The 57,671-nt window shown below is 74.4% G+C and carries 49 protein-coding genes and 3 pseudogenes; 36 read left to right on the top strand and 16 right to left on the bottom strand.

The features are described from left to right. Positions 1 to 601 precede the first annotated feature (601 nt). The 3 genes from ACGFWJ_RS26855 to ACGFWJ_RS26865 all read left to right on the top strand — a co-directional run bounded on the left by ACGFWJ_RS26855 (position 602) and on the right by ACGFWJ_RS26865 (position 2,483). On the top strand, positions 602 to 1,093 hold the full coding sequence (locus tag ACGFWJ_RS26855) for a hypothetical protein (RefSeq protein ID WP_392954179.1): 492 nt from the start codon (positions 602 to 604) through the stop codon (positions 1,091 to 1,093). Between the two features lie 140 nt (positions 1,094 to 1,233). After that, on the top strand, positions 1,234 to 2,328 hold the full coding sequence (gene istA / locus ACGFWJ_RS26860) for an IS21 family transposase (protein ID WP_392954353.1): 1,095 nt from the start codon (positions 1,234 to 1,236) through the stop codon (positions 2,326 to 2,328). Next, complete coding sequence (locus ACGFWJ_RS26865; RefSeq protein ID WP_392954181.1) at positions 2,328 to 2,483, top strand: hypothetical protein; 156 nt, start codon at positions 2,328 to 2,330, stop codon at positions 2,481 to 2,483. Before istA ends, ACGFWJ_RS26865 begins: the two co-directional genes overlap by 1 nt. 67 nt (positions 2,484 to 2,550) lie before the next feature. On the opposite strand, the gene ACGFWJ_RS26870 is transcribed toward ACGFWJ_RS26865, so the two are convergent. Next, positions 2,551 to 4,104 carry an alpha/beta hydrolase family protein gene (locus tag ACGFWJ_RS26870; RefSeq protein ID WP_392954355.1) on the bottom strand — a complete coding sequence of 518 codons (1,554 nt, stop codon included), beginning with the start codon at positions 4,102 to 4,104 and terminating at the stop codon, positions 2,551 to 2,553. A gap of 605 nt (positions 4,105 to 4,709) precedes the next feature. Here ACGFWJ_RS26870 and ACGFWJ_RS26875 point away from each other — a divergent pair. From ACGFWJ_RS26875 to ACGFWJ_RS26885, 3 genes are all read left to right on the top strand, one after another. Further along, positions 4,710 to 5,933, top strand: a complete 1,224-nt coding sequence (locus tag ACGFWJ_RS26875; RefSeq protein ID WP_392954183.1) for a sensor histidine kinase — start codon at positions 4,710 to 4,712, stop codon at positions 5,931 to 5,933. Further along, positions 5,930 to 6,601: a response regulator gene (locus tag ACGFWJ_RS26880; protein WP_392954185.1), complete on the top strand. Its 672-nt coding sequence runs from the start codon at positions 5,930 to 5,932 to the stop codon at positions 6,599 to 6,601. Before ACGFWJ_RS26875 ends, ACGFWJ_RS26880 begins: the two co-directional genes overlap by 4 nt. Positions 6,602 to 8,213: 1,612 nt before the next feature. Beyond that, complete coding sequence (locus tag ACGFWJ_RS26885) at positions 8,214 to 8,834, top strand: ATP-binding protein (RefSeq protein WP_392954187.1); 621 nt, start codon at positions 8,214 to 8,216, stop codon at positions 8,832 to 8,834. A gap of 292 nt (positions 8,835 to 9,126) precedes the next feature. Here ACGFWJ_RS26885 and ACGFWJ_RS26890 read toward each other — a convergent pair whose 3' ends face one another. Beyond that, the gene (locus ACGFWJ_RS26890; protein WP_392954189.1) at positions 9,127 to 9,966 is read right to left on the bottom strand and encodes a hypothetical protein; all 840 of its coding nucleotides are present in this window, start codon (positions 9,964 to 9,966) and stop codon (positions 9,127 to 9,129) included. 603 nt (positions 9,967 to 10,569) lie between these two features. Here ACGFWJ_RS26890 and ACGFWJ_RS26895 point away from each other — a divergent pair. The 5 genes and pseudogenes from ACGFWJ_RS26895 (at position 10,570) to ACGFWJ_RS26915 (ending at position 17,645) form a co-directional block, all read left to right on the top strand. Continuing rightward, the gene (locus tag ACGFWJ_RS26895) at positions 10,570 to 11,091 is read left to right on the top strand and encodes a hypothetical protein (RefSeq protein ID WP_392954191.1); all 522 of its coding nucleotides are present in this window, start codon (positions 10,570 to 10,572) and stop codon (positions 11,089 to 11,091) included. Between the two features lie 115 nt (positions 11,092 to 11,206). After that, positions 11,207 to 11,809, top strand: a complete 603-nt coding sequence (locus ACGFWJ_RS26900; RefSeq protein WP_392954193.1) for an AAA family ATPase — start codon at positions 11,207 to 11,209, stop codon at positions 11,807 to 11,809. A gap of 777 nt (positions 11,810 to 12,586) precedes the next feature. Continuing rightward, positions 12,587 to 13,150, top strand: a pseudogene (locus ACGFWJ_RS26905) (flavodoxin family protein); the annotation flags it as partial. Positions 13,151 to 14,875: 1,725 nt separating this feature from the next. Then, a complete protein-coding gene (locus ACGFWJ_RS26910) occupies positions 14,876 to 15,295 on the top strand; it encodes a hypothetical protein (RefSeq protein WP_392954195.1) in 420 nt (139 codons plus the stop codon). 1,228 nt (positions 15,296 to 16,523) lie between these two features. Beyond that, positions 16,524 to 17,645, top strand: a complete 1,122-nt coding sequence (locus ACGFWJ_RS26915; RefSeq protein WP_392954197.1) for an NADAR family protein — start codon at positions 16,524 to 16,526, stop codon at positions 17,643 to 17,645. A 556-nt stretch (positions 17,646 to 18,201) separates the two neighbouring features. Here the strand turns inward: ACGFWJ_RS26915 and ACGFWJ_RS26920 are convergent. Further along, on the bottom strand, positions 18,202 to 18,846 hold the full coding sequence (locus ACGFWJ_RS26920) for a DUF4232 domain-containing protein (protein ID WP_392954199.1): 645 nt from the start codon (positions 18,844 to 18,846) through the stop codon (positions 18,202 to 18,204). Positions 18,847 to 19,261: 415 nt separating this feature from the next. Between ACGFWJ_RS26920 and ACGFWJ_RS26925 the strand changes: the two genes are divergently transcribed. The 4 genes from ACGFWJ_RS26925 to ACGFWJ_RS26940 all read left to right on the top strand — a co-directional run bounded on the left by ACGFWJ_RS26925 (position 19,262) and on the right by ACGFWJ_RS26940 (position 21,104). After that, positions 19,262 to 19,423 (top strand): hypothetical protein, encoded by a 162-nt coding sequence (locus tag ACGFWJ_RS26925; protein WP_392954200.1) that lies wholly within the window; start codon positions 19,262 to 19,264, stop codon positions 19,421 to 19,423. A gap of 463 nt (positions 19,424 to 19,886) precedes the next feature. Continuing rightward, positions 19,887 to 20,123: a hypothetical protein gene (locus tag ACGFWJ_RS26930; RefSeq protein ID WP_392954202.1), complete on the top strand. Its 237-nt coding sequence runs from the start codon at positions 19,887 to 19,889 to the stop codon at positions 20,121 to 20,123. 85 nt (positions 20,124 to 20,208) lie between these two features. Continuing rightward, complete coding sequence (locus ACGFWJ_RS26935; RefSeq protein WP_392954204.1) at positions 20,209 to 20,700, top strand: hypothetical protein; 492 nt, start codon at positions 20,209 to 20,211, stop codon at positions 20,698 to 20,700. A 59-nt stretch (positions 20,701 to 20,759) separates the two neighbouring features. Then, on the top strand, positions 20,760 to 21,104 hold the full coding sequence (locus tag ACGFWJ_RS26940; protein ID WP_392954206.1) for a hypothetical protein: 345 nt from the start codon (positions 20,760 to 20,762) through the stop codon (positions 21,102 to 21,104). Positions 21,105 to 21,344: 240 nt separating this feature from the next. Here the strand turns inward: ACGFWJ_RS26940 and ACGFWJ_RS26945 are convergent, their stop codons facing one another. From ACGFWJ_RS26945 to ACGFWJ_RS26965, 5 genes are all read right to left on the bottom strand, one after another. Further along, the gene (locus ACGFWJ_RS26945) at positions 21,345 to 22,166 is read right to left on the bottom strand and encodes a CHAP domain-containing protein (RefSeq protein WP_387641946.1); all 822 of its coding nucleotides are present in this window, start codon (positions 22,164 to 22,166) and stop codon (positions 21,345 to 21,347) included. Between the two features lie 209 nt (positions 22,167 to 22,375). Continuing rightward, complete coding sequence (locus tag ACGFWJ_RS26950; protein ID WP_387641948.1) at positions 22,376 to 23,266, bottom strand: peptidoglycan-binding protein; 891 nt, start codon at positions 23,264 to 23,266, stop codon at positions 22,376 to 22,378. 402 nt (positions 23,267 to 23,668) lie between these two features. Next, positions 23,669 to 24,130, bottom strand: a complete 462-nt coding sequence (locus tag ACGFWJ_RS26955; protein ID WP_392954209.1) for a hypothetical protein — start codon at positions 24,128 to 24,130, stop codon at positions 23,669 to 23,671. A gap of 436 nt (positions 24,131 to 24,566) precedes the next feature. Then, entirely contained in the window at positions 24,567 to 24,836 is a 270-nt protein-coding gene (locus ACGFWJ_RS26960) for a hypothetical protein (RefSeq protein WP_392954211.1), read from the bottom strand. Positions 24,837 to 24,845: 9 nt separating this feature from the next. Beyond that, positions 24,846 to 24,998, bottom strand: coding sequence for a hypothetical protein (locus ACGFWJ_RS26965; RefSeq protein ID WP_392954213.1), 153 nt, complete (start codon positions 24,996 to 24,998; stop codon positions 24,846 to 24,848). Between the two features lie 276 nt (positions 24,999 to 25,274). Between ACGFWJ_RS26965 and ACGFWJ_RS26970 the strand changes: the two genes are divergently transcribed. Beyond that, the gene (locus tag ACGFWJ_RS26970; protein ID WP_392954215.1) at positions 25,275 to 26,249 is read left to right on the top strand and encodes a LuxR C-terminal-related transcriptional regulator; all 975 of its coding nucleotides are present in this window, start codon (positions 25,275 to 25,277) and stop codon (positions 26,247 to 26,249) included. A gap of 993 nt (positions 26,250 to 27,242) precedes the next feature. Further along, positions 27,243 to 27,710, top strand: a complete 468-nt coding sequence (locus ACGFWJ_RS26975; protein WP_392954217.1) for an OsmC family protein — start codon at positions 27,243 to 27,245, stop codon at positions 27,708 to 27,710. 646 nt (positions 27,711 to 28,356) lie between these two features. Here the strand turns inward: ACGFWJ_RS26975 and ACGFWJ_RS26980 are convergent. After that, positions 28,357 to 29,955: a serine protease gene (locus ACGFWJ_RS26980; protein ID WP_392954219.1), complete on the bottom strand. Its 1,599-nt coding sequence runs from the start codon at positions 29,953 to 29,955 to the stop codon at positions 28,357 to 28,359. A 149-nt stretch (positions 29,956 to 30,104) separates the two neighbouring features. Here ACGFWJ_RS26980 and ACGFWJ_RS26985 point away from each other — a divergent pair, with 149 nt between their 5' ends. Continuing rightward, a complete protein-coding gene (locus ACGFWJ_RS26985) occupies positions 30,105 to 30,839 on the top strand; it encodes an RNA polymerase sigma factor (protein WP_392954221.1) in 735 nt (244 codons plus the stop codon). Continuing rightward, complete coding sequence (locus tag ACGFWJ_RS26990; RefSeq protein ID WP_392954223.1) at positions 30,836 to 31,936, top strand: CU044_5270 family protein; 1,101 nt, start codon at positions 30,836 to 30,838, stop codon at positions 31,934 to 31,936. Before ACGFWJ_RS26985 ends, ACGFWJ_RS26990 begins: the two co-directional genes overlap by 4 nt. Before the next feature lie 521 nt (positions 31,937 to 32,457). On the opposite strand, the gene ACGFWJ_RS26995 is transcribed toward ACGFWJ_RS26990, so the two are convergent. Beyond that, on the bottom strand, positions 32,458 to 33,042 hold the full coding sequence (locus ACGFWJ_RS26995; protein ID WP_392954225.1) for a kinase: 585 nt from the start codon (positions 33,040 to 33,042) through the stop codon (positions 32,458 to 32,460). A 349-nt stretch (positions 33,043 to 33,391) separates the two neighbouring features. Here ACGFWJ_RS26995 and ACGFWJ_RS27000 point away from each other — a divergent pair, with 349 nt between their 5' ends. Then, positions 33,392 to 33,775, top strand: coding sequence for a hypothetical protein (locus ACGFWJ_RS27000; protein WP_392954227.1), 384 nt, complete (start codon positions 33,392 to 33,394; stop codon positions 33,773 to 33,775). Positions 33,776 to 35,377: 1,602 nt separating this feature from the next. Continuing rightward, positions 35,378 to 36,973, top strand: a complete 1,596-nt coding sequence (locus ACGFWJ_RS27005; RefSeq protein WP_392954229.1) for a hypothetical protein — start codon at positions 35,378 to 35,380, stop codon at positions 36,971 to 36,973. Between the two features lie 1,077 nt (positions 36,974 to 38,050). On the opposite strand, the gene ACGFWJ_RS27010 is transcribed toward ACGFWJ_RS27005, so the two are convergent. Both ACGFWJ_RS27010 and ACGFWJ_RS27015 read right to left on the bottom strand, forming a co-directional pair. After that, complete coding sequence (locus tag ACGFWJ_RS27010; RefSeq protein WP_392954231.1) at positions 38,051 to 38,884, bottom strand: hypothetical protein; 834 nt, start codon at positions 38,882 to 38,884, stop codon at positions 38,051 to 38,053. A gap of 119 nt (positions 38,885 to 39,003) precedes the next feature. After that, the gene (locus ACGFWJ_RS27015; RefSeq protein ID WP_392954233.1) at positions 39,004 to 39,135 is read right to left on the bottom strand and encodes a hypothetical protein; all 132 of its coding nucleotides are present in this window, start codon (positions 39,133 to 39,135) and stop codon (positions 39,004 to 39,006) included. Positions 39,136 to 39,627: 492 nt separating this feature from the next. Here ACGFWJ_RS27015 and ACGFWJ_RS27020 point away from each other — a divergent pair, with 492 nt between their 5' ends. Next, entirely contained in the window at positions 39,628 to 39,891 is a 264-nt protein-coding gene (locus ACGFWJ_RS27020; RefSeq protein ID WP_392954235.1) for a hypothetical protein, read from the top strand. Between the two features lie 202 nt (positions 39,892 to 40,093). Here ACGFWJ_RS27020 and ACGFWJ_RS27025 read toward each other — a convergent pair whose 3' ends face one another. Next, positions 40,094 to 40,627, bottom strand: coding sequence for an Imm1 family immunity protein (locus ACGFWJ_RS27025; RefSeq protein ID WP_392954237.1), 534 nt, complete (start codon positions 40,625 to 40,627; stop codon positions 40,094 to 40,096). Positions 40,628 to 40,829: 202 nt separating this feature from the next. Then, positions 40,830 to 41,831: a hypothetical protein gene (locus ACGFWJ_RS27030; RefSeq protein ID WP_392954239.1), complete on the bottom strand. Its 1,002-nt coding sequence runs from the start codon at positions 41,829 to 41,831 to the stop codon at positions 40,830 to 40,832. Between the two features lie 222 nt (positions 41,832 to 42,053). Between ACGFWJ_RS27030 and ACGFWJ_RS27035 the strand changes: the two genes are divergently transcribed. The 13 genes and pseudogenes from ACGFWJ_RS27035 (at position 42,054) to ACGFWJ_RS27095 (ending at position 54,295) form a co-directional block, all read left to right on the top strand. Beyond that, positions 42,054 to 42,263 carry a hypothetical protein gene (locus ACGFWJ_RS27035; protein ID WP_392954361.1) on the top strand — a complete coding sequence of 70 codons (210 nt, stop codon included), beginning with the start codon at positions 42,054 to 42,056 and terminating at the stop codon, positions 42,261 to 42,263. Positions 42,264 to 42,340: 77 nt separating this feature from the next. After that, positions 42,341 to 42,760 (top strand): NUDIX hydrolase, encoded by a 420-nt coding sequence (locus ACGFWJ_RS27040; protein ID WP_392954357.1) that lies wholly within the window; start codon positions 42,341 to 42,343, stop codon positions 42,758 to 42,760. Between the two features lie 455 nt (positions 42,761 to 43,215). After that, positions 43,216 to 43,563 (top strand): cupin domain-containing protein, encoded by a 348-nt coding sequence (locus tag ACGFWJ_RS27045; protein WP_387642004.1) that lies wholly within the window; start codon positions 43,216 to 43,218, stop codon positions 43,561 to 43,563. Positions 43,564 to 43,577: 14 nt separating this feature from the next. Then, complete coding sequence (locus tag ACGFWJ_RS27050) at positions 43,578 to 45,188, top strand: methionine--tRNA ligase (protein WP_392954241.1); 1,611 nt, start codon at positions 43,578 to 43,580, stop codon at positions 45,186 to 45,188. A gap of 13 nt (positions 45,189 to 45,201) precedes the next feature. Next, positions 45,202 to 46,284, top strand: a complete 1,083-nt coding sequence (locus ACGFWJ_RS27055) for an NAD(P)/FAD-dependent oxidoreductase (RefSeq protein ID WP_392954242.1) — start codon at positions 45,202 to 45,204, stop codon at positions 46,282 to 46,284. After that, positions 46,212 to 47,342: a hypothetical protein gene (locus tag ACGFWJ_RS27060; protein WP_392954244.1), complete on the top strand. Its 1,131-nt coding sequence runs from the start codon at positions 46,212 to 46,214 to the stop codon at positions 47,340 to 47,342. Before ACGFWJ_RS27055 ends, ACGFWJ_RS27060 begins: the two co-directional genes overlap by 73 nt. Continuing rightward, entirely contained in the window at positions 47,342 to 47,803 is a 462-nt protein-coding gene (locus tag ACGFWJ_RS27065; protein ID WP_392954246.1) for a DUF4178 domain-containing protein, read from the top strand. The genes ACGFWJ_RS27060 and ACGFWJ_RS27065 overlap by 1 nt, the downstream gene beginning before the upstream one ends. 33 nt (positions 47,804 to 47,836) lie before the next feature. After that, positions 47,837 to 48,649: a class I SAM-dependent methyltransferase gene (locus tag ACGFWJ_RS27070; RefSeq protein WP_392954248.1), complete on the top strand. Its 813-nt coding sequence runs from the start codon at positions 47,837 to 47,839 to the stop codon at positions 48,647 to 48,649. 5 nt (positions 48,650 to 48,654) lie between these two features. Continuing rightward, a complete protein-coding gene (locus ACGFWJ_RS27075) occupies positions 48,655 to 49,647 on the top strand; it encodes an SIS domain-containing protein (RefSeq protein ID WP_392954250.1) in 993 nt (330 codons plus the stop codon). Positions 49,648 to 50,265: 618 nt separating this feature from the next. Beyond that, a complete protein-coding gene (locus tag ACGFWJ_RS27080) occupies positions 50,266 to 52,119 on the top strand; it encodes an acyltransferase (RefSeq protein ID WP_392954252.1) in 1,854 nt (617 codons plus the stop codon). 4 nt (positions 52,120 to 52,123) lie between these two features. Next, entirely contained in the window at positions 52,124 to 52,744 is a 621-nt protein-coding gene (locus ACGFWJ_RS27085) for a hypothetical protein (RefSeq protein ID WP_392954254.1), read from the top strand. Between the two features lie 680 nt (positions 52,745 to 53,424). Next, positions 53,425 to 53,685: pseudogene (locus tag ACGFWJ_RS27090) on the top strand (HEAT repeat domain-containing protein); the annotation flags it as partial. A 163-nt stretch (positions 53,686 to 53,848) separates the two neighbouring features. Further along, positions 53,849 to 54,295: a hypothetical protein gene (locus ACGFWJ_RS27095; RefSeq protein ID WP_392954256.1), complete on the top strand. Its 447-nt coding sequence runs from the start codon at positions 53,849 to 53,851 to the stop codon at positions 54,293 to 54,295. A gap of 862 nt (positions 54,296 to 55,157) precedes the next feature. On the opposite strand, the gene ACGFWJ_RS27100 is transcribed toward ACGFWJ_RS27095, so the two are convergent. Further along, a complete protein-coding gene (locus tag ACGFWJ_RS27100; protein ID WP_392954258.1) occupies positions 55,158 to 55,592 on the bottom strand; it encodes a hypothetical protein in 435 nt (144 codons plus the stop codon). Between the two features lie 611 nt (positions 55,593 to 56,203). Further along, positions 56,204 to 56,314: pseudogene (locus ACGFWJ_RS27105) on the bottom strand (IS5/IS1182 family transposase); the annotation flags it as partial. 291 nt (positions 56,315 to 56,605) lie between these two features. Here ACGFWJ_RS27105 and ACGFWJ_RS27110 point away from each other — a divergent pair. Beyond that, the gene (locus ACGFWJ_RS27110) at positions 56,606 to 57,538 is read left to right on the top strand and encodes a helix-turn-helix domain-containing protein (RefSeq protein ID WP_392954260.1); all 933 of its coding nucleotides are present in this window, start codon (positions 56,606 to 56,608) and stop codon (positions 57,536 to 57,538) included. Positions 57,539 to 57,671 lie beyond the last annotated feature (133 nt).

Raw genomic sequence — 57,671 nt, forward strand, 5'->3', positions numbered from 1 at the left:
CGTTCCGCCGCCCGCCGGGCAGGGTTTTCGCCGTGCCGCGTGGTGGCTCGGCGTCTCGGCGGGCGCTGCTCGTTGCGCTGTCGGTCTGTTGTCCTGGTCGCCCGCGGGTCGGGTCGGTTTCGTGGGATCGGGTCCGGTTGGGGGGCTTTCTGGTGGACGGCGGGTGGTGGGTCGAGGTCGGTGGTGTGCTGGGTGGGCCGGTTCCGCCTGCTGGGCGTTGACGGGCGGGTGGGTGGCCGGGGTGGCGGGTGTGTCGTGTTCGGTGTGTCCGTGCCGGGTGTGGTGGAGGTGGCAGGGAGTGGGGGAGGGGGTGTCGTGGGTGGGTGTTTTGGGGTGGGTGTTCTGGGGGTGGGGTCGTGGTGGGGCTTTCCCGCTTGTCTAGGACGGTGTTTCCTGGCCCCGGGGTGACGGCTGCAAGTGGCCCCACCGAGGAACGGTTTAAGTTGGCCCCACCAGGCGGTCGGCGCGGTAAGTGTGTCGAAGGCGGCAGTCGTCACCGGTTGCAGGATTGGTCTGACCCCTGGGCTGCTCTCTGGTCGGTCGGCGGCGGTGAGCGGCGCCAACTTGAGGCGGGGGATCGCTCCTCGGGGCAGGGGAGTAGATGAAGGCCGTCAGCGATTTCTTGTCCCTGCTCGGGACTCCTGTCCGACAGGACGAAGGGCATCTGATCAAGGAGATCGCTGCGTCCTGGTCGGTCACCCTGTCCGAGGACTTCATCGCGATCGCCGGCGCGTACGGCGATGCGGTCATCTCGGACTACATCTGCTTCTGCGGGGCCCGGACGCTCCGCAGCTACGCCGACCGCATGGGCCCCCTTCTTGAGGCCTCTTCGACGGTTCCCCACGTGGTGCTGCCGACCCCTGGCGGCGCTCTGGTCTGGGGGAACACGATCGAAGGCGACCAGCTCTTCCTCGTCCCCCGTGGGGGCGGGACCTGGACGGTCTCGGCGTTCCGCCGAGGCTGGGCGGACTGGCACGACACCGACCTCGGCTTCAGTGACTGGTTCCACCTCGCACTGACCGGCCAGACGGCCACTGACTGGCTACCGGAGTGGGAGCCGCTGCCGCACCTCCTTGAGCTCGCCGGCGGGTGACAGAAGCGTTGAGCGGGCGATCGGCGAAGAGCACTCGTTTGGAGTAGTGCTGGATTGGCCGGGCTCCGGCAACCGGATCACGCTGTGTGAGTTCGTAGTCACGGCCGTGTCAGGAGGCCGAAGATTTGCAGCGCGTCGAGTTGTTCGGGCGGATTCGCCGGGACAAGAGGCTGGAGAACGCCTCCGTCCGGGAGTTGGCCCGCCGTTACTCCGTCCACCGCCGAGTGGACCGCCAGGCCCTGGACAGCGTGTTGCCTCCGAAGCGGAAAGAGCCCGTGACCCGCCGCTCCGCGCTGGACCCGGCCAAGGGCTGGATCGACGAGATGCTGCGGGCGGACCTGACCGCGCCGCCCAAACAGCGGCACACCAACAAGCGGATCCTGGCCCGGCTGCGGGACGAGTACGGCTTCACCGCGGTCGCCTACACCACCCTCAACGACTACCTGCGGGTCCGCCGGCCCCAGATCAAGGACGAGGCGGACCGGGCCCGGATGCTGCACGAGGGCATGGTCCCGCAGTTCCACCGGCCCGGCGAGGAGGCCGGAATCGACTTCGCCGAGGTCTGGGTGCGGGTCGACGGCAAGCCGCTGCAGTGCCGGATGTTCACGCTGCGGCTGTCGTATTTCGGCAAGGCGGTCCACCGGGTCTTCTCGACGGCCGCTCAGGAAGCCTTCATGCAGGGCCACGTCGACGCCTTCCGGATCCTGGGCGGCGTCCCGGTCCGGCACATCCGCTACGACAACCTGAAGCCCGCGGTCTCCCAGGTCTGCTTCGGCCGCTCCCGGGTCGAGTCGCAGAGGTGGGTGGCGTTCCGCTCGCACTACGGCTTCGACGCGTTCTACTGCCGGCCCGGTAAGGAGGGCGCGCACGGGAAGGGCGGCGTCGAGCACGAGGGCGGGCGCTTTCGCCGCTCGCACCTGGTTCCCGTCCCCGAGGTCGACACGCTGGCGGAGTTGAACGAGCGGATCGAGCGCATCGAGGTGGAGGAGGACGCCCGGCACATCGACAACCGGCCCACCTCGGTCGGTTTCGACTTCGCCTACGAGGCCCCGCTGCTGGCGCCGGTCCCGGAGGAGGAGTTCGACGTCGGGCTGACGCTGACGCCGCGGGTCGATAAGACCTCCCGGATCACGGTCCGGCAGAACAAGTACTCCGTCCCGGCCCGGTTCATCGGCAGGACGGTGCGGGTCTCGCTGCGGGCCGACGAGGTCCTGGTCTTCGACGCCACAAGGTGATGGTCCGCCATTTGCGGCTGGCCGGCCGCTACGGCTTTCGCGACCTGCTCGACCACTACCTGGAGATCCTGCGGGACAAGCCCGGCGCGCTGGAGAACTCCACCTGGGGCGAAGCCGTGACCCGGGTGGCCCGGGTGGTTTTGTGGGTCTGGTGATCTTGTGTCGTGACCCGGTGGGTCTGGCGTGGTTGTTCGGGGGGATCCGCAGGGCTGGGGGTGTCGGTCAGTGGCCGCTGTCCGGTCTGTCCGGGTCGTTCGGGTCGTTCGGGTCGTTCGGGTGGTTCGGGTCGTTCGGTCGGTTCGGGGTGTGGGTGGTGAGGTTGCCGTAGGTGGAGAGGGTGTCGGGGAGGGTGTCGGGGTGGTCGCGCAGGGTGGTGTCGAGGAAGGCGAGGGTGGTGGCGGTGATGGTGCGGGGGCTCTGGGAGCGGCCGAGGGTGCCGGTGAGGGAGGGGATGGGCGGCAGGTAGAGGGGGGCGTCGGTGAAGGTGAGGTGGGCGGCGCCAGGGAGGGTGAGGCGGTAGCTCGTGCGGGTGTTGTGTCGCAGGGCGTCGGTGAGGCGGGGCAGGTAGCGGGGGTCGGCGCTGGGGGTGTCGGCCTGGGTGAGGGCGAGTGCGGGTATGCGGAGGTCGGGGGTGGTGGGGCCGTGGGGGTAGCCGTCGAGGTCGATGACGCAGGTGAAGCGGTCGTCGTTGCGGGCGGCCTGGAGGGCGGCGGCGCCGCCCATGGAGTGGCCGGCGGCGGCGGCCCTGCCGGTGTCGAGGTGCCCGGCGAGGGGGTCGGTGCCGTGTTGGAGGGCGTTCAGGCGGGTGAGGGCGAAGCGGAGGTCGGCGGCCCGGACGGCCGTCCAGCCGGCCGCGAGTTCCTCGTCCCTGACAAGGTCGCCGCTGGAGACCGTCGCCGAGTGGATGGTGCGGCCGTCGGTGAGGACGACCGCGGCACTGTCGTAGGGGTGGTCGAGGGCGGCGACGACGTAGCCGTGGCTGGCGATCTCCTCGGCCCACGCCGTGTTCTGGGTGCGGGCGCCACCGGATCCGGGGGAGAACAGCACGACGGGGAACCGCTCGCGGCCGTCGGCGACGGGTGCGTCGAAAACCGCGCGGCCGCGTGCCGCGATCAGGCCGTCGAGGAGGAAACCCGGCAGGCCGGCCCCGTGGGCGAGCGCGGCGGCGACGGTGCGCGCCTCGGCGGGGGTGCGTCCCAGGTACAGGGCCCGCGGGGTGCCGGCGGGACTCTCCCGGGCGGGGTACCAGAGCTGGACGACGACGGTGCGCCGCTCCCGCGGGTCGGCGGTGAACGTCTCGGGGCGGTCGGGGTCGGTCCACTGCAGCACGCGGGTACCGACCGCGAACCCGCCGGTGGGCTCGGGGAACACGGGTACCGGGAACGCCCACGCCGCCACCGGGCCCGCCGCGATCAGGCCGGCGCCCGCCGCCGAGGCGGGCAGCGCCAGCCACCACCGGGCCCGCCACGCCGGCCGGCGGCCGGCCCGCCGCCGCCGTACGAGGGGGGCGAGCGTGAACGGCAGCGCCGCGCCGGCGCCCGCCAGGACCGGCAGCAGCTGCCAGCGCACACCCGCCGCGCCCAGTACCACCGCCGAGGGCGCCAGGACGGCGAGCGCGGCGATCGTGACGGGCGGGCGGGCGGCCCGCGGAAGCCAGCGTGCCGCCACCAGCGCGGCGGCGGCGAGCACGGCGAGAAGTTCCGGAAGGGACAGGGACAGGGGCTCGATGATCTCGGTCACCCGGTCATCGTCCGGGCACGGCACCCGCCGCCACATCGCCCCCGCGTCGGTACCCGCCTGCCACACCGGGCGGACCCGCCCCGCCCGCCGGCTGCGACCGGCGTCGCAACCGGGCGCCCCGTTCGGGCAAGCCGGTTGCGACCCAGGGCGGCACCGCGGCTCCTCCTGAGGTCGTACACCCCGCCGCCGTGATCCGCCCCCGGGCGCATGCGCCCCGCGCCCGGCGCGCCCTACCGTGACAGGGCCGCCACACCCACCGGGCCACACGGAACACCCACACCCCCGCGCCCGCCGCGGGACCCGGCCGGCGACAGCGCGGCGAATCCGCCACCCGTGCCGGACCGAAAGTGACAGGGACACCCGTGATGACCGAGGCGGCCGCCGAGCCCGCCCCCACCCGCCCGGGGCGCCGTCCGGGGTGGGTGAGGGCCGTGGCGGCGACCCGCCGGACCGCCGCCCGGGCCTGCCGCCCGGTCGCCCGGCTGCTGTCGCCCGCGGCGGGACCCGATCGGCGTCACCGTGCCGGACCGACAGTGACAGGGACATCCGTGATGACCGAGGCGGCCGCCGAGCCCGCCCCCACCCGCCCGGGGCGCCGTCCGGGGCGCCACCCGGCCTGCCGTCCGGGGTGGGTGAGGACCGTGGCGGCGACCCGCCGGGCCATCACGCGGGCCTGCCGCCCGGCCGCCCGGCTGTCGCCCGCCGCCGCCGACTCCCTGCCCGCCGTGCTGCTCCTGCTGCACATCCTCACCACGCGCGCGCCGCGCGAACTCCCCGCCGCCGCGGCCCTCACCGCCGCCCTCGCCCTGCCGCTGGCCCGGCGCCGCCGAGCACCGGCCGCGGTGTTCTGCGCCGTCACGTGCGCGGCCCTCGCCCAGTGGCTGACCGGGATCCAACTCCCCGCCGACGCCGCCCTGCTGATCGCCCTCTACACCGTCGCCGCCCACACCGGCCCGCTCGGCACACTCGCCGCCGCCACCGTCATGGAGGCCGGCGCCGTGCTCGCCTGCGCCCGCTGGGCGTCCCCGGGCGCGTTCTGGACCCTCCTCGCCGCCGCGACCGCGACCGTCGTCGCCGCCACCGTCCTGGGCGTGAACAGGCGCACCACCCGCGCCCACCTCGCCGCCCTCCACGAACGCGCCACCCGCCTGGAGGACCAGCACGACCAGCAGGCCCGCCTCGCCGTCGCCGAGGAACGCGCCCGCATCACCCGCGACATGCACGACATCGTCACCCACAACCTGTCCGTCATGGTCGCCCTCACCGACGCCGCCGTCCACGCCCAGCACCGCGCACCCGACAAAGCCACCACCGCGATGCTCCGCGTCTGCGAAACCGGCCGCCAGGCCCTCACCGACATGCGCCGCTCCCTGGGCCTCCTGCACACCGACGACACCGACGACACCGACGCCCACCGCCACCCCCTGCCCGGCATCACCCAACTCGCCACCCTCGCCGAACAGATGGACGCCGCCGGACTCCCCACCCGCCTCGACCTCCACGGCGACCACACCCACCTGCCCGCCACCGCCCAACTCACCGTCCACCGCCTCGTCCAGGAAGCCCTCACCAACACCCTCAAACACACCCCCACCGGCACCCGCGCCCACGTCCGCGTCGACTGCGCCGCCCACACCGTCACCGTCCACATCACCGACAACGGCCCCCACCCGACCCGCCACCGCCCCGGCACCCCACCACCCCGCCCCGGCACCGGGATCGCGCCACCCGGTCACGGCATCACCGGCATGCGCGAACGCGCCGCCGCCTACGGCGCCACCCTGCGCGCCGGACCCCTGCCCGGCGGCGGCTGGGAAGTCCACACCCGCCTGCACCTCGACACCACCCGGCCGGGCACCGCATGACGATCCGCGTCCTGATCGCCGACGACGAAGCACTCCTGCGCATGGCCTTCACCACCGTCCTGGAAACCCACAGCGACATCACCCCCGTCGGCGAAGCCACCGACGGCGCCCACGCCGTCCACCTCACCCGCCGGCTGCGCCCCGACGTCGTCCTCATGGACGTCCGGATGCCCGGCACCGACGGAATCGAAGCCACCCGCCAGATCGTCCGGGACCACCCGCACACCAGAGTGCTGATCCTCACCACCTTCGACCTCGACGCCTACGCCTTCGCCGGCCTGCGCGCCGGAGCGTCCGGATTCCTGCTGAAGAACACCCGCCCCGACGACCTGCTCACCGCGATCCGCGGCGTCGCCGCCGGCGACGCCGTCCTCTCCCCCCGCATCACCCGCCGCCTCCTCGACACCTGCCGCCCCCACCTCCCCACCCCCCACCCCGCCGACCGCGACGAACGCGACGAACGCCTCGGCCGCCTCAGCGCCCGCGAACACCAGGTCCTCGTCGAAGTCGGCCGCGGCCTGACCAACGCCGAGATCGCCACCCGCCTGTCCATCGCCGAAGCGACCGTGAAATCCCACCTCGGACGGATCCTCCACAAACTCGAACTCCGCGACCGGATCCAAGCCGTCGTCTACACCCACCACAACCACCTCATCCCCCCGACCTGACCACCACCGGACACCCCCGCCCGCCGGCACCAGGCCCCCGCCACCACGGCACGCGACCCGGAGCCACCGGACACCCCCGCCCGCCGGCACCAGGCCCTCGCCACCACGGCACGCGACCCGGACACCCGCTCCCACGGCACGCGACCCCGAACCCGCTCCCCGTCCCGCGCCCGACCCGACCAGGGGTGACGGCCCGGACACCCGGCACGCACACCCGGGCCACCCGGAGACCGCCCCCACCCGCCGCCCCCACCCGCCGCGGGCGGCGGCCGCCCGTATCCGCGGCGCCGGACCGGAACCCGCCCGCCAGCGGGAGACCCGACCACCACGGCCCCGTTCCCCGGACCGCCGGCGGGAGCGATCGCCCTCGGCCCCACCCCGGCAGCGACTGCTGTCCGACCCGCGGCACCCGCTTCGCTACGCCCCGGCACCCGCCCCGTCCCGGCTCCTCCGGCCTGCCGCATCCGTTCGCCCTCTCGTGGCGGACCGTCACCTGGGCGGCGACAGCCGGCCCGCCCCCCGGTCACCACGGCGCCCTCTTGCCGCACTTCCCCCGGCCGCCACCGTCACCGACACGACCCCCCCGGCACCTGCTCCCCGCCCGGGCCGGGCGCGGCGCGGTACACGACGCTGCTGACCGGGGGCCGGACGGGGACACGGCCCGCCGCCCGCCGCGCCCCGGCCCCACCGTGAAACCGAGCCGCCGTCAGCGACCCCGGGCCCGACCAGGGGTGACGGCCCGGACACCCGGCACGCACACCCGGGCCACCCGGAGACCGCCCCCACCCGCCGCGGGCGGCGGCCACCCGTATCCGCGGCGCCGCCGGACCGGAACCCGCCCGCCCGCGGGCCCACTTCGGCCTCCATGACACCGCCCGCCCGCGGGCCCACTTCGGCCTCCATGACAGCCGGGCCCCGGCGCACTCACCACCCCGGCCCCGAGGGGTCTGCGCCCGCCGAACCCGGATCCGCCGCCACCCCCGGCACGCCGCCGCCCGCCGGCGGGAGACCCGACCACCACGGCCCCGTTCCCCGGACCGCCGGCGGGAGCGATCGCCCTCGGCCCCACCCCGGCCCTCGGGCGTACCCGCGCGCGGGCCACCCCGGCAGCGACTGCCGTCCGACCCGAGGGCTTCCCGGGGACCGCGCCGCGCCCCGGCCCCCGGCGGACGGCCGGCCCGCCCCGCGCTCTCCACGGCAACCCATCGCCGCACTTCCCCCGGCCGCCTCGCTGCGCCTCGGCACCCGCCTCGCTGCGCCCCGGTACCCGCCTCGCTGCGCCCCGGTACCCGCCCCGTCCCAGGCCGACGCGGCGTGGCCCGCCGCCGCTCATGACCGCAGGCCGCGCGGGGACACGGCCCGCCGCCCGCTGCGTCCCGGCTCCTCCGGCCTGCCGCATCCGTTCGCCCGCCCGTGGCGGACCGTCACCTGGGTGGCGACGGCCGGCCCGCCCCCGGTCTCCACGGCACTCTCTTGCCGCACTTCCCCCGGCCGCCACCGCCACCGACACGACCCGGCACCTGCCCCAGGCCGGCGCGGCGTGGTGCGTACCGCCGCCCGTGACCGCAGGCCAGGCAGGGACACGGCCCGCCGCCTGGACCCCGGCCCCCTCGTGAACCCGAGCCGCCGCCCGCCACCCTGGGAGCGGACAGTTCAAGATCCGTTCCGCACGGCCGACCTCGGCCGGGCCGCCGTCGACAACTCCGTCACCCGCGCCGTCAACAAGATCACCCGATGCGGCCCGATCGTCGTCGACGACATCGGCATGCCTCCCTGCGGACGGGCCGCCGCCGACGCGTTCTCCCGCGTGATCGACGCGGCCTACGGGCGTCGCCCGGTGGTGGTGACCGGCAACCTTCATCCGTCGGGATTCGATTCGATCGCGCCCAGGATGCCGGCGACGGCAGCCGTCGACCGGCTCCCGCACCACGCGCGCATCGTGCTGAGCGAGGGCACCAGCCTTCGCCTCGCTCAGGCCACCGCCGGTAAGGGCGTCGTCCCACTCGCACGGGAGCGCGGGTCCCGAGAGCCCGGCCAGTGCCCTGGAGGCGGGCTACTTCTGGAGGGGAGGCATTCCGTCGACGAGTTCACCCAGTACCCAGCCCCCGAGCGTCCACAGCAGGGCGAAGAGTGCCACACACGCGGTCGCCGCGATGGTGAATTGCCCTGTCGCGCTTCTCGTGAACGGCTTCATTCACTGTCCTCGGTGTCGGTCCTGCGCCAGTCATGGTGACGCTGTCCGCGTTCGGGCGGTTCCTTGCCGGCCCGGTGCCGCGTGCTTCGTCAGCAAAACGTTCCTCCGATGTTCTTGGCCGGTCAGCTTCCTCCGCGTCGATACCGGAGGCCATGGCCGGACCCCGAGCGGGTGACGGGAGGTCATACCGCCCAGGGGGAGATCGGCTGTCCGCCGGGAAGGACACGAGATATCCACTGAGAGGGATTCGGGGGCGAACGCGGGGAGCGGCGGGCCCCCTTCCCCCTGCCCTCTGTTCCCTGCCTTCTGCCGTCTGCTGTTGGCGGGGTCGTCAGCCGTGCAGCATGCGGCGGATCGAGGCCGCCATCGCGGTGACGAACGCGTCGCGCCGCCGCGGTGGGACGGCGTCCAGCGACAGGTACGGGTTGAGGTCTTCCAGTTCGACCAGTAGCAGGTCCCCGCCGGTGGTGCGGCAGGCGTCGACCCGCTGGATGCCGTGGTCGAGGGTGTTCCAGTCGATGAACCGGCGGGCGAAGGCCAGGTCGGCCGGTGTGGGCGGGTAGGGCGTCAACTCCCAGCGGCAGGACGGGTCGGGGGCGTGGAGGGCGTACTGGAAGGCGTCGTCGACGAAGTAGAACGACACCTCGTAGCGGAAGTCGACGAGCGGCTGGACGAGCAGGCCGTCCCCGTCCAGGCCGTCCCCGTCCAGGCCGGCCAGGTCCGCGCGGTCCACGACGGACAGGCCGATCGAGTCCGCGCCGGCGGCGGGCTTGACCACGTACCGGCCGGAGCGGGGCAGCAGACCGGCGTCGCGGGGGTGGCCGACGGTGGGGATGACCGGATACCCGGCCGCCGTCAGGTCGAGCAGGTAGTTCTTGCCGGCCATGTCGCCGCGGCCCGTCAGCGGGTTGTAGATGCGGGTGCCGCGCGCGCCCGCCTGCCGCCGGAACTCGTCGAACTGTTCCCGGTAGTGCAGCACCGGCCCGCTGTTGCGGATCACGACCGCGTCGAAGGCGTCCATCAGCGCCACCGCGTCCCGTGGGTGACACAGCGCCAGGTCGAACTCCTCACGCAGCCGCGATGTCAGGAAGACGTCCTCGTCGCCGTACCGGCGCCCCCGCGCCGGATACGCGAGATCGGTGACGAACAGAATGCCGGAACGCTCACGCACGACGAGCTCCCCTTCTCCCACGGGCGAGCGGCCACTCTACGCGCCGCCCGAGGGCCGCGCCCGCCCCCGCCCCGCCCCCGCCCACGGTGCTCCGCGGTCCTGTGCCACAGTGGCACGGCCGCCACCCGTCACCGCGGCACGGACCGGGGGAGCAGGGGAGCGCGGAGAGCGACGGCCTCGAGGAAGCGGCCGCGAACGCCGGAATCCCCTGGGCATGGCTGTCCGGCCTGACCGCGCACCCCTCGACCGACGTGCGGCTGCGCCTGGCCCGCCACGCACCGTCCATGGCGCTGGACCCGCAGCCGCCCGAGATCGTCGACGCCGCCGTCACCCAAACCGACTGGTACCTCCGCCGCGCGTGGGCCCAGTACCAGCGGGGGATGAGCCTCGCGCAGTGGGAGCGCCTGCTCGACGCCGACCGCACCGGCTGGCAGGGCACCGTCCCGCGCTGCTGGTCCCACCAGAACGGGCCACTCCCCCCCGGCGGAGCGGTTCGCGGCCTGGGCCGCCGACCCCGACCCCCGCGTCCGCCTGCGCGCTCTGTCCTTTCGCGGCCTGCCCGGCCACGTCGCCGCCACCCTGGCCGCCGACCCCGACCCGCACGTGCGCCACGCGCTGTGCGCCCACGCCTGGGACCACCTCGACACCCACCACCGCGCGGCGCTGCGCACCGACCCCGACCCCACCGTCCGGGACGCCGCCGCGGCCTGTCACGACGACGAACGCCCCCTGTCCCCGGCCGAGTTCGACACCCTCGACGACGACGAGGACCGGCGCGACGCCGTCCAAGAACGGCCCCTTCACCCCGACCTCGCCCGCCGCCTCACCCACCACCCCGACACCGAACTGCGCCGCCGCCTCGCCGAGAAACCACACCTGGGCCCGGACCTCCTCACCACCCTGGCCGGCGACCTTGACCCGGACGTCCGCGCCGAGATCGCCGCCCGCCCCGACACCCCCGAACACCTGCGCACCCAAGCCTCCGCCGACCAGCCACCCGACCAGAAGTACCGGGACCTGCTCCGGGTCGAGGACCTGCACGACGACCCCACCGCCATGCGGCGCCTCGCCCGCTCCGCGAGCACCGCCATCCGGCCATCCCGGCGCCGGTGGCACACCGCCTGATCGACCTCGCCGCCGCCCCCCGCTGAACCCGCCGCCCGGCCACCCCCTGCCCCGGCCGCCTCCTGTCCGGCCCCCGGCTGTCGTCCCGGTTCCCCGTGTCCCCTACCGTGACCGGATGCGCACCGACCACCACCCCTGGGACATCCTGCTGATCGGCGGCGCCTCCGGCGTCGGCAAGAGCACCGCCGCCGCTCACCTCGCCGCCGCCCGCGGCGCGTTCACGGTCGAGTTCGACGACGTGGTCGCCGCCCTCCAGAGCGCCACCACACCGGCCACCCACCCCGCACTGCACCACTTCGCGGCCCACCCGGACCCGGAAGAACTGGGCGCCGACCGCCTCCTGGAACTGCAGATCGCCACCGCCCACGCCCTGGACGACGCCGCACTCGGCGTCGTACGCAACCGGCTGAGCGTGGACGTGCCCGCCATCGTCGAGGGCGACTACCTCACCCCCCGCGCCGCCCAACGCGCCGCCACCGAGGCCACCGCCCACCACCGACGCCTGCGCACCGTCTTCCTCCACGAGGGCGACCCCGCACGCATCGGCGCCAACTACGCCCGCCGTGAACCGGACCACGGCCCCCAGCCCCTCCGCGCCCAGGTCAGCGCCGACTACTCCCACTGGCTCGCCATCCAGGCCCGCGCCCACCACCTGCCCGTGGTCGACTGCCACCCCTACGACACCCTCCCGCACCGCCTGGCGGCCGCCCTGACCTGAACGGCCCCACGGCCCCACGTCCCCATCCCCCCATCCCCCCATCCCCACGTCCCCACGTCCCCGCGTCCCCGCGTCCCCATGGCCCCGCGTCCCCGGCGCCGCGCCGCGGAGGCGCGCCGCGGAGGCGCGGAGGCGCCCCCATGCCCGGGACCGGCTCGCGCACCGGGCACGTCCGGCGTCCGGCCCGGCCGCGGGGGAGTCCGACGGCCGGGCCGGGTACCGCACCCGAACACGCGCCCGGCCGGGGCCGCCTGACCCGACCTCACCACCCCGCCGACCCGCAGGACGCGCGCCAGACGGGCTCACTGCTCGGCACCCGCCCGCCGTCCCGTCCGCCCCGCCAAGGCCGACGACCGGACAACCGCCGCTACCACCACACCCGCCCCGCCCCGCCCCGTCGCTGCGCCGGCCGAGCCGCCCGCCCCTGCCGTCCGAGGCGCCCTCACCGGGCCCGGCGACGACCCCGCCCTCCGTCCCGGCACTCGGCCGCGCGAACAGCGAAAGGCCCGCGACGCGCGTCCACCGCCCGACGGCGGGCCGGGCGCACGAACGCCGCCGCCCGCCGCCCCTACGTCCACGCCACACCCACGCCACATCCACGCCACATCCGGGTCGTGCGCGGCCAACTGCCCCAGGCCAGCGCACTGTTGACGACGCGGAACGCCACGCGGACCACGGAGCCGCCCGCCGGCCGGGGCCCGCGCGTCGCCAAAATGCCCACCGGCCGGCCGGGGTCGGACAGGCGGAACCGACCCGCCGCACCCCCGGAGGCACGCCATGGACCGCTCGTTCCTCTTCCTGCTCGGCAGCTCCCGCCCGGGCGGCAACACCGAACTGCTCGCCCGGGCGGCCGCGGACCAGCTCCCGGCCGGCGTGGAACAGCGCTGGCTCGACCTCGCCGCGCTCCGCCTGCCCGACTTCCGGGACGAGCGCCACGACACGGACACCCCACCGGCGGGGGAGAGCGACGAGACGCTGCTCTACGAGGCGACGACCGCCGCCACCGGCATCGTGATCGCCTCCCCGCTGTCCTGGTACTCCGTCTCCGCCCACACCAAGCGCTACCTCGACCACTGGAGCAAGCGGCTGCGCACCCCCGACCCCGGCTTCCGGGCGAAGACGGCCGGCCGCACCCTGTGGGGCGTCACCGCCATGGCACACGCCGAGGAGGAACTGGCCGATCCGCTGGTCCTCACCCTCCACCACACCGCGGCCTACATGGGCATGCGTTTCGGCGGCGTTCCGCTCGGCAACGCCACACGCCCCGGCCAGATCCTCACCGACGAGCCCGCCCTCCTGCGCGCCAAGACCTTCTTCACCCCGACCCCGCCCCTCGCCCGCGGCGCCTCGCACTCCCTGACCCCGCCGGCCGCCCGCGGCGCCCCGCGCGCACCACCGCCGGCCGCCTGCGGCGCCCCGCGCGCACCCACCACCGGGCGCGGCCTGGAGCGCGGTGACGTCCGGGATCCGCGGCTCGGACGCGGTCCGGGCCCGCGACACCCACCCCGACCCCACCGGCGAGCGGGCCGCCGCCCCGGACCCCGCCGGGACGACAGCGAGGTGCGCCCGGTGATCGGCCGGGCCCTCGCGGACTGCTTCAACGGCGGCCCCTGCGTCGGGTTCTCGGCCGGCGACTTTGCGAGATCGCCGGGTTCCGGGTACACCACCTGGTCAGGCGCGATGGTGACTGGGCGTCAAGGCGAAACCCGCCGCTCCGACAACCCTCTCCTTCCCCTTCCCTGTCCTGCTCCGCGGCTGGCCGGCCGGTGGGGCGGGACGGCGGCGTCCGGCCGGCGCCGGCCGCACGATCACCAGCCTCGGCCGCGAGCAGGCCGAGCAGGGGAGACGTTCGCCCCACCGGTGACCCTTCGCCCCCGTAGCACCTCGCGCCGCGGCACGTCCTGCCCCGACCGGCGCGATGCCCCGCCCCCGCGTGGCGCGGATCCGGACCTCCCGGGCCGCCTGGCCCGCGCACCACCGGCACCGGGTCCGCACCGCCCGCCGTGCCGGCACGGCCGCGGCCGCGGGGAACCCTCCTCCGCTGTCGTTCACGGCGCCGACCGCCCGGGTTCTTCGACGGCCGCCCGTGTGATCCGCTGGCCTCAACAACCCGTCACCGAGGCCCTCTTGACGGTGGTTCGGGAAACCGTGCGGCTACGCGCCCCCGACGGAACCCGCCGGGCGGCACGACGGTAGCCTGCCCTGCCACTTTGTTCGAATGAGAGAACCCCAGTGACCACTCCGCCCATGTCCGACGCCACCACCGACCCCCTCGAACCCGCCGGGCCGGGGGACAGGACCAGAACCCGGCCCGCGCCCGGAGCCGTGTCCGAGCCCGTGTCCGTGTCCGCGCCCGGGGCCGCGTTTGAGTCCGAGCCCGTGTCCGCGTCCGAGCCCGGAGCCGTGTCCGCGTCCGCGTCCGCGTTCGCGTCCGAGCCCGCGTCCGAGCCCGATTCCGCGTTCGCGTCCGTGTCCGTGTCTGAGTCCGTGTCCGCGCCCGGGGCCGCGTTTGAGTCCGAGCCCGTGTCCGCGTCCGAGTCCGGAGCCGCGTCTGAGCCCGAGTCCGGAGCCGGGTCCGCGCCCGCGTCTGGGTCCGCGCCCGTGTCCGCGCCCGCGCCCGCGTCTGAGTCTGAGTCCGCGTCCGAGCCCGGAGCCGGGTCCGAGCCCGCGTCCGGGTCCGAGCCCAGGGCAGAGTCCGCGTCCGGGGCAGAGCCGGGATCCGGGACGCGAACCGCGCCGGAGTCCTGGGCGGCGGTCGGAGCCGAGCCCGAGCCCGCGTCCGAGCCCGAGCCCGGAGCCGGGTCTGAGTCCGTGTCTGAGCCCGGAGCCGGGTCCGAGCCCGGAGCCGGGTCTGAGCCCGCGTCCGGGTCCGAGCCCAGGGCAGAGTCCGCGTCCGGGGCAGAGCCGGGATCCGGGACGCGAACCGCGCCGGAGTCCTGGGCGGCGGTCGGAGCCGAGCCCGAGCCCGGAGCCGGGTCCGGGCGGGGCGGCGGGCCGGAGCCGGTCGAACCGGCCGCCGCGCCCACGGGCCGCCGCTGGATGCCCGGCGTCCTGAAGTACGGGGGCATGCTCGTGCTGATCGTGGCGGCCCTCCTGGGCGCCGCCTACTTCGCGCGTGACACCCCGGCCGCCGCCAAGGCCGGCGACTGCGCGCACAACGCGGGGACCGAGAGCAAGCCCGACGTGAGCCTGGTCGACTGCGGGTCGGCCGATGCCGAGTTCACCGTCCTCAAGGTGGTCCACGGCGCCGACGAGCACGAGTACGAGACGGAACCGGCGCTCGTGGCCACGTACGTGGAGACACGCCGCAGTTCCGTCCTCGTCCTGTGCCTGGGCATGCGCGAGCGACCCACCGTCACACCGGGCCCCGGAAACGCCCGCCACCGCAGCCCCGCGCTGGAACCGGCTCCGCCCGGCACCGGCCGGACCACGACCCCGGCGGATGGGGCCGCCACCCCCGGCGAGGACGACCGCGCCGACGCGTAACCGCCCGGGCGGGCGGACGTCACCGGCGCCCGCGAACACGGCCCGCAACCGGCATGAGACGTGACCGCCGCGGCCGGCACCCCACAGACCCGCCCCGCCCTCCCGTCGCAGACCCCGCCCGCCTGCCCGTCGCACGCCGCGCCGCGGTCCGTCCCGGCCGGACCCGAGTACCTGTGCTCAGGCCGGCCGGGACACCCGTCCGTAGCCTCGCGACCGACGCCGGAACGAAGACCGGCCGCGAGGCCACGGACGGCACAGACGCAGACCGGCGACCGCCCCGCGGCCCGCGGCCCGCGGGACACCGGCCGCGGCCGGCGCCCCTCCTGCTGCCGGCCGGCACGGCCGTGACCGGAGCGTGGCTCCACCACAGCCACAGCCACAGCCACGGCCCGCTCGCCCGGCCCGCCCGGCTCGCCCGGCACGCCCGGCCCGGAACGGGACGCGGGGAAGGCCCGGGACAGCATCCGGAGCGCCCTCGCCGGGCGCCGCCGGCGCCATCACCCCGCAGGCCGCGCACTTCGACGACCGGCACGACGTGGTCCACCGTCCACCGCACATGGCCGCTCCGGGCCCGGACCGATCCGTCGAAGTACCGGCTCCCCACCGACCGGCCCGCCCGGTACGGGAAGGCGCACGGCTGCAGCGCGGGGCCGTTCCAGAACTTCGCCGGCGCCGACACCCACACCTCCGTGACCGACGAACGCCGGATCTCCGCCACCCCACCCGACGGCGTCCTCCCCACCCCGGAGCCGGACACCCCGGAGCTGGACACCCCGGGCGTGAGCCTGCGGGCCACCCGCGACGGCGTCCGGTACGCGGGCACCGAGGCGTCCGGCAAGGGCCCCCGCCCGGCCCGGCCGCCGTCCGGACACCCACCCGTACCACCCGGGCCCGCCCTCCCCGCCCGCGGAAGACCCGTACCGGCCGCACCGCCCGTACCGGCCGCACCGCCCGTGACGGTCCCGCCCGTGACGGTCCCGCCCGTGACGGTCCCGCCCGTGACCGCACCGCCCCTGACGGTCCCGCCCGTGACGGTCCCGCCCGTGACCGCACCGCCCCTGACGGTCCCGCCCCTGACGGTCCCGCCCCTGACGGTCCCGCCCGTGACGGTCCCGGCCACCCCCCCCACAGCAACACCGCCGCGACACACCGGACCTGACGACCGCGAGCCACGGCCCGCCCGGAAAACACGGCGCCCGCACGGCCGGCGCTACGGCACAATCCCGGGATGACCGGCAACCGGATCACCCATCGCACAGCGGACGGCGTCCGCATACCCGGAACCTGGCGGCACGCCTTCATCCGCAACGGCGGCCACTACTTCCTCACCGACCTCTTCATCTACGCCGACGGACTCGTCGACTGCTGGGGCCTGGTCACCCTCGAGGAGTTCGAGGAGAAGCTCCGCACCGGCTGGGTCGCCACCAGCTTCCCGGAAGGCGGCGAGGCGTCCGCGCACGAGCTGGCGGACTGGAAGTTCAACGAACCGGAGAGCTGGATCACCCCCGAGCTGCTGGTCGCCGAAGTCCGCGACAGCATCGACCAGTTGAACGGCCGGCCCGACTCGACCGGCCGCTGCCTGGCCGCCGTCGACACCTTCCTCGCCGACCGCAGCGAAACCAACCGGGCCGCCGCCCGCGCCGCCTTCCTCGCCGTCCCCGAGTCGCAGCGCCGCTACGCGCTGGGCGACATGGACCGCAAGGACTGGCCGCTGCGCGTCCTGGTGGCAGGACCCGGCGGCCGGACCTACCTGCCGTCCGACCAGGCGGTCACGCGGAAGGACTACGACAACGCCCTCGCGTACTTCGAGGAGAGGGCCCGCTGGCTGACGGAACGGGCCACCAGCGTCCCCGCCGACGGACCGGCGACACCGCACGCGCCGGCCCTCCAGCTCTACCACTCCTACCCGAGCAAGCCGGTGGCCGACCCGGGCAAGATCGCCCTGCGCCACGACTACCCCGCCCCGATCACCGTCGCCGACACCGACTACCCCTCCGCCGCCCACGCCTACTGGGCCCTGTCGGCCGCCGAACCCGAGACCCGGCACGCCATCGCGGCCGCGAAGAACGGTGCCGCCGCCCGCACACTCGCCACCCGGGCCCCGCGCCGCGAAGGCTGGGAGGACGCCCGGACCGCCGTCATGACACACCTGCTCCGCGCCAAATACGACCAGCACCCCGACCTCGCCGAGATCCTGCTGGCCACCCACGACGCCACCCTGATCTACGACGACGCGAACTCCGCCTTCTGGGGCGACAACGCCGGCCGCGGCCGCAACTGGGCAGGGCGCCTCCTCGAACTCGTCCGCTCCGAACTCCGGATGCGGCAAGCCGGAATCCTCGACACCTGAGCGGACCGGACGCACGACCCCCCCAGGCCGCGCGCCGAGCCCCGCCGCCGCGCCCTGCCCGCCGCGCCCTGCCCGCCGCCGCCATGCCCGTGCCCGTGCCCGCCCGAGCCTCCTGGACGGCCGTCAGGCCACCGCTCCGTCCCGGCCGTCCAGGCTCGCACCCCCGTCGCGGGGGCCGCCGGGCGTCCGCCGGACCGTCCGCTGCGTCCCGGACGTCCAGGCCCGCACCCCCGCCGCGGGGGGCCGCCGGGCGTCCGCCGGCGTCCGCTGCCCCCGCGTGCCGGGCCCCCCGCGTGCCGGGCCCCCCGCGCGCCCTGCCCACCGCGCCCTGCCCGCCGCGCCCTGCCCGCCGGGCCTGGTCCCGTCCGAGCCTCCTGGACGGCCGCCGGACCGTCCGCTGCGTCCCGGCCGTCCAGGCTCGCACCCCCGTCGCGGGGGGCCGCCGGGCGTCCGCCGGACCGTCCGCTGCGCCCGCGCGCCTTCCCGCCCCCGCGTGCCTTGCCGCCCCCGCGCCGTGACGACCGCCGTCGGGCCCGGAAAAGGGGCGCCCGCGGTCCTACTGGCCCTGGCCGGCGCTTCCCATCGGGCCGATCTTCACCGGGGACCCGCCGCCGTCCGTGACGGGCAGTGAGGCGGTGCCGGGCCAGGGCAGGGTGACGGACTGGGTCTCGTCCGGCGGGGTCACCACCAGGCCGGTGATCCGGACACCGGAGCCGCCCGAGGTGTTGGCCGGGTAGCTGATGCCGAAGTAGGTCGACTTGCCGGCCGCCACGACACCCGCGACGACCGGCTCGCCGGAACGCTTCGCGGACAGGGTGCCCGCGGAGGTCTTCAGATCGACGCCCGCGTATCCGGACAGCGTGCAGTCCTTGCCGCCGCGGTTCTTCAGCTCGACCACGACGGTGTTGTCGGCGTCACCGGTGATGGTGCGGTCCGCGGCGGTGATGGCCAGGTCCGCGGTCCGGCACTTGCCGGCCTTCCCGGCCCCGGCGGCCCCGGCCGGCGCGGTGGCGGGTGGCGTACTGTGGCTGCCCGGCCCGCCGGAGACCGGCCCGCCGCTGGGGGAGGCGCCGGTGGACGCGGCCGGAGCGGCGGTCGGGGCGCCTTGCGCGCCGCCCGTCTCCTCGTCGCTCTGGCAGGCGGTGAGTGAGAAGGCGGCAGCAACAGTCAGGGCGGCGAGGGCGAACTTGCGGACACGCACGGTGTTTTCCTCCGGATCGGACGGCGGTGCCCGGGCCCTCGGCACGAGCGGGTTTCCGAGGACCACCACCGCCCTCCCGGACGAACCGTTCCACCCGCACCACTCCCAGGACAGTGCTGTGACACACACACCCGGACACCCCCGCGCCGCACCCCGCCGCACCCCGCCGCCGACCTGCCCGGACACCGCCCCACACCACCACGCCCCCGCCCACACACCGCCACCGGCCGCCGGTACGGACCCGTGACCCGGACGGCCTTGACCACAGACCGCGACAACCCCGCCCGCCAGGCCCGGGCCCGCGCCCCGCCCGGCCCGGCCGGGGCGGGCTGGCCGACCGTCAGGCTTCGCGCGGGCGGGCCGGGTCGCTGCCGGGGAACGAACCGTCCCCGAGACGACGAACGGAGGCAGGACGATGCCCGAGTGGCAGGGAGGGGGCGCCGACCCCGGCACGGCCGAGCTCACCGCCGGAGCAGCGGAGAACGAGCCCGCACAGGTCGAGGAGCGCCCCGCCGCCGATCCCGCGGCGGACACCGCCGAGCAGACCGACAACGGCACAAGCACACCGACCAGTTGACACGCCGCCAACCTGCGCAGAACCGGCCGCCCTCCGCAGACCGGCCGCCACGCCCCCCGGCCAGGCACCGCAACCGCCGCTCGGACAGCAGCCGCCAATCCAGGCACCGGCCACGCAGCGCCCTCGGAACCGCCGGAACCGCCGGTGCCGCGCCCTCCCGGACGGCGGCCGCCTCCGGCCGCGGTGCCGGGCCACCCCGCTGCGCCAGGAGCCGCCGGCCGCACCCGTTCCCGGTTCCTGCGCTGCCGCGGGTGGGGACCGCCACAGGACAGATACGCCCGCTGGCCGTAGGTGAGGGCGGGTGAGGACACGAAGCCCGCTTTGGCCATGGCGGAGGGGGCGTCGGCGCGGTAGCTGGTCGTGCCGCGGGTGAACGACACCGTCCGCGCCCTGCTCCCCCCCCCCCCCCCGCGGCTTCGACCTGCTGCGCCACCTGACCGGCCGTCTGGCCAGGGTCCTGCGGGTGGCCGACAGCACGTGTGAGTGGACACCGGCCGTCCCGGTCCGCCTGTACGTGGCCGGCGCGGACGAACGGGCGGCCACCGCCGACACCGGCCACTGCGAGGCCGTCCTGCGCTCGCACGGGGCGAGCGTCGAGGTCGTCGGCCTCGGCGCCCCCGACTTCGCCGGCTCCGGGTACCTCGGCTCCAACGTCGCCGCGACGGCGGCCATCGTCCGCTGGTTCGGCCAACTGCCCTGAGCACCGCCGGTCTTGACCACCGCCCGCGCTCTTCCCCTCCGGCCCCGGCGGGGGCGGGGTCCGGCCGGGTGCCTAGGGTGCGGTCATGGCTGTCCCCGAGATCATTCCCATCGCCCACGAGCCGGACTACCGGACGAGTACCGTCGGCCGTTTCCGTGACGGCCAGTTCCTGGCGTCGGTCACCTACGCGCTGCCCGAGGGGTTCGCGAGGGGGGACGGCCGGCAGGAGCACAAGAGGCTCTTCGTCGTGGTCCACACGTTCGACCATGACGGGCATCACCGGGAGTCCGACATCTGGTGCGCCGGTACCTGGGCGGAGCAGATGGAACGCCCGCACGGCGAGCGTTCCGTGGTGGCCCGGGCGGAAGCGCGGCTGGCCGCCGCCCTCGCCGGCCTCGCGGAGCGCGAGTACGGCGACATCGCGATCCGCCCGTTCCGCGTCACCGTCGACGGTGTGCTCTTCGGCCTCGTCACGGAATGCCACGCCGATGACGCGGACGGCGAGGAGGACTGGGCCGAGCTGTACCCCGACGGGCTGGGGTTCTCGGCCCCGTGGAACGGCGGGTACGACACCTGACGGACCGGACGCGCGCGGCCCTCAGGCGTCCGGCAGCGGGGCGCGCGGCAGGGCGAGGGGTGTCGGCGGCGTTCGTCCTCGCCACGGCGGGCATCGTCTACGGCAACGTCCGGGTGACCGAGGCGTGGTACTGGTGTCTGACCCGGGGTCATGAACCCGTTCCCGCGCTGGCGGCGGCCACCCGCTTCGCGTGGGCCGTCGTGCTCGTTGCGCTGCTGGTGTTCGGCGCGGTGCTCTCTTTCCTGCCGCGCGGCCGGTGGTACCTGCTGCCGGTGCTGTTCGCCGTCGCCGCGGTGCTGACCTGGCCGTACGTGATCGGGATGGGATCGCCCGCCCCGTTGCGGCCGGGTGATCCCGAGGAGGCCGTGTGCTGGACCGTGCCGGCTTTTCCTTTCTTCGGTTGAGCCGTTCTCGAAGTCGCCCGGCGCCACCCGGTCCGGCCCGGCGCCACCCGGTCCGGTCCGGCCCGGTTCGGCGGCACGCCGAAGTCCCGTCGGGCGGAGGCGACTTGGAGAGGTCACCTGCCCGACGGGGCTTCGGCGCGTACCGCTGCGGTCCGGGCGGTCGGTGTCACACCGCCGTGGCCCGCGCACTCACGAGATCACCCTGTGGCCGGGGTGTGCCGGTGTCGTGCCCGGGGTTGCTCAGAAGTGGATCATCCACTGGAACTCGGACGACGAGCCGACGTGGACGTGGCTGCGGGTGCCGTAGCCGAGGGGGTTGTTCCAGTTGTATTCCTCGACGTCGAAGGAGCCGTCGGAGTAGACGGCGTTGACGTAGGCGACGTGGCCGTAGGAGCCGTGGATGTCGTTGACGGCGATGGAGCCGACGGTGGGGGTGGTGTCGACGGAGATGCCGAGGCGGCGGGCGGCGTCGTCCCAGGTGTTGGCGTTGCCCCAGGTGGTGCCGCCGTAGGAGTTGGTGAAGTTCGGGACGCCGAGACGGCTGGCGATGCGGTACGCCGCGAAGGCGGTGCAGTTGTTGGCGGCGAAGCCGCGGGTGCCGTGGTCGAAGTCGTCGGTGGGGGACTGGTTGGAGCCGCCGCCGCTGCTGAGGAACTGGTGGGAGGCGTTGTTGTTCTTCAGGGTGGTGTTGAGGTTGCCCTTGGCGCCGGGGGCGAAGTCCTGGCTGGCGCCGCCGAAGTTGCTGTTGTAGTAGACGCGGACGGTCTGCCCGGTGCGGTTCCACACCGACGCGGCGTTGTTCTTGACGCAGACGCCCTGGCCGTTGCCGGCGCCCTTGAACTCGTAGCAGGACGGCTGGGTGGCGCCGTAGTCGCCGAGGGAGCCGCTGAAGTCGGAGATCGAGCCCGCGTTGTCGCTGTTGTAGTAGTAGCAGAACTCCCCGGCGTCGCAGACTCCGTCGCGGGACGCGGCGAACGCGGTGCCGGAGGTGGCGCCGACGAGGGGAAGGGCCATGGCCAGTGCGGTGCCGGCGACGGCGAGCGTGGTGCGTATGTTCTTCAAGGCTCTCTCTTTTCGTGGCCTGTCATCGACGGGCGCTCCGGTCGTGCTGGGGCGGCGCTCCGGTCGTGCTTCGGTCGTGCTGGGGTGGTGCCGGGGTGGTGCTTCGGCGGCGCTCCGGTCGTGCCGGGGTGGTGCTTCGGCGGCGAACGCGGTGCCGGAGGTGGCGCTTCGGCGGGTGCTCCGGTTGTGCCGGGGTGGTGCCGTGCGCGTCAGTGGGTGCGCTGGTACTGCTCCCAGGTCTGGATGGGGATGCGGGGGCCGTCGTCGGCGCCGTGGTTGGCCAGGCCGTTGAGGCCGAGGTAGTAGTCACCGGTCTGGTTCTGGGCCTGGGTGGCCAGGTCGGTGTCGCTGATCGCCGCGGCGTGGATGTGCCACGGCCAGTTGCCCTGGGTGGGGTTGCGGACCCAGGCGGCGAATCCGACCTGGCGCAGTGCCTGGGCGACGGCGGTGCGGGTGCTGGCGGACATGCCGTCGACGTTGATGTCCACGACGCCGCCGCCGTCGTGGGTGCCGGCGGAGGTGGGATCGCCGCCGGGGTTGTAGGAGCCCTGGTCGAGGGTCAGGTGGGTGCCGCCCAGGAGGCGTTCGGCCTCGGTGAGCATGTTCTGGGTGCGGGTGTTGACGGTGTATCCGTCGCGCTGCAGCTTCGCGCCGGGCCCGATCTGGTGGGTGAGGGTGAAGCGGCCCTGTCCGAGCGCGGTGAGGGAGGTGGTGCCGGGCAGCCCGTTGGCGTCCAGGCCGCTGAAGCCGAGGGAGCGCTGGAAGGCGGCGTAGGCGGAGACGGTGGTGGTGCCGAAGTAGCCGTCCACCCAGCGGGCGTCGAGGAGGCCGCGGGCCTGCAGTGCCTGCTCGACGGCCAGGACCGAGTCGTGGGCGCCCGGGGTCTGCGTGCTGTCGGCGCGTCGGGGGTCGATCTGGGCGGCCAGCACGGTGGCTTCCATGTCCACCACGGGCAGGACGGCGGCGGTGGCCGCGGGTGCCTCGGCGGGGGGCGGGGTCGCGGCGTGGGCCTGTGCGGCGCTCAGCACCAGGCCGCTCAGGACGGCGATGGCCGTGAGCAGTCGGGTGGCGGCGTTCCGGGTCTTGATGACGGATGCCATGCGGTGCTTCCTTCTGGTTCGGTGGAGGGTCGGGCCCGGCCCCGTCCCGTTGCCGGGCGGCGGGCGGGTGGGGGCTGCGGCGGAGGGCTCCCGGCCGTGGTGGCGCCCGGTCGCGCCGCCGGCCGGTGCGGCCGTCGCCGTCGTCGGCCTATGCGGCCGTCGCCGGCGTGGCCGGCGTGGTGGCCGCGCGGAAGGGCGGCGCCGGGGAGGGTGCGCTTCCGCGCTGCCCCGGCGCGGCCGGGCGACCGGTACGGGTGCCGGTGCGGGTGCCGGTTCGGCGGTCAGTACGGCCCGGGGGGCGTGACCGGCTCCGGGGGCGTGACCGGCTCCGGGGAAGGGGCCGGACCGCCGGCGGCAGCCGTTTCGGGACCGGGCCCGCGGTGGTGGCCGCGGGCCGGACGGTCAGCAGCGGACGTCGGTCTTGGCGACGACCTCGTTGCCGTAGGGGAGGGGGCCGGTGCCGTTCCAGCCCATGCCCTGGGTGCACTCCGACAGGGTGTCGGCGCCGGACGACCAGATCTCCACCATGTTGGAGTTGCACTGGACGTCGCGGACGGTGGTGCCGGTGAGGATGGACGTGCACGCGTCCCAGCTGCTGTGGGTGTCGCGGTAGCCCTGCCACACGTACAGGTAGGAGTAGTTCTTGCCGCAGCCCTTGTACTGCTTCACCGACGCCATCGTCTGCCCGCCGACGTTGAGGTAGGCGGTGGTGCCGATCTGCGTGACGCTGCCACAGCTGGCCGCGAGGGCGCTGGGGGCGGCGGAGGCATTGGGGGCGGTGGTGGCGTTGGCGGCCCCGGGAACGGCGACGAGCATCGGCACGGCGAGGGCCGCGACGGCAGCGATCTTGGCGAAAACGCGCATGGCGAACAACCTGCTTTCAGGGAAAGGGAATTGGGGGGAGGTGCCCTTGGCCGCGGCCAGGGCGCTGGAATGGGGCTCGGGGGCGCGGACAGGCCGCACCGCCCGGCCCCCGGCACCGCGCCGACGGGACGCTCCGGTGCCGGGACGGGTCACGTGACACCGCCCCGCCCCGCCCCGCCGGCGCGGACCGGCCGGGGACCTCGGGGCGTGCGGACATTCGGCGGGGCGGGCCGGGGCGCGGGTGACCACCGCGCCGGCCACCGGGGGCCCCGCGGCCGGGTGCGTGTCGTGTCCGGGCGGACGTCAGGTGCCCGGCCGGTCCGGGGTGTCCGGCCGGTCCGGGGTGTCCGGACCGAGGCGGGCAGGCGGTCGCCGGTCTCCCGGCGCGAGTGCGCTCACGCGGACAGGAGAGCCGTGGGCCCGGCCGGGGGAGGTCTTACGTGAGGACGAGGAACCAGCCGCGCAGGGCCGGCGCGTGCCGCAGAGCGCGTTCGCAGACGAGGCGCAGGTTCGCGGTCGCCGCTTGCGGAGTGTCCGCGATGATCGCGGCGGCGATGCCGTACTGATTGAGGTCGACACGGGCGCGGACGTGCTCCACCCGGTCCTCGGGCCGGCTGTGGACCCAGATCAGATCGGTGACCGCCTCAGCCGTCAACTGAGAGGGCGCCGGGCCGAGACAGATGAGCGTCACCGCGACCAGGTGCACGGAACCCGGTCATCTCTGCGCGGGCGGCGCGGGGGTGACGACGTCCCAGTCGAAACCCGTGGAGGCGGCAGTGCGCGGGGCCGGGCGATCGGCGACGACGCCGCCCGCGACGACGCCGCCCGCGGCGGCGGAGCCCAGGCCGACGGTGAATGCGACGATCAATCCAGTGCAAACGATACGTATTGAGTGGGCCACGACTGCTCTCTCCTCATTCATAACCATGCTGTGCCCGTGCGCGGTTCGCGGAACTCGTCCCGGTTTCTGTGCGATTTCCGCTCTTGGGGAAGATCCTGCCGTCCGGCCAAGGCGATGTCACGGCCGCAGAGGTGGCACGAAGTAGCTCGGCACCTAAGTGCCAGATCATTTCGTCCGCGAAAAGCGTTGCGCCCCCCACCGCCGGACGCCGATGATGATCATCGACACGGGGAGGGCGGCGCGGTGTTGCAAGCACTCGGACTGAACGCACTGACGGAGAGCGTCTACAGAGCCCTGCTGGCAGACCCGGACGGGGGAGTCGAGCAGATCGCCACCACCCTGCACCTGTCCGAGACAGAGGTACGCGAAGCACTCGACGAACTACTGGAACTGACGCTACTGCGGCCCGCGGCCGACTCCCGCACCCTGCGCGCCGTCAGCCCGGAAGTCGGACTGACCAGGCTGCTCGCCCGCAACCAGAACCAACTGCTCTTCCGCCAGCAGCAATTGGAGAACGCCCGGACCGCGATCGAAGCCCTTTCCGCCGAGTACACCGACCGGCGCACCGACGACGAGATGGTCGTGCGACTGGACTCCCTCGAAGCCGTCCGCGACCGCCTCGAGGAACTCGCGGCCACCGCCACCGAGGAATGCCTGTCCCTGATGCGCGGAGGAGCCGTCCGCCCCGATTCCATCCAGGCCGGCAAACACCCCAACCGACTGGCACTGGAACGCGGAGTGGCCATCCGCAGCATCTTCCAGGACAGCTTCCGCAACGACCCCGACACCCTGCGCTACGCCCGATGGCTGGCCGATCTCGGCGGCCAGACACGAACCGTGCCCGTACTACCCATGCGACTGGTGATCGTCGACCGCAGCATCGCCCTGATCCCGAGCGACCCCGGCGACGGCCGCCGCGGCGCACTGGAACTGCACGGCCCGGCCCTCGTCCAGCCCCTGCGCGCACTGTTCGACGAACTCTGGCGCAACGGAGCCGACTTCGGCCAGCCCGCCCCCCGCGACGACCAGGACCTCACCGGCTCCGAACGCGCCCTGCTGCAACTCCTCGGCGACGGCCACACCGACGAGTCCGCCGCCCGCAGACTGGGCCTGTCCCTGCGGACAGTACGCCGCATGATGCAAGACCTGATGAACCGCCTGGGCGCCGAAAGCCGCTTCCAGGCAGGCGCCCAGGCCGCCCGCAACGACTGGCTGTGACCCCCGCACCACCCGCACCCACCCGGCCAGGCCCCCGCACCACCCCACCCCACCCGAGCCCCGGCCGTGGCCACCCCCACCCCCACCGCGGCTGCGCCCCCCAGGGCCACCATCGGGCCGGCCCCGCCCGCCCCTGCCGCCGAACACCAGACCGCCACCCCTGCCGTTCCCACCGCCCGGAGAGTCTCAGCCGAGCAGCGCGCCCATGTCTCACCTGAGTGCCGCGCGAGGTTCTGAGATCGTGCAGTTCGGATGGGGTTGCCGAGTGGCGGGCCGTGGCGTTCGGCGAGGCGCAGGTGTGACATGTCGTGAGAAAAGCCGGCGCGCCGGAGCGAGCCTCCCAATAGCGCGAAACGCGGTCAGTTCGGCGGCCTTTTCCCCTTACGTGCCGACCCTGCGGGCACTCGTACGTGACGACGGACCTTCCGCCACCTCGGCGCCTGCTCGCGCTTCCCGCCCGGTGCCCGGACGCGCGTTCGTCCGGCCGCCGACCGCACCGACCACCGACGTCCCCCGCGCCCGCGCCCGTGTCGGCCGGGCGCCGGACACCCGCCGCGCCCACGGCCCCCGCACGGCGGCCGACCGGGACGGAGCCCCGCTTCCGACCGCCTTCGAGAGCCGGCGCGACGTCAGTACACCTGCCGCTCCCTCGCCCTGTCCGCCGGGGTACCCGCTACAGGCCGTCATGGCGCGCCGGACCCCGCTCGCGGCCGCACCCCACACGGCCGCCGGCCGCCGGCCCCGGCGCCGGCGCCGGCCCGTGATCCGCCGCGAGGCACAGGTGGAACCCGCTTGTCCCGGCAGGCGCGCGGCAGGCGGTGCGGCACCTCGGGGGCAGATACCGGCCGGGGTACACATGGAGACGCGGGCACGGGAGCAACGGCGGCCCTGTCGGGGCCGTTCGGCCCTTGGGACGGCGGTGCCCCGGGCCCGTCAATGGGAGACACAGCCGTACCACGACCCCCCGATCCCTTGAACATCCTGGAGCCCGCCATGTCCGCGACCGAGCGCCCCGTCCAGCACCTGGGGGCGAACGAGCCCCTGCCTCCGGGACGGATCCGGGTGGATCACGCCTCGGGTGACGCCTACGCGGTCGCGATCCGCGGTCACCGGCTGGTGGTGGACCAGCCGGTGGACGCCGGGGGCGACGACAGCGGGCCGACGCCCACGGAGTTGTTCGCGGCGTCCCTGGCCTCCTGCGTGGCGTTCTACGCCGGCCGCTACCTGGCCCGCCACGGAGTGGGGGCCGAGGGCCTGCGGGTGGACGCCGAATTCACGATGGCCACCGACCGCCCGGCCCGGGTCACCGATCTCACCGTCACCGTCGACGTGCCCCCCGGCCTCGACCCGGCACGCCGCGACGCGCTGCTCGCGGTGGCGTCGAACTGCACCGTCCACCACACCCTGCAGCAGCCGCCGACCGTACACGTCGCACTGAGCCCCGCTCCCGGCAGGCGGTGAACCCCGTTCACCCGCGGCACGGCCGACGTCCGGCTAAGTGTCGGGGCGAGGGAGGGTGCCGGCGCAGTGGCACCGGCGGCCGGGCGACGGTCGGCCCGGGCGGTTGCCGCAAGCAGCAGCGCGCCGACGGCCGCCGGCGCACGGTTCGCGGCGGCCACCCAACTGTCCACCCCTTCACCGGTCATCAGCGTGATCACGTCCATCAGCAGACCGAACGCGGTGACCACCGCCACCCCGCAGAGCGCCCGGAGCAGCACCCGTAACGCCGAACGCAGCCCCGAACGTGCCACCATCCCGCAGGTCAGGGCCGCGAACGCGCCCACCGCCACGACGATCCGGTCGAGCGCGGCGGTGTGGGGTTCCCCCGAGGTGCGGAAGGTTGCCGGACCTCGGGGGAACCTCACCGCGGCCGGCCCCACCACTGCGACAGTGGCCACCGCTGCGCCGAACGGCGACCGCGCCGCACGCGCCTCCGCGGCCGCCGCATCCCACTGCTCCGGCGTCGACCCGCTCGCCCGCAGCACCGCAGCACCCGCAGCCACACGCCACCAGGCCGCTCCCGGCGCCGGCACGACCCGGAGCGAGGCCGGCAACGGCCCGGCGGTTCCCGGCGGTTCCCGAAAGCGGCCTCAGACGGCCGACGGCGTCACTGGGTGCGGTAGGCGTCGGTGATGGTCTGCTCGAGGGTGTTGCCGTCGGCATCGGTCAGCTCGGCGCGCAGGGAGACACCGGTGCCGGCCGGCGGGTTGTGGACCGTCACCGCGCCCGCTTCGAGCGCGAGGCGGGTCCACGAGGCACCGCCGTCGGTAGACGCCGAGACGGTCAGCGAACGGGTACGCCCGTCCGCGGCGGCTCCCTGCACGGTGACCGGAATCCGGAGCGCACTGCCGCCCGCCGCGGTGCCGGCCGGGCTGAGCTCGGGGGAGAACCGCACGACACTCACCGGGAGCGCGGTCGGCCCGGCCGTGGTGGCCGAGGCGAAGGTCCACGACGCGTTCACACGGGTGGTCGCGCCGGCCGCGGCCTTGCGGGTCACCGTCGTGGCCAGACGGTACGAGGCCCTGCCCGAAGGCACGGTGAACTCCCCGCGTCCGGGCGCGTCGGACACGGCCCCGACCAGCACGCCGTCGCGGTACAACGACGTGCGCGCGGTGTCGAACGACGGGCTCCACGGCGCGTGGCCGTCACCGTCGGCAAGCAGCGCGACGTTCGCGGCGATCCGGTCGCCCTCGCGCGAGACGGCGGGACGGTCGGTGAGCGCGGGGCCGAAGACCGGGCCGTCGAAGGTCTGGGTGACCGTGGCCCCGGCCCGCACGGCGATGCGGTCGGCGGTGTAGGAGTTCGGCGCGGTGCCGTCGGCGCGGGGGACGGTGAAGCCGATGTCCCAGGTGCCGCGCTCGGGCGCGACGAGGAAGGTGGCGGTGCCGGGCGTCGGCAAGGACCGGGAGACGCCGAGGGCCGCTCCGTCGGTCGGCAGGAGGCTGAAGTGCGCGGTTCCCGTGCTGCCCGGCCCGACGGCGCTACGGATGTTCAAGGTGGCCAGCTCCTGCGCGGAGTAGTGCCGGGTGAGCCCGGTCAGCGCACGGGTGCCGGTGAAGGTCCGGCCGAGCGCGTAGTTGACGGTGTCGGTCTTCCAGTTGACGTCGACCCACTGCTTCAGCGCCCCGGCTTCGGTCTCGGGCCCCAGGTGGGCCACCCGCAGGTTCGGCGACCCGTTGACGACATTGCCGCTCCTGGTGACACCCTGGTGCGTGACCTCGACGACCGTCGAACCGTGCACGAAGCTCGCGGAGCCGTCCGGGGGACGGACGTCGACGGGGACGGTGGTCCGCGCGTCGACGGTGACGGTGGTGTCCCGGTCGAGGTCGAGGCGCGGCTGGACGATCCAGTCCGTCCCGATCGTGCCGTTCGCCCCCTGGGTCGAGCTCATGGTGCTGTCCAGCAGGTACCGGCCCCTGGGCAGCCGCACGGTGGTGACGCCGGAGGCGTCCTGCTGCTCGAGGAACTCCTCGCCGCCGTCCTTGAAGACCCCGGCGACATGGGTGCGGTACTTCGCGGCCGGCTGGCCGGCCCGGTCCACGTGCTTGATGGTGAGGGTGAACGTCTGCGGCTCCGCGGCGAACGCCGCGCCACCGAAGGCGGGAGCCGAGGTGCCGGCCAGGACGACGGCGACAGCCAGGGCCCGCAGGGCGCTGCGCCGGGGAACCGAACGAGGAACGGAGCGGGGAGCGGAAGTAGTGATCATGCTCTGTACTGCTCGGACCGGCCCCTGAGTTCCTGTGAGCCGGACCACAATCCGCAGCGCGACCACCCCCCCGGGCGCGGCCGACACCTGTGACACACGTCACCGGAACCCGGGCGGCGGACCGGGCAGGGCTGAGCGTGGAAGCACTCATGAGAACGCGTCTTCGCCGCGGCGACCCCGACGCCCTGGGCGAGCTGTACGACGAGCACGCCCAGGTGCTGTACCGCTACGCCCTGCGCGTGACGGGCGACTGGGCGGAGGCCGAGGACGTCGTCTCGACGACCTTCCTGGAAGCGTGGCGAGGCCGGGAGAAACTGCACCCCGACGGTGACGGGCTGCGCCCGTGGCTGCTGGGGATCGCGACCAACATCATGCGCCGCACCGCCCGGGCCCGCCGGCGCCGGGACATCGCGCTCGCCCGGCTCCCGGAACGCGGCTCGGTCCCGGACTTCACCGACGACCTGGTCGCGCACCTCGCGGACGCCGAGCACCTGCGTGCCGCGCACCGCGCGCTCGCCCGGCTCCGGCGCCGCGACCGGGAGGTCTTCACCCTCGTGGTGTGGGCCGGGCTGGACTACGCGAGCGCGGCCGAGGCGCTCGGCACGCCGGTCGGCACCGTCCGCTCGCGGCTCTCCCGGGCCCGGGCCCGACTGCGTGAACTCACCGAGGCGGAAGCCAGGGCCCAGGCCAAGGCCGACGCCAGGGCCAGGGCCGAGACCCGCGTCCCGCCGGCGCGGCACCGGCCCACCGGAACCGGAAAGCCCCCCGCGGCGGAAGGACGGACTCCTTCCGCACCCGTCACCGCCCTGCCCGTACCGGGCCGCATCCCCGCGCTCCGGCCGTCGATCCGCTCGATCCAGTCGATCCAGGAGAGCCACGGATGAACGCCACCCCACGGCGCGATACGCAGCGTCCGTCCTCCGCGCGGGACGAGCGCCGCGAACTCGCCGAGCTGCTGCCCCCGCCGGCCGTGCCCGGCCTGGACCCGGATCGTCAACTACTGCTGAGACGGGAGGTGTTGCACCGGGCCGCCGCGTCCGCCGCGTCCGCCGGACCGCAGGGCGGCACCGTCCGGCGTCCGGCCCGGTACCGGCGTCCGGTCCGGATCGCGGTGCCGGCGCTCGCCTGCGCCCTCGCGGTCCTCGGCGTCGTGACGGTCGATCCTGGGGGTCCGGCCGGGCACGACCGCGCGGCGGTGGCCGGGGACGGCACGACCGGCACCTCCCGCGCGGTACGGCTGCTCGACCGCGTCGCGCTCGCCGCCGGAGCGGAGCAGTCGACGGTCCGCGCCGACCAGTTCGTCTACGTCGAGAGCAGGGTCGCCTACGCGGCTCAGAGCACGGCGGGCGGTCCCGTGACCGTGGCTCCCGTGCACACCCGGCAGGTCTGGCTGTCCGCCGACGGCACCCGCCCCGGCCTGCTGCGCGAGGAAGGCGGGCCGGACACCCGGCTCGGCGAGAGTGGACCGGTCTTCCACCTCGACCGGCCGGGGGAGACCGCCCGGCCCGACACCCCGCGCCGGAACGGTCCGTCGATCGGTGAACCGACCAACGCCTATGTCGCCTCGCTGCCCACCGATCCGGACGCCCTGCTGAAGCTGATCAGGGAACAGACCCGCGGCAAGGGCCAGGACCCGGACCAGCGGGCGTTCACAGCGATCGGCGACCTGCTGGCCGAGACCTGGGCGCCGCCACAGGTCAGCGCCGCGCTCTACCGGGCCGCCGGGCGGATCCCGGGAGTCACGGAGGTCGCTTCGGCCGTCGACGCCACCGGACGCGAAGGCATCGCCGTGGCGCGTACGGCACACGGGCAGCAGACCCAGTGGATCTTCGACCGGACCACGTACGCGTTCCTCGGCGAGCGCACCGTCCTCACCGGGGCCGACGAGACAGGGCCGGCCGGGACGGTGGTCGGCACCTCGGCGGTCCTCACGAAGGCCGCCGTCGACCGCGCCGGCCAACTCCCCTCAACAGACCGGTGACGCGGGCGGCAGCCGACCGACCGGCTCCGCGCCGCCCCCAACTCACCCGACCCCCGAGCCGGCGGACGGGCCGAACGACCCGATCGGCGGACGGTGACCTGGACGCGGTGGCGTTCCAGGCCTGCCGGCGGCGGGGAGCGCGACCTCCAGCTCCGGCCGGCCGGCGCGCACTCCCGCCATCCCCCGTGGCCACAGGAACTGACGCACCTACCGGCCGGCCCGGCCATCCTGCCCGGGCCGGCCAAGGCGTCGCACCCCTCCTGCCGCGCACCCAACCGGGCGCGAACCTCCAGGCCTCCCCGGACGGCGTCCAGTACACGGGCACCGAGATCCATGGCGAGGACCCCGCCCACCCAGGCCGCACGTCGGACACCTACCCGCACCCGCCGAACCCGGCGTCCCCGACCGCGACAAACCCGCACTGGTCACACCACCGACGACCGACCCGGCCACGCGCGGGCGGCACCGCACCCGGCCCGGCCGGCATGCGCGCTGCTTCACCTTCAGGGACCGATGGGAGGTCAGGGGCGTGGTGTCCAGCCGGGCGGGACGAGACGGGTGTCGTCGAGGACCCGCTGGACGGTGTCGTCGAGGGTACTGTGCTCGCCGATGACGTGTTCGAGGCCGCCGGGCAGGAGGTCGTGAGCCTGGTACCAGCCGGCCATCTGCTCGGCCGTCACCTCCGCGGCCAGCGGACGGGTGGCATGCCGGCGGACGGTCTCGTCGAAGCCGATGTCCAGGTAGTACAGGAAGCTGCGCCCGCGGTGGTCGGCCACCAGGTCGGCCAGCATCGCGCCGTAGCGGTCGGCGGCCAAGATGCCCTCGACGACGACGTGGAAACCGTGCTCGAGGGCATGCCGCGCGACCAGGCCGACCAGACCGATGTTCGCCCCACCGACGACGTCCCGCTCCCGCAGCACCTCGCGCCGCAGAAAATCCTGGCCCACCACGGCGACGCCCCGGCCGTACGCGGCGCGAATCCCCGCAGCGGTGCTCGACTTCCCCGCGCCGCTCGGCCCACGCACCACCACCAGCACCGTGTCCGCGCTGCCTACCGCGCCGGTACCGTCCATGCCTGCCGGGAACCGCTCTCCATTGTCGTCCACGGCGGACGACGGTATTCGGGACCAGCCGCCCTCCGCCCGGGCACCCTGCGGCCTCTCCGGCGGCGGCCCCACGGACCTTGACGGCCACCACCAAGGTCACCTTGATGCGGGCGGGTCGGACACCACGATGACCGACCCGCCCGCCACAGCCAGTGACCTTCGACAGGCGACCTTGACCGATCACCAGCGCCGCTTTCACAGTGCCACACGGGGGCAGAGCAGCTAAAGGCGGCCCGGGTGGCGAGCGTCCGACGCCACCGCCCGGCCGCCCGGATGCACCCGGCGGTACGGAGTGGTCGACTCGAGGCGACGGGAAGTCCCGGGGGCCGTCACGGAGAGGAGCCGAGCGATGCCGAAGGTGTCCAAGCAGTCCGCGACGAAGGTCGAGGAGTTCGGTCCGGTGACCGACCGCCGCGAGGAGATGAACGGCTACACCGTCGAATTCGTCTCCTTCGGGGCGGACGCCGACCTGGACGGGCCGCTGCAGTCGCTGCCCGACGGGATGTGCCAGTGCCCGCACTGGGGTTACGTCATCGCCGGGCGCATGCGCTTCGTCTTCGCCGACCATGAGGAGGTGTACGAGGCCGGCGACGCGTTCTACCAGCCGCCGGGCCACCGGCCGTACGTCGACGCCGGGACGGAGCTGCTGCAGTTCAGCCCCACCGACGCGCTCGCCCGCACCGAGCAGGCCATCACCGACTGGATGGGCCGCCAGCAGGGCGGCACGCCTTAACTGCCCGGCCGCCGCATCCCGCCGGTCCGCCCCAAATCCACGGGAGCGGGCCGGCCGGTGGACGCGCACGCCGGCCCGGCCCGCAGCAGAGCCACCGATCGGCGGTGGCGGACATGAGCCCGACCTCCGGCCCGAGCTGCCCCCGGGCACACCCCTGCGCCGCTTCCTGGACCGGGAGACGCCCGCCGGTCCCGAGCCGCCGCGCAGCGGGGTTCGCTCTCCAGCACCCGATGGCGAGACCTGGCGGCCGGGCCGGCTCGGGGCGCTGCCGCGGTCGGGTTCGTTCACCCCGGCTGTGCGGGGGCGGTCGGCCAACGTGATGCCGCAGGTACGGACGGGCGGCCGTGACGCCGTCGACGCTCTCCCCGGCGCGCAGCCGGCGCCGCACCGGTGGTGCGCCGGGCCGCGGAGCAGGGCCTGACCGACGCCGGCGCCGCCCCGCGCGCCGACCTCGACCCGACACTGAACGCGTGAAGACGGCGTGTCCGCGATCGACGCCGGGCCGTGCTCGGATCAAGCGGCTCCGACCGCCCAGCCGCAGCGGGTGCGGTGCCCGATCACTCGGCGCGCTCCCGATGACACTCCCGATGCGGCTCTCGCGGTCACCGCCACCCGAGCTCTTACGGCCGCCCCGCCATCGGATCCGGGGACCGCACCACCGTGAGCGCCCAGCGCCTCTGCCCCCACAACGCGGGAAGGCCGCCACCCGCAGGCGACGGCCTCCCAGTGCTGTCTCAGGGCCCGAGAAGCCCACCGCCGGGCAACTGGCCACCCGAACCGGGGGGACGGGCCCGCTACGCCCACTCCGCGCCGCGCTCGGCGAGCCGCGCGAGCCGGCCGGGCGCCGGCTTCGCCCGGCCGGCCTTCTGATTGTCGAGCCGGCCGCCCGGCGCGAAGTGCGACGCCACCACCTGCTCCTCACCCGCCGGGGCCGGCCTCCACGGTCCCCAACGGCTCCTTGCGTGGGCGGGGCACCCCGGGGGCCGCTCCCGCTCGACAAACGCCGCCGGCGCTACCAGACCCCGGGCGAACCGGCCTGCCCGCGACACCTTCGGCTTCGCCTCCGCGACGGCCTCCGCGGCGGCCTCCGCGGCCACCGGCCCGGCGCCGGCCCCGATCCCGGCCCCGATCCCGATCCCGGCCCCGATCGCGATGAGGAGGTCCCGCCGACCCGCCACCAGGCCCGGCCGGTCGGCCGGCGCGCCGCGCCCGCCCGCACCGGCCGAGCTGCTCGCCCGCGTACACCGTCCCCAGCGGCAGCACGGTCCGGTCGGCCAGGCCGTCGGACTCGAGCCCCTGCCGCGTACCCATCTGCACCGCGAGGGTCTCGCGGGTACGCGGCGTGGTGCGTACGACGGCGACCCCGTCGGCGTCGAGCAGAGCTCGGCGCAGTGGGGCGTATGGGCGATGCCGGGTCCTCGCCGGCTCGCGCGGGGTGTTGCGACATACGAGGCTTCTCATCACAACCTCGCTACCTCGAAGTGATCGGGTCGGGGTATCCACTGTGGTTTGTCATGATTTGACGTCAAGTGTCCTGTCGTACTTCCGCGTTGTCGCGTGAGGGTGCGGGGCGCTTTGTTGTGAGGAGAGGTGAACCTGCGGATGAGTGCTCGTACGCGTGGACAGGGCGATCTGCCGTGGTACCGGGTCAGCCGTCAGCGGCCCGCGGCCGTATTCAACAAGGCCCTGGCCGGTGGGACGGTCCCGGCCGGTGCCGGCGGTGCGTCCGACCTGGTCGGCCCGGGTGGACGGCGTGGGGAGCGCGGTGTGGGGGTGATGTCGGTGGGGGGCGCGCTGCTGTCCGCTGTGGCGCTGCTGGCGGCCGCGGCTCCACCGGTGGCCGCCGCGCCGGCGGGGGCCGTGCCGGTGCGCGCGCAGGAGGCCGATCCGTCGCAGACCTTCACCTTCACCGGCGCCTCGCAGACCCTGACCGTTCCGGCGGCGGCGGTGGTGACGATCACCGCGGACGGCGCGGGCGGCGCCGACAACACCGGCACCCCCTGTTCCGTCACCGGGACCGGTGGGACGGGGGCGCGGGTGGTGACCACCCTGCCGCAAACCACCACCCCGACGACCTTCACCGTCAACGTCGGCGGCACCGGCGGCAAGGGCTGCAACGGCACCGGCACGGCGGGTGCGGGCGGGTTCAACGGCGGCGCCCCAGGAGGGAGTTTCCCGCTCAGCGGCTTCCACTTCGAAGGTCCGGGCGGGGGCGGGGCCTCCAGCGTCAGCACGGGCGGCTCCCTGCTGGTGGTCGCCGGGGGCGGCGGTGCCTCCGGCGGCACCGGAGCGGGCTCCACGGGAGGCAACGGAGGCAACGGAGGGACGACACCGGATGCCACCGCCGGTACCGCGGGAAGCGCCACCGGCCCCGGGGCCGCGCCGGGACAGGGCGGTGGCGGCGGAAGCACCAGCACCAGTACCGGAGGGCCCGGCGGGACCTCCGGCAGCGTCCCGTCCTGTGCGGTCACGAACGGCGCGCCGGGGAGCGGGTTCTCCGGTGTCACGGTCGGCACCGGCGGTACCGGCGGCCGCTTCGACGGCGGCTGCGCCGCCACTGCCATCGCCGGCGGCGGTGGCGGCGGGGGCGGCTACTTCGGCGGCGGCGGCGGCGGCAGCGGCGCCGTCAACAACCACGGCACCTCGGCGGGTGGTGGTGGCGGCGGCGGGGGCAGCAGCTTCGCCACCCCCACGGGCACCGGCACGAGCTACGCGCCGTCGACGATCGGGACGGCGAACCACAACGGCCAGGTGACCATCTCCTACGTAGTCCCGTCCTTGACCATCACCAAGACCCACACCGGGAACTTCACCCAGGGACGGGACGGCATCTACACCATCACCGTCGGCAACGCCGCCGGAGCCGCCCCGACCGACGGCACCACCGTCACCATGCAGGACACCCTCCCCGCAGGGCTCGAGGCCGACAGCATCAGCGGCACCGGCTGGACCTGTGACCAGGGCACGCTCACCTGCACCCGCAGTGACATCCTTCCCGCCGGGAGCAGCTACCCGCCCATCACCCTGCAGGTCGACGTCTCCTGCAGCGCCGACGACGAGGTCACCAACGTCGCGGTCGTCACCGGAGGCGGCGACACCACCCCCCACACCGCCACCGACCCCACCAGGATCGAGCGCCCCCGGCACGACGACCACGACAAGTACGACACGCACTGCGACCGCCACGAGCACTGGTAGACCAACCAGCCCCGGGGACCCCGGAGCCCGCACCACCCTCCACCACCACTCGGACAGCGCCCCGGACGGGCTCACCCCCCGTTCAACGAGAACCGAACCAGCCGCGGAGCACACCCGCGCCACACCGCTTCACGCCCGCGGCACGCTCACCGACGACGACCACCAGGCCCTCCGCGACCTCACCCGCACCCTCGACCCCGCCACGCTGCGCCAGGTCGCGGGCCGGCTGGAGCGCACCCGCACCGCGGCCCTCGCGCTGCGCGGCACCGAGCAGGCCCCGCCCACCCGTCCGAGGGTGCGCCGCAGCCAGTTCTGACCGACCGCGCAGGCCCCCGGGGCCCGCCGCCCCTTCCGTTCCGCGCGCCCCAGACGGTGACCCCCGGCTGGGGCGCGCTGATTCGTCGTCAGCGCCGCGGTCCACAGCCGACCCCGGCCAGGGGGCGCCATGACGCCATGACGACGAAGAAGAGGACCACAGCGCCCTGCCAGGCCCACGACGCCGGCGGCTGGGGCAACTGCCCGGTGGCCGCGCTGCGCACTGCTTGGCGAGCGCGTCGCGGCCGGCGCGCACGTGCCGGCGCCAGGCTTCGGCGGTGATGCCGTTCGGGACCGGGCCCGTCTCCAACTCGGCGGCCGACACTCCAGGCGGGCTCGGACTCGGACCTCGGCGATCGCCGAGGCGACGATTTTGTCGACCACCTCGGCCGGGAGCGGGCCGCCGCCGGTTTCCTCGTGGGCGTCGGTGAGCCGCTCGGCGATCAGGTGCGAGCGCTTGGCGCAGGGCGGCGCGGGCCCGGTGGAGTGCGGTCGGGTGGTGGCCGGGGACGGTGGTGGCCGGGGACGGTGGTGAGGCGGAACAGGGTGGCGCGCGGCGGCGGGGTGGTGGCGGCCCAGTCGGCGCAGCGCGCGCAGGGCGCCGACGGCCATGGCGTCGGAGGCGGCGAACACGGCGTCCACGTCCGGGAATTGGTCGAGCAGTCGGAGCATGGCGTGTTTACCGGAGCGGGACCCGGAGGTCGGTGCACCGTCAAGGGTGCGCGCAGCATCGGAGCCGGCGCACCCTGGCGGAGCGGACGGCTACCAGTTGCCCCAGGTGCCGGTGGACCAGCGGGCGGCGCCGTCGCTGCCGTAGATCACGAAGTTGCCGTCGTCCTGCACCTTCGCCCAGTCGCCGGGCCGGCCCTTGGTCGAGAGCGACCAGGTGACTCCGGCACCCTGGGCGTTGAGCCACAGGGCGCCGAAGGTCGGCGCGCCCGACACGGTCGCGAAGCTGTTCGGGTGGCCGTAGGTGCCGGTGGACCACAGCGCCGCGCCGTCGCGCTTGCGGTAGAGGACCAGGTTCCCGTCGGGCTGCATGAGCAGCCAGACCGAGTTCGACTCGATCCAGCGGCCGTGCGCCATGGTGTTGGGGTTCGGGCCGAGTTTGTCGTTGGTGGCGCCGACGGCCGGGGTGACGCCGGTGTCGGTCTGCCAGTACAGCTGCTGGCCGCTGACGGCGAACCAGCCGTTCAGCAGCGAGGCCACCGTGCCCGGGTGGCCGTAGCTCCCGGTGCTCCACAGCGCGCCGCCGGAGTCCGGGCCGCCGCCCTGGCGGTAGACGACGAAGTTGCCGTCGGGCTGCATGTAGGCGTACGCGCCCTGGTTGCCGTAGGTGCCGCTGGACCACAGCACCGGGCCGCGGTGGCCGGTGTCGCCCACCAGGTAGAGCACCAGGTTGCCGTCCGACTGCATCACCAGCTCGGTCTCGCCGCTGACCATGCTCTGTCCCGACAGGAGCTTCTCGCCGCTGCGCAGGCTGGTGGCCTCGTTGGCCGGCGGCTTCGCCGCGGCAGTGCCGGCCGGAGCCGCGACGGCGATGACCGCGGCGCCGAGCAGGGCCGCGGCGGCGCGCTTGAAGACGTTCTTCCGCATCGAGCGGGAAACCCCCTTGTTCCAGGGCCCACGATTGGCGTGGGCCCTGGATTCATACACCCTCACATGGGCTTTTTGGCAATCGGGTTACCGGCGGGCGGGGTCCGGGGACGCGCGGATCAGTCCTCGTAGTAGTAGTTGTCGACGACCACGTCCGGGGTGTCGTCGTCGCTGTGCCTGCCCGGCGAGGCGGCCGCCGGCGGCGGCGACCAGTTGCATGCCCTCGAGGACCGGTCCCAGCCGGCTGTCATCGTCCTGCCTCTGCGACGACACCGGAAGGACACACAAGAGCGCTTGACGAGCGGGCCCCGTTGACCCGAGCCGCCCCAGACGCTTCTGCCACCGTTGGGCGCGGTGAGCGTTCCGACTTGGCCTCGGTGAGTGCTCGGCCAGCCCGTCGATCGCGGCCTGCCAGTCGGCCAGTTCCGAGCAGGCCGCGCACCAGCTCGTCGACGGCGCGGGGCCGGATCGGTGCCGAAGGCGCGGGCCTCGGCGGCGGTCTCGGCGAGGGCGTCCTCGTCCAGGTCCTCGGAGCCTCCCGCCGCGGGGCTCGGCGGTCCGGGCGAATTCCTCCAGCACGGTGTGCAGGGCGGCCTCGACGGCGGTCGGCGACCACGGCGGCGGAGTGCGGGGAACCCGGACGGCTTCGGTCAGCACCTTGGCGGCGCCGGGCCCGAGCGCCCGGTGCCTGGGGCCCCAGCCGGGACTGAACTGGGAGCGGCTGCCGGGCCGGCAGGTCGACCATGGCGAAGTCCCGATCGCCCGTCAGCTCCGCAACCGGCCCCTCTGTCTGGCCGCTGCCGTCCGTCAGCGTGGCCGTCTGCGGGGTGACGCCAACGACCGCTCCGACCTGCCCGGCGAAGCGCACCGGCCAGGCCCCGCTGATCGTCATCGACTACATCGGCCTCCTCGCCCCCGACCGCACCGGCCGCCGCGCCGAGAACCACTACGCGGAGATGACCGACAGTGGCGCCAGCGTGCGGCCACCGACTGGACCGCCTCCCTGAAGGCCCGCACCACAGCCCAGGAACGCAAGCGCGACATGCCCGCGCCTCCGCCGGTCAACCCCGCTGACGGTCCGCCGACCATCGGGTAACGGACCGACACCGGCTCGCAATTCGGGCCCGTGAGGCGCAGTCGGTGGTGACCCGCACCGGCGGATCACCACCAGTCGCAGCCCGACTCGGAAGAAACGGCCTGCCACATTTCCTACCAAGGGCTTTCGACTGTGTCGTCGGGATACTCTCGGTCGCTGCGCATTCCGTTCGCATTGCCCGTGATCCAGGTGATGGACTCGGGGCGGTCGCCGTTGTCGGCCCTACAGAATTCCTCTACGGCGGCGCGAATTCGGTCGAGCGGGAATGTGATTGCGGGGTCGTGGTAATGGGGGTAGTAGGATTCCGACACCACGCGGGGGTCGTAGTCAGGAGGTTCGGGATTGTCGGATACCCAGACGTGGTCGTAGACTCCGCCTTTCTTGGGATTTCTGCCGGTTACGAACCATGCCAGCCCGCCGTGGCCCGTCGACCGGTTCACCGCAACGACGAGGCAGTTGTCGGGAGGGCATCTTTCCCAATGGGGGTCATCGGTGATCGAGAGCTCGAAAACCTCTCTCGGGGGGCATGAGCCGTCGGTCGCCCGATCCGGATCCTCGGCCTCGAATATCTGGGACGCGAGCAGAAGTTTTTCCCGGAGGCTTTCGGCATGCCTTCGGGAGCCTTTATGGGTAATGCTGAGGATCATTACTTGACCTGTCGGTCCAATCGGTTTCGGCTGCATCCTTGAACGGCTCGGGCTTGCGGGTAGGAAATGCGGGACCCGCACCACACAGTCCGGACTGCCCGCCTCCGATGGGCGGCCATCCACTGGTTCACAGGAGAGTTCGCCAGCAGTTGGGACGGCATCGGCGGGAAGAGGGTTGTCGGGAGAGAAATTGTTCGGTTCTTCAGTCCAGGCAGCTGGTGAAGTGGGGGTATTTCTCGGGGTGGTACATCTGGTCGAGGCATCTGCGCAGCCCGTCGCCTTCGTAGTCGACACGGAGCATCCACGGGATCCGGCCGAGGAGGGCGGCCAGGTCTCCGGTAGCCGCAGCGTCCAGGAAGGCGCGCAGGTCGCCGGGGATGGGGCCGTCGGTGAGGCAGAGCCAGGACAGGGCCGCGCACATCCTGACCTCGGTGGGACGGGAGGGGTCCTGCCACCAGGTGCGCATCTGCTCGATGGCGGCCGGGTGTCGCTCTTCCCAGGCGAGTTGGCCGATCGCCAAGACGAGGCAGGCGCGCACCGCAGGGTCGTCCTCGACTCGGAAGCGGGCGTGCAGGGATCGCACGATCGTCCCGCACGGGCCCGCGGCCGCGGCCAGGGCGTGGGCGACGTCCTGGCGGACCTCCGGGTCGGGATCGTCGAGCAGCGGCAGCAGCAGGCCGGCGTCCGCGGCCAGGGCCTCGCGGGCGGCCTGCACCGACCAGTTCCCCAGGTAGCCGGAGGCCTCGAAGACCAGCTGGTCGTCGGCGCGTGCCGCGCGGAGCAGGCCGGTGCGGCTGCCGTCACCGTAGTGCTGACGGCGGGCCAGACCGGCGAGGCCCGCCAGGATCTCGGCGCGGTAGTCGGCGCGCGTGAGGGCGATGCGGATCAGGAACGGAACGGCCAGGGCGCCGGCCGCGCAACCGGTGTCGCTGTGCAGCAGGCTGCTCCACAGCCGGTGGAATGCCATGCGCACACCGCGCTCGTCGCCGGTACGGACCTGCTCCAGTGCGGCGGGGACGTCGGTGCCGGGCCCGTAGGAGTGGTGGAAACGGTCCCAGGGCACGGCGGCGTAGTCGAAGTTGTCCTTCGCCTCGGCCGGGATCCGGGCGACGACGAAACGCACGTCCTCCACGGTCCCGGCGTGGAAAGCCCGGTAGCCCTCGTCCCACCGGACGGAAACACCCGGCTCGCCCTGCCGGCTCATCGCTCCTTCTTCCCGGAGCCGGTTCGGTGCCGCTGTTCAAGATCGCAAGTGTCCATGGTGGGCACCGTAGCGCCGGCCTCCGACACCGGCCGGCGAGGGCGGCCCCCAAGGAATACAACACGGTGGGAATGACGCCCCCCGCCAGCCGGGGCCTCGGCCTGGTCGGCGGCCGAGCGCCAGGCCTACGCCAACGATCTCGACGAGCCGCGGGCGCTGATCGCGGTGTCCGCGAAGTCCAACCGCAGCAAGGCCGACAAGGACGTCACCGAGTGGCTCCCGCCTGCGGCCGGGTACCACTGCACCCACATCATCGACTGGACCGTGGTGAAGACCCGCTGGGGCCCGAGCGTGGACCAGGCCGAGGCCGACACCCTCCATCGCCTCGCCGCCGCCTGCCCCAACACCGAACTGACCGTCACCCTCGCCCGCTGAGCGGGCCCCATCACCAGCACGGGCAGGGAGACCAGCACGGTGACCGAGACCCCCGAGCCCGCCGAGTTCGCCGCCCCCTGCCCCCGCACGCCGTCTCCGCCTCCGTCCTCGTCACCGACGAGGACGGACGGATCCTGATGCTCCACCAGGCCCGCCCCTACCCCGGACACCCCGCCTGGTGGCAACCACCCGCCGGCCTCGCCGACGCCGGCGAGACCCCCCTCGCCACCGCCCTGCGCGAACGCGCCGAAGAAACCGGCATCCACCCCACCACACCGCTGCGCCCGCTGGCCGTCGACTACCGCTGCGCGGCCGACGGCTGGCCGCCGGTCATCGACTTCGCGTTCGCGGCCGACCCGGTCCCGGCCGGGCCGCCGGTGCACTTGAGTCGGGAGCACGACGCGTTCGCCTGGCGGCCCCACGAGGAGTGGCTGCCGTTCCTGCAGCCCGATCCGTCCCGATGTTTCCCGAACTCTCCACCGTGGTCGCTTTCCTGACGGCCGGTCTGACGGCTGCCCGACCGGGCCGCCGAGGGCTGAGGCCCTCGAAGTGGAGGCGGCGGACGGGGTCGCTCCCTGCCGGCCGAACGCGCCGCCGCGGCGGCCACCGACCTGTCGGCCAGTCAACTCGTCGAGCAGCGCAAGCCGTTCGCGGATCACGGCGCCTGCACGCGGGCCAATGGGCCGCGCCCGCCGCGCCGCGGTGCGCGAACCCGCGTCCGGCCGGGAATTCGCGCCTTTCCGGAACGGGCAAGGTGATGGCCCTTCCGGCCCGGAACTGACAGGGTGCCAATCGCCCGCCCGACCCAACTCCGATGCCACTGAACATCCTTGACAGGTACTCAGCACCACGACGATGATCACACCGCCAACCATCGACGACGAACGGGGTTGACGGGGGAATCGGACCACCGCCGCATTGCCCCGGATTCGCCGGGGGAAGGTGTGCGCCCATGCTGATCCGTCCGATGACCGAGCACGAACTGACCGACGCGTACGGCATCCGCTACCAGCAGCTCTACCCGCACGGCGGGGAGGACCTCGCCCCCTGGGGCTTCGGGAAGGCGGTGGTGGAGCCCGGCGGGGCGACCGAGCCGCACCAGCACGAGGAGAACGAGGTCTTCGTCTTCCTCGACGGCCGCGGCGAGATCACCATCGGCGAGGAACGCGCGCCCGTCCACCCCGAGCTGTCCGTGTTCATCCCCGGCGGCAGCCGCCACTTCGTGACGAACACCGGCGACACCCGGATGGTGTTCCTCTCCATCTACTGGCCGGACAGCCACGGACCCGTCAGCCTCTGAGGAGCTCACCAGCGATGCCCGTGTTCAGCATTGTCACCGCCGCACCGCCGACACCGAACGGCGATCTCCACCTGGGCCACCTCGCGGGCCCGTACTCCGGGGCCGACGTCTACACCCGCGCCTGCCACCTGCGCGCCGAGGACGCCCTGTACGCCACCGGTTCGGACGTCCACCAGAGCTACGTCCCGGCGAAGGCCCGCACCCTGGGCATCGACCCCCCGGAGATGGCCCAGGGCTTCGCCGACGAGATCGCCGCGATCTTCGACTCGATCGGCTTCGCCATCGACTCCTACGTCCGCCCCCAGCACTCGACGGGCCACCAGGAGGCCGTCCGGGACTTCGTGCTGGCCCTGGAGCGGCAGGGCCGCCTGGAGCGCCGCACCGAGGACTGCCTGTACTGCGAGGACTGCGAGCGCTACCTGTTCGAGGCGTACGTCCGGGGCGGCTGCCCGCACTGCGGCGTGCCCACCGACGGCAGCTCCTGCGAGGTGTGCGCCTGGCCGAACGTCTGCACCGACCTGACCGACCCGCGCTGCACCACCTGCGACCGGCCGCCGGTACTGCGCTCCTACCAACGCCTGGTCTTCCCCCTCGGCCGCTACACCGAGCGGCTCGCCGCGTACCACCGCACCGTCACGATGAGCCCCCGGCTCCGCGCCTTCTGCCTGGAGCTGACCGCGGCCGGGCTGCCGGACATCCCGCTCAGCCACCCCACCGGATGGGGTCTGCCCGTGCCGGTGGCGGGCTTCGAGGACCAGCGCGTCTACGTCTGGGCCGAGATGGCGCCGGGCTACCTCAACGCGGTGGCCGAAGCCCTCGACCGGCGGGGCGACGGCACCGACCCCCGGGAGGCGTGGGACCGCGCGGGGATCGTGCAGTTCTTCGGCTTCGACAACAGCTACTTCCACGCCGCGCTGATACCCGCCCTGCTGATGGCCTACGACGAGAGGCTGCGGCTGCCGGACGCGCTGCTGACCAACGAGTTCTACGAGCTCGATGCGGCGAAGTTCTCCACCAGCCGCCGGCACGCGATCTGGGCCACCGACCTGCTGGCCCACGCACCGGCCGACACGGTGCGCTTCGTGCTGGCCCTGGACCGGCCCGAGGACGAGCGGACCAACTTCACCTGGCAGCGCTTCCACGAGCTGGCGGACGGCGAGCTGGCCGGGCGCTGGCAGCCCTGGCTCGCCTCGGTGCTCGACCGCCTGGCGACCGGCGCCCCGACCGCGCTCACCGGCCTGACCGACGCGCACCGCGCGCAGCTGGCCGAACTGGCCCGCCTCGCCGCCCGCAGCCACGGCGCGTACCTGGCCGGGAGCTTCTCGCCCCGCACCGCCGCCCAAGCCCTGTGCGACCTGGTCCGCGGCACGACCGAGTTCGCCGCCGCCCACCCGGATGACACCGCGACACTCGCGGTGGAGGCCACGGCCGCGCAACTGCTGGCCCGGCTCGCGTACCCCGTCATGCCGGACTTCGCCGAGCGACTGTGGCGGGCACTGGGCCGCACCGGGCCGGTACGCGGCACGGACCTGGGCCCGCTCACGGCCGAGAGCGCGGCGCAGGCCGGGGTCGTCTTCTTCGACCCGCAGCCCGCCGATCTGGAGTCGAAGGTGATGGACCGGTGAGCGGCCGGCCGCAGTGACGTCCGCGCTGGTGGCCGGGGCAGGAGTGGTCGGCCTCTCGATCGCCCGTGAACTCGCCCGCCGCGGGCACCGGGTGACGGTCGTCGACCCCGACGAGCCCGGCGAGCACGGCCCCTCCGCGGCCGAGTCCCGGATCCTGCGCTGCTCCTACGGCGCGCGCAGCCAGTACACCGAGCTGACCTGGCAATCGGTGCGCCGCTGGCGGGAGCTGGAACGCGAGAGCGGCCAGCAGCTGCTGATCCCGTCCGGGGTGCTCGGCTTCGCGTCGCGGGGAACGTCCACCGGCTGGGAGGAGCGGTCGCTGGCCGTGCTGCGCGGCCTGCGCATCCCGGTCGAGCGGCTGTCGCCCCGCGAGGTGGCCCGGCGCTTCCCCACGACGGGCACCGAAGACCTGGTATTCGCGCTGTACGAACCCGAGGCGGGCGTGCTGCGCGCCCGCCGCGCCGTCCGGGCACTGGCCGCCTCCTGCCGGGCGCTCGGCTGCGAGCTGGTACGCGGCGAGGCCCGCCCGGCCGGTACGGGGGTACTGGTCGACGGCACCGAGCACCGGGCCCCACTGGTGGTCTGGGCGGTCGGCGCGGCGCTGCCCGGGCTCTTCCCGGAGCTCGCCTGCGGGCGGCCGGCGGACCAGGTCAGCTACTACCTGGACTCGCCCGCGCTGCCCTGCGGGCCGACCGGACCGGCCTGGCTCGACCAGGGCCGGGCCATGTACGGCATCGGGGCCCTGAGCGGCACCGGGGTCAAAGTCGTCCCCGACACCGAGGCACCCCCCGGCGCCCGGCCCACGGCACCGTTCGAACTACCGGAGTCCGCCCGGGCCTACCTGCGCCTGCGCTTTCCCGCGCTGGCGGGCGCCCCGGTGCTCTCCGCCGAGACCTGCACCTACACCACCACCGAGAACGAGGAGTTCGTCCTCGGACGGCATCCGGCCGCCCCATCCGTCTGGCTGGTGGGGGGCGACTCCGGCCACGGCTTCAAGAACGCACCCACATGGGGGAGTTACGTATGCGACGTACTGGAGGGAAAAGCCTCGCCGCACCCGCGCTGGCGGCTGCGGCCGAAGGCGGCGACCCGCTGACGGCGGCCCTGGACCGACTCGTCCCGGCCGGCCCGGAGCACGGCTTCGGGGCCGACATCGACGAGGCGCACGCGGTACTGCTGTCCGCGACGGCCTCCCCGGAGGAGAAGGAGACGGCGCTGCGCCGCTGGTTCGGCAGGCACCAGCCGTGCGTCTTCGCCAAGGTGGCCTCCCGGCCGGGCGCGGACCCGGCCCTCGACATCTGCTGGGTGACCGAGGAGGATCTGTCCCTCGGCTCCGAACACGTCGAGAAGCTGCTCCAACAGGCCCGGGAACGCTGGAAGTTGCGCGCACTGGAGGGCCGGACCAGCAGTCTGCAGGTGATGTTCGGCAGCGCCCGACTGGCCCACGCCCGGCCGGGACCGGAACTGGTGGAGGTGTTCCGGCTGCTGGTCGGGCTGTACCTGCCGCAGTGGACGCCGATCGAGGCCGACACCATCTGCCTGGACGGCGTGCCGCTGCGCCGCCCCGACGGGAGCATCGAGCTGTTCGCGGCCAGCATGACGGTGTTCTTCACCGGCGCCCACCTCACCCGGGCGCACGACCACCGGGTACCGGGCGGCATGCTGCTCAACATCAACGCCGTGGGCCACCACACCCAGGCCGCGCACGACGCCGGACGGTTCCGCACCCACGCCGAGGCCATCCGCAACTCCCATGGCACGGCGCTGCGTTCGGTCGGCAACGGCGGCATCGGGCACCCGGCCGGCCACGGCAGCACCTGGCACCTCGGCGACTCCTTCCCCACGGGTTACGGTGTGCGCCGACCGCCCCGGCCGGGCCACCTGCCGGCCGACGCCGACCCCGAGCGGTACCGCGCGCTGTACCACATCGACGTCACCGTCTCCTCGTACTACGCCGACCCGACGCCCTACCCGCCGCCCGCCGGCGAGCCCGCCCCGGACGAGTGGACCATGATGCTCGACTACTTCACCGCCGACGAGAGCCCGGCCTACCACAACGCCGCGCTGATGGCCGGGCTGCCCATCGGGCCCGAGCAACTGCACGACGCGCCGTGGCGGCCGGAGTCCCGGCCGAACAGCCGGCGGGAGTTCTGATGGCCGCTCTGCTGCACCTGCTCCCGGGTGACACCCTGCCGGGCGGGCCGACCGTCCTCGGCGCCGTCCAGGTCCGCAGCGCGACCCAGCGCTGGGTCGAGTACCTGCTGACCGGCGGGCCCGGCGGCGCGACGCTCTGGCTGGCGGTCGAGGCCCTGCCGGACGGCACCGAGCGCAGCTCGTACTGGCACCGCACCACCGCCGAGGCGGCCGGCTTCGACCCGGACCGCCCCGCCCTGGAGGGCCGGGCGCTCACCGTGGTCGAGCGCGGCCACGGCGAGTACCGGGCCGCCGGCGAGTTCGGCGGCCTGCCGGGCCTGCGCGCGGGCACCGGCCGCCTGTACTACGTCGACTACACCGGCCCCGGGCTCCGGGCCAGCCTGGAGCACTTCGGACCGGCGGGCCCCGACGCCCCCGGCTCCCCAGGCCTCCTCGGCGTCGAGGCCCGCCCGCCCGCCTGACCCTCCCCCGCACGACAGAACGGACCGACACCCGTGACCGACCGTCCCACCGACTGGTGGAGCACCTTCTTCACCGACGTCTACACCGGCTCCGACCTGGAGCTGCGCGACACGGCCACCGCCGAGGCGATGGTGCGCTGCGTCACCGGCGCGCTCGATCCCAAGCCCGGCGCCACCCTGCTCGACCTGGCCTGCGGCACCGGCCGCCACAGCGTGCCACTCGGCGCGGCGGGCTTCGACGTCACCGGCGTGGACCTGATGGAGCCGTACCTGGCGCAGGCCCGCGAGCGGGCCGCACGGGCCGGACAGCGGGTCTCCTTCGTACAGGCCGACATGCGCGACCTGAGCGCCCTCCCGGAGGGCTCCTTCGATGCCGTGGTGAGCCTGCACACCAGCTTCGGCTTCTTCGACACCGACGAGGAGAACCTCGCCGTCCTGCGCGAGATCCGCGGCCGCCTGGCCCCGGACGGGCGGCTGCTGATCGACGTGATGAACCGGGACTGGTTCCTCACCCAGAGCGGCGAGTCCTTCGGCACCGCGCCGCAGGAGTTCGTGGTCCGCAACTTCGACTCCAGCACCGGCACCACGTACCTGTACGAGGAGCGGTTCGACGCGCACACCAGCCGGATCACCTGGAACATCCAGGCCTTCGACCCCGCGTCGGGCACGGTCGGACGCAGCGTCACCGCCGACTACCGCGTCTACAGCGCCCACGAGCTGACCACCCTGCTCACCCGCGCGGGCCTGGCCCCGGAAGGGCTGTACGGGGACTACGACCTCAGCCCGTTCCACGTCCACTCGCCGCACCTGATCTGTACGGCCGCCCGCCCGGCCGAAGAGGAGTGACCCCCGTGTCCCGCACCTTCCAGGAGACCGCCCTGCACCGCATGGTCCACGCCCAGGCGGACGCCGTCGACCGGCTGGCCGAGGCCGACCTCCGGCAGGCCGCCGAGCGCCTGGCCGACGCCCGCCGGGTGCTGCTGCTCGGCACCGGCACCAGCCAGCACGCCGCCGAACTCGGCGCCATGATGCTCCATCACGCCGGGGTGGACGCCCGCTGGTCGTCCGCCGCCCAGTTCGCCCGCTGGGGCGCCCCGCTGCGCTCCGACGACGCCGTGGTGGTGATCACCCACACGGCGGAGACGGCCTTCGCGCTGCGCTGCCGGGAGCAGGCTCTCGCGGCGGGCGTGCCGACGGTCTCGATCACCGGCGCCGGCACCGCCGACTGGGCCGAGTCGGTCGAGACGGTGGCCAAGGAGCAGTCCGAGACCTACACCGTCAGCTACACCGCCGCCCTGACCGTGCTGGCCGGGCTCGCCCACCGCCTCGGCGCCGGGCAGTACGGCCCCGAGCAACTGCACCGCACCGCCGAGGCCGTCCGCGAGGCCTGCCGGGAGCCAGGCCTGGACGCCGTCGCCCTGCCCGCCCGGGCGCTCGCGGTGATCGGCGCCGGGCCCTGGGGGGTGACCGCCCGGGAGGGCGCGCTGAAGGTCCGCGAGGCCGCCCGCATCCTCGCCGAGGGCTACGAGTCGGAGCTGTACCTGCACGGGTCGGCCGTGCCGTTCGGCGCCGCCGACGGCCTGCTGCTGCTCGAACCCGACGCCGACCCGGACGGCCTGACCGCCGCCCTCGGCGCGGCCGCCGCCGCGGAGGGCATCACCGTGGGCACCCTCGCCGCGACTCCCGCGGCCGCCGGGCTGCCTCCGGTGCTGGCGCAGCTCCCGCTGACCGTCCGGCTCCAGCTGCTGGCGGGCCGCTGGGCCGAGCTGCGCCACCAGAACCCGGACGTGGCGATCGTCGGCGCCTGGGCCAAGACCGAACTGTGGGCCCTGGGCGCGCCGTAACCTACCGGGGCGGCCGGTCGCTCCGGCACCACGCACCACGCACCACGACGCCCCGGGGTCCGGCGCCTGACGTGTTGCCAGTGGCGCGCAGCCGGACACCGGCGGGGTGCGTACCGTCCGGGCCCGGTGGCGTCGCGTCAGGCCGCCCCCGGCCCGGACGCCTCGGGAGCGGCTCGCCGCTTCGCGGCGCGGTGACCGGCCGGCACGCCCTCGGCGATGATGACGTCGGCCGTCATGTGCCGGGTCCGCACATTCGAGGATGTCCCGGCAAGGGTCTATTGCAAGGGTTGATCGTCGAGTGCATAGGCACGGTCCGGCAACCCTGTGCGACCTCCAAAGTCCTCCGGTGCTTGGGCCGCAGAGTCGGCGTACGCCGCCAGTGCCCCTGCCTGCGCCGCCCAGGAAGGGGCCCCCGCACCGTTCTGACGGCCGATCACACCGGGTCCGGACCACTCGCCCGCCCGGACCCGGGTGGCGGCACTCGGCACGTTCTTCAGGGCCCTGCCCGGAAGGCCGGCCACGGCATCGGCCCCTCGAACCTCCCGCCCGTATCACCCGGTCAGTGAATCTACCCCAATTCTATGGAAATTCTCCATGGGGTATGGATAGAGTGCCGCAATGGCACTCAGCACACTGGAAACGTTGCGACTCACCGTAGCCGCGATCCGGCAGCGCACCGGCGAGAGTCAGCGCGAACTCGCCACTGCTCTCGACCTGACCCAGGACAAGGTGTCCCGTCGTCAGTCCGGCGCCCAGCCCTGGTCCCTGGACGAAGTCGACGCCCTCGCCCTGCACTGGGGCATGACGCCGCTCGACCTGCTCGCCGGCCCCACCCACGCCGCCCAGTCCCTGACCTGGCCCCCCGACACCGCCGCACCGCAGCCGGTGCCGGCCACCTTCACCGCCCAGACCCCGACCGCCGCGCCGGCGCAGCCGACCGTCCCGGCCGCCGCCCCTGCCCCTGCCCCGGCCGTCGCGGCCCCGCCGCAGGTGCCCGGCGCCGAGCAGGAGAGCCGGGTGGTGGAGCTCGACCGCACCGCGGCCGGGGAACTGCTGAGCGCGGAGCCCGCACCCTGCGCGCGGTGCGGCCGCCCGAGCCCGTACCGCTCAGGCGGCCGGCCGATGCACATGGGCGGCTGGTGCACCCCCGACACCGGGGTCGCCGAACGACTCCGGGCGGCTCCGGCCGCCGTGGCAGCGCCCGCCCAGGCCGTCACCTCCGAACACACCACGCCCGCCGCAGAGCCGACCACGTCCGTCGCAGAGCCGCTGGCCCCGGCCGAGCACGCCGCGCCCGCCCCCGCCGTGGAAAGGCACACCCAAGCAGAGCCGGCGGGGCCTTCGCCGGCCGCCTTGGACGCGCTCGCCCGCCACCCGCGCATCGCCGCCACGCCGACCGCCGACACCGCGCCCCGCCCGGCCTCGCGGCCGGCCGCCCGTCCCGCGTCCGCCGCGCCGCGCGCGGAGTACGCCGGTACGGGCCGGGACCTCGGCTACTACCTCGACATGATCACCTCGGCGGTCGAGCAGGCCCTCGAAGAGCACGACGGCGACACCGAGGCCGCGTCCGCCGCGCTGGAGAAGAAGGCGATCCCGAACGGGATGGCCCTGTTCGAGGCGACCCGCGTCGGCGCCGCGTACGAGCACACCGTCTATCCGGACCGCCTGGAATTCCTCTCCAAGAAGACCCGGAACGGCGCGGACGAAATCTGGGAAGGCCGCCACAAATGGGAGAACGCCCCGCTGATGGAAGCCCTCAAGCGCGGTGACCTGGACCGGCTGGCGGTCGACATCCTGGACACCAACGCCGCCTACTGCAGCGCCCTGAAAACCCACCTGCCGATCGGCTCGCTCGTCCACCAGCCCGACGGCGGTTTCGACCCCAAGCGCTCCGGGATCTACCTGCTCCCCGCCCGCCCGGCCTGGGAACACCCGCACCTGCCCGACCCGATCGGCAACCGCCACGAGGCCGGCCCCGTACTCCTGGACGGCGCCACCGTGCGCCTGCTGATCCGCTGCCACAAGCTCGGCCTCACCGACGCCCCGCACATCACCGAAGCCTGGACCTCCGGCGCCTCCGAAGGCCTGCTGGAGAAGTTCCGCCGCGTCCTCACCCAGGCCCGCGAGAACGCCATCCACGACGGCGACCCCATCACCGAAAAATACGTCAAGGCCATGTACGCGAAATTCGCCTCGACCATCGGCGAATCCACCTACAATCGAGACATTCGCCGACCCGACTGGATGCACATCATCCGCAGCCAGGCATTCGCGAACCTCTGGTACAAGGCCCACCGCGCCCACAACGGCGGCCTGACAATCGTCAGGCTGCGCGGCACCGACGAATTGCACGTCACCGGCGGCGAATGGCGAAAGGCCAACGGCGGCGTTTTCGAAGAAGGCCGACTCACCACCCAGATGAAACTCAAGGACCAGTACACCCTGCCCCTGAACCGGAAGCGGAGCGCCTAAAAAAGTGTCGACCGACGGATGGAAGAACTTCGGCCGCTACGGAGCCAGCATCGACCCCGGAAACGTCCACGGCTCCGTCGCCCTCGGCCGCGCCCTGGAGGACGCCGTGGAACGGATGATCCTGGAGGGCGGCATCAAGTCCCCGGCCGGCAGCCGGCGCGGCCTCAAGGCCCGGATGAACTACCTGATGTCCCACAAGGGCGGCCGCCAGGCCCTCGCCGACGCCGGCGTCACCGCCACCCCCGCCACCATGCGCGCCTGGAAGAAGGGCACCCAGCGCCCCCGCCCCGCCAACCTGGAGGCGATCGACACCGCCTACTGGAACCTCCGCGCGGCCAACGTCCTGAACAACCCCGCCATCCTCAAAGCCCACCTCAACCGCGACGGCCGCGGCACCCGCATCGAAATCCACCCCATCAACCAGGACGCCGTCGACGAACCCCGCCGCCGCGACAACCTCCGCGTCCGCTCCTTCCAGGCCCGCTACATCTGGGACGACGCCGTCGACGCCCTCACCACCGGCGACGCCGACAAACTCGCAGAGATCTGGGACGACGTCATCAGCGAACTCGACAGCGACTACGGGGCCTACCAGTACGTCTCCCACGTCGGCCTCGGCGCCTGAAACCCGGCACCCGGCGCCCGGCGCCTGAAACCCGGCGCCCGGCAGCCGCCACCGGGCGGCCGCCCACCCGCCGAACGAAGAGGAACGGCGGTGACCACCGACACCACCCGCCCTCGACCGCACCCAGAACCAGGACGACCACCCAGGAACACGCCCTGCTCGCCACCACCCCCACCCAATCCGCCGCCGAGCGGCCGGAACAACCCCGCAGAACATCCAGCAAGCCCTGCACCAGGCCCAGTTCGGCGACCGCTGCGCCGACCGGTACGCCGACGCCGGAGACGAGACCGCCCACGCCGACGCGACCACGGCCCGCACCGAGCGGCGGCGCATCCACGACCACACCGCCACCACCCACACCGAGCGCTACGACCCCGACCGCGACACCGCCCTCCAGCACACGCTGCTCGCCGACCGCCGCCTCCGCGAGGCCGCCGACCGCGCACGCGAGGCCGCCCGCCAGGCCCGCCAGGCCCGTCAGACCGTCGCCGCCGCCCACCGCCATCCTGCCGGCCCCGCCGCCCGATCCCTCTGCACCGCCCTCGACCGCGCCGGCCCCCACCACCTGACCGACGACGGCCACCAGGCCGTCCGCACCGCTCCTCGCGGCCCCCGACCCGGCGGTACGGCGCTTCGTCCTCGACACCACCGCACACCACCTCGCACTTCGCACCCTCACGGCCCTCGCCGAGAACGACCCCGACCGGCAGACCAGAGCCCGGGCCGCCGAGGCCGCCACCCGGCAGGCGGTGTGGACCGACCAGGCCGAACTGCTGCGCCGCCTGGCCCGCAGCCGCCACGCCGAGGTACGGATCATCGCCCTCACCGGGCTGATGCGCACCGGCTCCCCGCAGCACGTGGCGCCGCACCTCGACGACCCCTCCGCACCGATCCGCGCCCTGGCCGGAGAGCCGCACGCCGCACCGGCACCGACCCGCTGACGCACTACCGCACGGCCGTCCAAGCCGACGAGCCCCAGGTCGGGGCGGTCGCGGGGCTCGCCGAGACCGGCAACCGGACCGACGGCCCCTGCTCACCGCGCTCCTGGACAACCCGGCGCCCCAGGTCCGCGTCCACGCCCTGCGGAGCCTCGACCTGGCGTCCGTGCCCCGGGCCACGGCGCTGCTGCGGAACGGCTCCGCCGCGGTGGTCGAGGAAGCCGCCGCCACCCTCGCCCCCAGCGCCGCCCAGCTGCCCGCCGACCTGTTGTGGGACCTGCTCACCGACCCGCAGCGACCGGCTGTCCGACGGGCCGGCCACCGGCTGCTGACCCGGCGCGACCGCCTCACCGCCCTGCGCGCCGCCCTCCTCCCGGGCGGCGACACCGACCCCCGGCTCGCCGCCCGGGGCACGGCGGACGCCACCGCACGGATCCGCGAACTGGCCCCGCACCCCTGGCTCACCCGCCCGCCCCCGACCCTCGACGCCGACCCTCGACGCCGACCCCGCCCGGGCCGCCGAACTGCTCACCCTGGCGCAGGAACACCGCACCGCCCTCACCGAGGACGTGATCCGGCTACTGCACGACGCCCTCCGCCCGACCACCAGTAGCCAGGCCGCAAGCAGGCCCGCCTCCGGCGGCCCGCCCGCGCCCGGCGCACACACCCGCCCCCGGCCGCCGCCCGGCCGGGCGCCCCACCGGCGGGCCGCAGCGCACAGCCTGCCCGGAACCCGGTGAAGCCCGCACCGCGACCGCAATGAGGAGTGGACGCGACGCCCACCGCCGCCGAACACGACGACCGCCGCCGCGGGGGAGCGGCCGCGACGTCCGCGCACAGTCCGCCCCGGGGATGGGAGCCGGGGACCACCGCAAGCAGGCGCGGTGCCAGGCACGGTCGCCTACCGGTCAAGATCGGGCGGTGGGGGAGCTGTCGGTGACAGGGAGCCTGTGCCGCGCGCCCGCTGAGCGCTGGTCGCCACGGCCGGTCGTTCGGCGGCCCGGTGGGCAGGGCGCCGTGGTGGTGGCGGGCGACGGCCTCCAGCAGTGCGGTGCGGGCTCGGCGCCGGCGGACGTCCTCGGCGCGGCCGGGCGTCTGCGGCCCACGCGGGCAGGGGCCGGTCCTGCGCGGCCGCGGTGAGCGCGCGGCCGAGCCCTTTGATCGCGGCCCAGCCGGTCGGTCGGCTGCCCGAGCAGGCCGCGCACCAGGTCGTCGACGGCGCGGGCCGGAACGGCGCCGACGACGCGGGCCTCGGCGGCGTCTCGGCGAGGGCGTCCTCGTCCAGGTCCTCGACTTCCTCACCACCGCGGCTCGGCGGTCCGTTCGAACTCCTCCGGCACCGCCGCAGGGCGGCCTCGACGGCGGTCGGCGACCCACGGCGGCGGAGTGCGGGGAACCCGGACGGCTTCGGTCAGCACCCTGGCGGCGCCGGGGTGCGCCCCGGGAGGCCGGGGCACACCTGCGGGAGTCCGGCGTCAGCAGGCCACCACGGTGGAGACGGTGGCGGTCGAGGTGGGCCAGCCGGGCTGGGCCACCGAGAAGGTGGTGCTGACGGTGGCGCCGCACGGGGCGCTGGAGAAGACGCTGCCGACCTGGTTCGAGCCGGCCTGGACGATGAGGCCCGGGTGGACGGGGGCGAGGGGGGCGCTGCCGACGACCGTGCCGGAGACGGTGAAGCCGAGGAGCCGGGGCTGCCAGGACGGGTCGGCGGGCGTGGCCACCCCGTAGAAGCGGACCTGGTTGCCGGTCACCTCGACGCAGGCCTGGGTCAGCAGCGGGCCGGGTGCGCCAGGGGTGCCGCAGGTCACGACCGGGCCGACCGGGCCGCTCGGCGCGGCGGCGGCCCCCTGGGCGGTGGCCAGGGTGGTCAGGGCCGCCGCGGCGGCGACGGCGATGACGGTGGTCTTCATGGGTGTCTCTCCTCGGGGGCGGGGATGGGACGATGGGCGGAATGTGAAATGTCACATTCCTCTGATGCCAGCATGGCAGCCCCCGCACCCCGGGGTGCGGCATCCGCGAAAGAAGACGGTCCTCCGCGGATATCGGTCACCGAATGACCGAAACGGCCTGTCGGCGATCGCACAAACCCCTGGCCCGGCTTCGCCCCGACCTACGGCTTCGACCCCGACCGCCCGCCGCAGCGGGAGACCGAGGCCGTCGATCCGGCCGAACCGCGCCGCCAGCTGAAGTCGGCGCCGCGGCCGGCCCGGGCAGGGAGCGCCCGAGACGCCGCCGTCGCCGGCGAACTCACCCTCGGCTTCGAGGCGTTCACACCCGCCGGCGCCCCGCACCAGACCCTCGGCCTGTACCCCGTCGAGCCCGGACCGCCCTCCGAAGCCGCACTCCGCATGCTCGACACCCCGCTCCGCCGCGCCCGCCCTCCCGCAGCCGCCTGCCGCCCGGCCGGCGCCGCCCCGCCCGGCCGGCGCCGCCCCGCCCGGCCGGCGCCGCCCCGCCCGGCCGGCGCCGCCCCGCCCGGCCGGCGCCCGCCGCCGCCCCGTTCGATGGAGCCGGCCCGGTTCCGGAGACGGAGGCCGGCGAGGTGGCTGCCAGGTGCCTTGTCGTATCGGGTGGCGACGCCCCGCCAGGCCTTCAACCCGTTGATCGGGCGCTCGACGGTGTTCCGGTCCTTACGACGGCCTTGACGTGGCGTTTGCGCAGGCGGCGCGGGTGGCGGCGAGGCGGTAGGAGCCGGTGCCGTCATCGCACTCGTCGGGCTCTGTCCCGGCGGCAACCGCCCCACCCTGCCCCGACGCCAGCCCGCCTGATCACACCCGCAGATCCGGCCGAAGAGCCGGCTTTCAGCCAGATGGGACTCCTCGGCGCACGTCATCGGACGACCTTGCTGTCTTTCCCCCGTGCTTTTGCCCGCCTGGTCATCATGGACATTCCAATAGCTCGTCTTTTCGCACAGGAGGACGGCATGCGAATGGATCAGGGATTCTCGGAGACCGACGGGGAGTGGCAGACGGTCCACGCACTCCCGGAAACCCGCCTGCGGGGGCAGGTACTCGGGTACCGGGGCTACCGGCTGAACCTGCGCCGACTCAGGCGCCGCCTGGAAGTGCCAACGGACGCACTCACCGTGACCTTCGGCTTCGAGGGCTCCCTGCGGCTCACGGACGCCGTCCTGGGAGGGCCCGTCGTCCCGCTCTCCTCGATGGTGGCAGGCCTGCGCCGGACGGCCACGATCGCCGAGCACAGCGGCTCACTGTCCGGTGTGGCAGTCTCGCTGACCCCACAGGCCGCATACGGTGTCTTCGGCCCCGCCGTCGCGGAGCTGGGAGACCAGTGGGTCGACATCAGCCAGCTGCTCCGCCGTCAGGAACGCCACCTGGCCGAGCAGTTGGCGGACGCCGACGGCTGGGACGCGCGCCACGCCCTGCTTGACGCGTTCTTCGTCGCGCGGCTGTCGGCCGGTCACCAATGGGCGCCCTCGGTGACCACGGCGTGGCACGAGATCCGCCGGACCGCCGGGGCAGTGCCGGTCCAACAGCTCGCCGAGCTGACGGGGTGGAGCCGGCGGCGGCTGGAACTGCGCTTCCGGGACCAGCTCGGCATGCCGCCGAAGCAGGTCGCGCAGATCCTGCGACTCCAGCGGACCCTGGCCACGTTCGACGCCTCACCCGGAAGCAGCGGGGCCCAGATCGCGGCGCAGTGCGGCTTCTACGACCAGGCGCACCTCGACCGGGCCTTCCGGGCCATGGTCGGCCATACGCCCCGCGACTTCTTCCGCCACCGCGGCCGCCCGACGCGGGCCGAGCCGACCGACCGGCTCACGGGCCAGGTCACCAGCGCGGTACTGGCGGCCGGATCGGCCCGAAACACACACGGAGCCGGTGCACCCCAGCCGTAAGGGCGGCCACTTCGCGCTGTCCGCGCAGATCGCTTCCGCCCCCTTCAGCACCAACCGCTGCACGGCGGCCCACAGCGCTCGCCGCTGCCGCGCCGACCCAGCCCAACGGGCCTGCCCGCCAAGGACATTCGCA

The organism is Kitasatospora sp. NPDC048407 (assembly GCF_043200475.1).
Taxonomy (GTDB): Bacteria; Actinomycetota; Actinomycetes; order Streptomycetales; family Streptomycetaceae; genus Kitasatospora.

Bases quoted from the DNA above. Each gene is read 5' to 3' on its own strand.
- ACGFWJ_RS26855 (WP_392954179.1), top strand. From the start codon at position 602: ATGAAGGCCGTCAGCGATTTCTTGTCCCTGCTCGGGACTCCTGTCCGA.
- ACGFWJ_RS26865 (WP_392954181.1), top strand. From the start codon at position 2,328: ATGGTCCGCCATTTGCGGCTGGCCGGCCGCTACGGCTTTCGCGACCTG.
- ACGFWJ_RS26870 (WP_392954355.1), bottom strand. From the start codon at position 4,104: ATGTGGCGGCGGGTGCCGTGCCCGGACGATGACCGGGTGACCGAGATC.
- ACGFWJ_RS26880 (WP_392954185.1), top strand. From the start codon at position 5,930: ATGACGATCCGCGTCCTGATCGCCGACGACGAAGCACTCCTGCGCATG.
- ACGFWJ_RS26900 (WP_392954193.1), top strand. From the start codon at position 11,207: ATGCGCACCGACCACCACCCCTGGGACATCCTGCTGATCGGCGGCGCC.
- ACGFWJ_RS26910 (WP_392954195.1), top strand. From the start codon at position 14,876: ATGCTCGTGCTGATCGTGGCGGCCCTCCTGGGCGCCGCCTACTTCGCG.
- ACGFWJ_RS26915 (WP_392954197.1), top strand. From the start codon at position 16,524: ATGACCGGCAACCGGATCACCCATCGCACAGCGGACGGCGTCCGCATA.
- ACGFWJ_RS26925 (WP_392954200.1), top strand. From the start codon at position 19,262: ATGCCCGAGTGGCAGGGAGGGGGCGCCGACCCCGGCACGGCCGAGCTC.
- ACGFWJ_RS26935 (WP_392954204.1), top strand. From the start codon at position 20,209: ATGGCTGTCCCCGAGATCATTCCCATCGCCCACGAGCCGGACTACCGG.
- ACGFWJ_RS26950 (WP_387641948.1), bottom strand. From the start codon at position 23,266: ATGGCATCCGTCATCAAGACCCGGAACGCCGCCACCCGACTGCTCACG.
- ACGFWJ_RS26955 (WP_392954209.1), bottom strand. From the start codon at position 24,130: ATGCGCGTTTTCGCCAAGATCGCTGCCGTCGCGGCCCTCGCCGTGCCG.
- ACGFWJ_RS26975 (WP_392954217.1), top strand. From the start codon at position 27,243: ATGTCCGCGACCGAGCGCCCCGTCCAGCACCTGGGGGCGAACGAGCCC.
- ACGFWJ_RS26980 (WP_392954219.1), bottom strand. From the start codon at position 29,955: ATGATCACTACTTCCGCTCCCCGCTCCGTTCCTCGTTCGGTTCCCCGG.
- ACGFWJ_RS26985 (WP_392954221.1), top strand. From the start codon at position 30,105: ATGAGAACGCGTCTTCGCCGCGGCGACCCCGACGCCCTGGGCGAGCTG.
- ACGFWJ_RS26990 (WP_392954223.1), top strand. From the start codon at position 30,836: ATGAACGCCACCCCACGGCGCGATACGCAGCGTCCGTCCTCCGCGCGG.
- ACGFWJ_RS27000 (WP_392954227.1), top strand. From the start codon at position 33,392: ATGCCGAAGGTGTCCAAGCAGTCCGCGACGAAGGTCGAGGAGTTCGGT.
- ACGFWJ_RS27005 (WP_392954229.1), top strand. From the start codon at position 35,378: ATGAGTGCTCGTACGCGTGGACAGGGCGATCTGCCGTGGTACCGGGTC.
- ACGFWJ_RS27010 (WP_392954231.1), bottom strand. From the start codon at position 38,884: ATGCGGAAGAACGTCTTCAAGCGCGCCGCCGCGGCCCTGCTCGGCGCC.
- ACGFWJ_RS27015 (WP_392954233.1), bottom strand. From the start codon at position 39,135: ATGACAGCCGGCTGGGACCGGTCCTCGAGGGCATGCAACTGGTCGCCG.
- ACGFWJ_RS27020 (WP_392954235.1), top strand. From the start codon at position 39,628: ATGGCGAAGTCCCGATCGCCCGTCAGCTCCGCAACCGGCCCCTCTGTC.
- ACGFWJ_RS27025 (WP_392954237.1), bottom strand. From the start codon at position 40,627: ATGATCCTCAGCATTACCCATAAAGGCTCCCGAAGGCATGCCGAAAGC.
- ACGFWJ_RS27030 (WP_392954239.1), bottom strand. From the start codon at position 41,831: ATGAGCCGGCAGGGCGAGCCGGGTGTTTCCGTCCGGTGGGACGAGGGC.
- ACGFWJ_RS27045 (WP_387642004.1), top strand. From the start codon at position 43,216: ATGCTGATCCGTCCGATGACCGAGCACGAACTGACCGACGCGTACGGC.
- ACGFWJ_RS27050 (WP_392954241.1), top strand. From the start codon at position 43,578: ATGCCCGTGTTCAGCATTGTCACCGCCGCACCGCCGACACCGAACGGC.
- ACGFWJ_RS27060 (WP_392954244.1), top strand. From the start codon at position 46,212: ATGCGACGTACTGGAGGGAAAAGCCTCGCCGCACCCGCGCTGGCGGCT.
- ACGFWJ_RS27065 (WP_392954246.1), top strand. From the start codon at position 47,342: ATGGCCGCTCTGCTGCACCTGCTCCCGGGTGACACCCTGCCGGGCGGG.
- ACGFWJ_RS27080 (WP_392954252.1), top strand. From the start codon at position 50,266: ATGGCACTCAGCACACTGGAAACGTTGCGACTCACCGTAGCCGCGATC.
- ACGFWJ_RS27100 (WP_392954258.1), bottom strand. From the start codon at position 55,592: ATGAAGACCACCGTCATCGCCGTCGCCGCCGCGGCGGCCCTGACCACC.
- ACGFWJ_RS27110 (WP_392954260.1), top strand. From the start codon at position 56,606: ATGCGAATGGATCAGGGATTCTCGGAGACCGACGGGGAGTGGCAGACG.